We start from the raw sequence: 57671 nt of genomic DNA, 5'->3' as shown, positions 1-57671 counted from the left end.
TCGCGGCATTTACACCAGTGCCGGCATTACCGCCGGCATCGATTTGGCGCTGTTCCTGGTGAGTGAGCAGGTAGGCCCGCGGCAAGCGATGATCGTCGCTCGGGAGATGGTGGTCTATTTTCGCCGTGGCCCGGAGGATCCGCAGCTCTCCCCCTGGCTGCGCTACCGCAATCATCTTCATCCGGCCATTCATCGCGCCCAGGATATTCTGTCCCGCGAGCCAGAGGCCAATTGGTCACTGGATCAGTTGGCCGGGCGAGTCTATCTGAGCAGTCGTCACCTGGCGCGGATTTTTCGCGAGCATCTGGGTATCAGCGTGCGGGAATATCATGAGCAACTGCGGGTCGCTATTGCCCGGCAGCGGCTACAAGAGGGACTGGGCATCGAAAAATCAGCGTTGGCGGCAGGGTTTTCCTCCGCCCGCCAACTGCGCCGCGCCCAATCACGCCAGCAGGAGTAATCCACAGCGGCTAACTGACCAGGCGCCGCCGGTCGATCCTGGCTACAGCGATGGCCAGCAACAGACTGACCAGCAGGGTCAGGCTGAATATATAGACAATATCCAGCGCCGGCAGTGATTTGATATCAAGACCATGAGTGCGCAAGTAGTGGATGATGAAGGCATGAAAACCATAAATTGCCAGTGAATGCCTTGATATCAGTTGAAGAATCACCGGCACCCGCCGATTGAAAGCTGTCTTGAACAGCACCAGCAGGCTGATGGCGCCAATAAAAACCAGCGGGCCGCAATAATCATAATAGGTATCGGCAAAATCACCGTTGATGGCCATTTGCCGCTTGGTGCCTAAAGCAATCAGCAACGCGCAAAGGGCAAACGCCGCAGCGGCCAGCAGCGGCGTGCGTCTGGCGCGGCTGAATGCCAGCAGACCCATTGCTCGACCGAGCAGGGCATATAACACGTAATAGAACGTATCGCCGTTAAGATAAAGATTAGCCGGCAGTAGGCTGAAATGACCGACTGAAACAGCGGGGGTATTGGGATTGGCAATGACCGCCAGCAGTATAACCAATAACGCGATATGTCCTGCTGGCACCGGGTTGACGCGGATATAGGGCGACAGCAGATACACCATGGTAATGGCATAGAAAAACCACAGGTGGTAAAACACCGGCTTCTGTAATGCGCCTTCCAGCCCTTGCAGCGCATTGATAGGCGTCAGAGTGGACATGTAAGTCAGGCCGATCACGCTGTAAAACAGCAGGCACAGGGCGATACGCAGATAATGCTTCCCCCTGGCCTGCCGCTCGCCAAAAAACAGATAACCGGAAATCATGAAAAATACCGGCACGGCAACCCGGGAAGCGGAATTAAGTGTATTGGCCAGGATCCAGTAGTGCTCACCGACCCCAAGCCCCTGGGTCACATAATAGGAGGTAGTATGGATCATAATCACCATCAGGCAGGCTACTGCCCGCAGATTATCGATCCAGGCTATCTTTTCATCCTGCTGTTTTTCAGACATCCCTTCCCCGCTGACCCGCTGATCAATTTTTACTTTCCACTCATAAAATAGTCGTAAAAAGTCATAGCATCATAATCATTATTGAAAAACGGTCAGAAAAGACTGAAAAGCCGTCGTCAGGCTACCGGTTTCCCGGTGCAGGCTGCTCAATCGGCCGATATGGCAGGCCGCATGGCGATAGACCGGACCGCCATGCGGGCAAGCGGGCAACCCGCCAGGGTTAAAACAGGCCCAGCGGTTGGTCTGAGTAACTGACCAGCAGGCACTTGGTCTGCTGATAATGCTCCAGCATCATTTTGTGGTTTTCCCGACCGATACCGGACTGCTTATAGCCGCCAAAGGCCGCATGCGCCGGATAGGCGTGGTAACAATTGGTCCACACCCTGCCGGCTTGAATACCGCGCCCCATTTTATAAGCGATATTACCGTCGCGGCTCCAGACCCCGGCACCCAGACCGTAATCGCTGTCATTGGCCAGCTCCAGTGCTTCCTCCATGTCCTTGAAGGTAGTGACGGCCAGTACCGGGCCGAAAATTTCCTCCTGAAAAACCCGCATGCTGTTTTTGCCCAGCAGAATGGTCGGCTCCAGGTAATAGCCGCCGGCGAGGTCGTCGGCCAGGGCCTTGCGCTTGCCCCCGGTCAGGATCTCCGCTCCCTCTTTTTTACCGATATCGATGTAGTTGAGGATGGTATCCAGCTGGCCTGAAGACACTTGAGCCCCCATCTGGGTGTGCGTATCCAGCGGATTACCGGTGCGTATTGATTCAATGCGCTTGATAGCTCGCTCCATAAAACGTTCGTAAATCGACTCCTGTACCAGCGCACGGCTAGGGCAGGTGCACACTTCTCCCTGGTTAAAGGCGAACAGGGCAAACCCCTCCAGGGCCTTATCAAAAAAGGCATCCTCTTTTTCCATGACATCAGCGAAAAAGATGTTAGGCGATTTACCGCCCAGTTCCAGCGTCACCGGCACCACATTACGCGACGCATAATTCATGATTTGCTGGCCCACTTCCGTGGACCCGGTAAAAGCCACTTTTGCGATCCTTTTTGAGGTCGCCAGATATTCACCGATTTCGCTGCCTGAGCCATTGACCACATTGACTACGCCCGGCGGCAATAGATCCTGCACCAGCTCCATGAGCACCATCACCGACAGCGGCGTCAGTTTGGCCGGCTTAAGCACGATGCAATTGCCGGCAGCCAGTGCTGGGGCCATTTTCCAGCAGGCCATCAGCAACGGGAAATTCCAGGGAATGATTTGCGCCACCACCCCCAGCGGTTCATGAAAGTGATAAGCCACCGTCTGGCTGTCGATTTCGCTGATGCCGCCTTCCTGAGCACGAATACAGGCGGCAAAATAGCGGAAATGGTCGATAGCCAGCGGCACGTCGGCCCCGCTGGTTTCGCGAATCGGTTTGCCGTTATCCCAGGTTTCGACCGCTGCCAGCAACTGACTATTCTGCTCCATACGATCGGCCAGCCGATTGAGTATGGCGGCCCGTTGCTGGGCTGACATGCGCCCCATTCTCCTTTGGCCTTATGCGCCGCATCCAGGGCCAAATCGATATCGTCCGCAGCAGAACTGGCGATTTCGCACAGCGGTTTGCCGGTCACCGGCGTCAGGTTGACGTAGTAATCGCCTTTTACCGGCGCTACCCATTCACCGCCGATAAAATTGTCATAACGTGATTTCAATTCGAAAGGATAACCATACTCGCCGGGAACTAATCGGCCTGCAGTTGAATCGAGGTCCATGGCTGTCTCCTATACACAATTTGCGCAATGAAGCTTACCTGGCAAGATGAGGACGCTGCCGCTTGTCGTCGGGCGCCCCGCACGGTACCGAGATGTATTGGTGCAAAGTAACGGTAGGCAAAACTGAGAGCAGCCGGAGGGATGAAAGGAAAGTTGTGACCGGGTTTTCGATAAATCTCACATATTCATTTATTTTGTTTCAAGGGTATTCAACGATTATGCTGCATATACCCGCAACCAGCCGACAAAAACCGGTTGCGGGCCGTGGCAGAACCTCAGTGAAATGCCAGACTCTCCAGCACAAATTTAACCAGCGCCGCATGGCCGGTTTTATCCGCAGCCGGACTCAGCACTTGCAATGTGACGACATTGGCTTGATAAGGGGTGACAAGCGTAGTGCCGCTCATCAGCTTGTCCTGCACCGTCTGGCGGGTATCAAGCCGCAGCAGTTGTTGCCCGCCAGCGCTAATCCGGGTCTGGCCGGTCTTTTTGACGTCTTTGTACTGGGTCTTCAGGCCGGACAATATCCCCTGGGCCATTTTATTGAATGCCGCCTCGCTATTATCGTTGGCGTCGCCATCTGCGGTCGGTACTTCGCTGATACCGACCACTTGCTGACGCTGCCGATCCGCCAGCAGCTGGATTTTAACGCCGGTATTCTGGCTGGCAGCCTCTTCCCTGGTCTGGTTGACGAACTCAGCAGGCACCCGCAAGGTAATTTTACCTGCCATCACCGACACATCGATAGCGCCGGCGGCAGCGGCGGGACTGGCTGAGGCAACCATGGTTGCGCTCTCGGCCTGTGCCGTACCGCTGAATGCCGCCATCCCGGCCAGCAGCGAAAATGTGACGATCCGGAAATATCCCATGGTCATGACAGCAAAGTCCTTATAGGCAACTACTGATTGTGTATTAAACCTAGCAAGCAGAATGATAAACCGCAACCGACTGAAACAAGCTTCCTGCTTCAATCGATGGACGATAACTTTGCATCCTTCGGCAGGGGGGAGAATAATGCGCCTATCCACCTGATAAGCCCAGATGATAATCGACATGTCCAAATTTCTTTCGCCGGCACCGGCCACGCCGCCAGGCGCTAAACAATATGACGTTCACCAGCGCGGATCGCTTGGCCAGGCGGCGCCGGACTGGATCGCCGAAGAAGTACCGATAGCGTTGGTTTACAACGGCATATCCCATGTGGTGATGATGGCATCCCCTAAAGAGCTGGAGGCCTTTGCGCTTGGATTTTCCCTTTCCGAAGGCATCATTGAAAAGCCGGCCGATATTTTTGGTATGGATGTTATTCCTTCCTGTAATGGCATTGAAGTCCACATTGAATTATCCAGCCGCCAATTCATGTCACTCAAAGCCCGACGGCGCGCCATGGCTGGTCGGACCGGATGCGGCGTATGCGGTGTAGAGCAGCTCGATGAAATCGCCAAACCAGTGCCGCAACTGCCTTTCACCCAGACCTGGCCGCTGCACCGGCTGGATCAGGCGCTGTCACAGTTGAAAAGCGTTCAGCCGGTGGGTCAAATAACCGGCTGTACCCATGCGGCAGCCTGGATTACGGCTGAAGGCGAGCTTACCCTGGGCTGTGAAGATGTGGGTCGCCATGTGGCGCTGGATAAACTGCTCGGCCTGCGCGCCTACGCCGAGCCATCGCCGGGGGCAGTGCTGGTATCAAGCCGCGCCAGCTATGAGATGGTGCAAAAGTCAGCCATGTGCGGCGTTGAAATCCTGTTTGCCGTGTCGGCGGCCACCGCGCTGGCAATAGACGTAGCCGAGAAATGTCGGTTAACCCTGGTGGGGTTCAGTAAACCGGGACGTGCCACGGTTTATACTCATCCAGAGCGGTTACTGGACAGGTAATGCTAAACATGTTCTTTTAAAAGGAATTATAAACGTTTTAATAAACGTTTAATTAACTATAATGATCAGATGGCTTACGCGGCACTAACATGCAGAATGTCGCTCAACTACGAATGGAGAAAATGACTATGAGCTTTACTCTACCTGCCCTGCCTTATGCTTATGACGCGCTGGAACCCCATTTTGACAAGGAAACGATGGAAATCCATCATACCAAACATCATCAGACCTACGTCAATAATGCCAATGCCGCCCTGGAAACACTGCCGGAATTCGCCAGTCTTTCCGCCGATGAGCTGATTCAAAAACTGGACCAAGTGCCGGCTGACAAAAAAACCGTGCTGCGTAACAACGCGGGCGGCCATGCCAACCACAGCCTGTTTTGGAAAGGCCTGAAGCTGGGCACCACCCTGCAGGGCGAACTGAAAGCCGCCATTGAACGTGACTTTGGCAGCGTCGACGCGTTCAAGGAAACCTTTGAGAAAGCGGCTGCAACCCGTTTTGGATCCGGCTGGGCATGGCTGGTGCAAAAAGACGGCAAGCTGGCGGTGGTTTCGACTGCTAACCAGGACAATCCGCTGATGGGTGAAGCCATTTCCGGTGCATCAGGCTACCCGATTCTCGGCCTGGACGTCTGGGAACATGCTTACTACCTGAAATTCCAGAACCGTCGTCCTGACTATATCAAGGCTTTCTGGAACGTGGTGAACTGGGACGAAGCGGCAGCCCGCTTCTCACAGGCTAAATAATTCCGTTATTTGCCACGGGCAAACCCATAATAAAGCCATCCTTCGGGATGGCTTTTTGTTATCAGCAACGCTATCGGCTGAGTGACATCTCTCGATGTTAACGGCGACCAAGCGCCCGCTGATACCGATGCTGACTAGCCGTGAGCATGGGTCGGACGACAGAACAGCCAGGCGGTGACCTTGGCCAGGACACGGCCGATGCGGGCAAACAAGCCAGGTTGTTTGCAGGATTTAGCCTCAACTTTGCCGGCATCCTGCCCTAGGTTTAAAAAGCGGCTGAGCTGACTCATGTCTGTTGAGTTATCAGCAATATCCAGCGAGGTCAGCAGCAGGGTCCTCTGAGCTTGAATATTATTTTTAGAGACGTAATTATCCACCTTTTCTCCTGCCAGTAGCACCGATGACGGTTCTGCCGCGGCCTTGCTGGCTGAGGCAAGTTTCACCCCGGCGGCACGCACATTGAGGGCCTGCTTAAGACTGGCGGCCAGTTGATCGGATGTTACCCAGGCGATCCTCCTCTGGACCGATGCAGAACCCAGAAGGTTGTTTTCATTGACCCGTTTGGTATGCTCGCCCGTCCCGGCAGGGAGATTGATATTAGCTGAATGGACCGATTTCACCTGGTTGATGAATAGCGGTTTGGGGCTGCATGGGGGAGGGGCCGGACGGTTCAGACCTGCATCAGTACTGCTGTTGCGCGAGATAACTGTCATGGTTCAGATCCTTAGTGGTTAAAGACCTGATTGTTGCCTCATTAGGGCGACTAAACTTTAAAAATTAGCTTATATTGATTATACTCCTAATTGTTTAATAAATAGTTATCCGACTTTCCCTGTCCACTACGCTGATGCTACGTGTTCAACGGCAATCAGACCGCTTACTTGAGCAGCAAATCATCGGTGAAGGCTTTTTTGGCGCTGATGCGCACCAGATATTCAGTGGTCGACAATACGACGGTGGAACGGACGATCTGCTGGTAACGCTGCTTTTGCATCAGCACCAGATCTTCGCTGGCGGCCGGGTCCAGCATCGTGGGCGGGGCAGGAAAACCGCTCAGGCAGTGTAATTCACCTAACGGCCCCAGGATCTCATCGTCGGTAAAATGGTACTCATTGGGGTTAGTTTGCAATTCCTCATGCAGCGCCAGCAGCAGTTCCGCATCTTCATATTCCTGGCGACTGATAACGCCCAGCGCATACACCAGCTTCAACCGGACCGACAGCTCGGCCAGCGGGCCGGCGCCGACCAGCAGCGGACCCACAGCATACTTGACTGCGTAATCATCCTTGCGAAACACTTGCAGCACCAGAATGTTGATCGCTTCCGTTAACAATTCGATGGCCGCAGCCACCAAGTCCCTGACCGTAGCGCCGGCGTTTAAGCATTCAAGCACCCGGGTTTCAAGCAGTTGTGTATTTTCCGTCATTGCTGGACACCATGTAAAAATCCGACCTCGGGCACTGCCCGGGCCGGACTTGATTTCACTGCATGGCGTTATACACGTTCACCACTTGCTCTACTACCTTGCTGTCTTCTTCCAAGCCAGACACCCGGGATAATGCAGCTCTAGGCCCAAATTCTTCCAGTAGTGCCGCCCATTCCTGGGCTTGAGGATCCTGCTCACTGTGATATTGCATAGCGGCGGCAATTCCTTTTACCAGATTAGCATGGCTGAGACCGTAATCCAGGCATCCCTGAAGCGGCTTTATCAAACGATCACCGGCGCCGAGCTTACGCAGCGGCTGACGACCGACCCGTTCAACGTCATCATGCAAATAGGGGTTCTCAAAGCGCTGCAGGATTTTATTGATATAAGCCGCATGCTTGACCGGTTCAAAACCATATCGGTTAATCAGTACCGCACCGCTCTCTTCCATCGCCCCTTTTACTACCTGGCGTATTGCCGGATCCAGGATCGCGTCCCGAATGGTTTTATGCCCGGCATACTGGCCCAGATAAGCCGTAATGGCATGACCGGTATTCAGAGTAAACAATTTACGCTCAACGAACGCCATCAGGTTATCGGTTAGTTCCATACCGGCAATCGACGGCGCCTGCCCGGCAAACTGGGTTTTATCGACAATCCACTCACTGAAGGTTTCAACCGTCACTTCCAGCGGGTCGTGGGTACCCGCCTCGGAAGGGGGGACGATACGGTCAACGGCAGAGTCCACAAAGCCCACCGATGCCTCAAGCCAGGTGTGATACTGTTCCGGCAGCGCCTTCAACACATGCTGCTTCAGCTGGCTGGTACCGCGTACCATATTTTCACAGGCGATGATATTCAGCGGTTGAGGGTTGCCCGCGTCATGACGACCCACCAGCCCTTGGGCGATACTCGGCGCGATACGCTCCAGTATTTGCGGGCCGACCGCAGTGGTCACCAGATCAACCTTGGCTATCAGGTGAATCACCTCGTCGCTGCCGCTGTGCACCGCGCTCACATTGCTGACGGTTTCAAAATGAGCCTGCTCCCCCACCACGTGCACCTGATACTGGTGACGAGCATTCAATGCGTCTAGCACCGTCTGATTCACATCGGCAAAAACAACCTCTGCACCGGCGTCAGCCAGGAGTTTACCGATAAAACCACGTCCGATATTACCTGCTCCGAAATGTAGTGCTTTCATAGAATCAACCTTGAATTTATCTAAGCAAAAGAGGGGCCGTTTTACGGCCCCTCTGTCAAACATGATTAACTGAATGGCAAAAGGGCACGGGGTCAGACCACTTTTTGCCCTTTCAGCAATGCCAGGACTTCATTAACATCGGTTGTGTGAGTCAATCGTTCAATGACCGCTTCATCATCAAGCGCATTGGTCAGGCTGGTTATCACATGGATATGCTCGTTGTTGCGGGCGGCGATACCAATAACCAAACGGGCAATATCATCAGCGTCTTCACCAAAGCGCACGCCGTCAGGATACTGGCAGAATACCACGCCGGTGCGTAACACCCGGTCTTTGGCTTCGATTGTACCATGAGGCACCGCAATGGATTCGCCCAGATAGGTAGAGGTGAGCTTCTCACGATCGAGCATCGCTTCGACATATTCAGGCTGCACATATCCGCCCGCCACCAGTTGCTCGCCGGCAAAGCGGATCGCCTGTTCTTTATGATCGGCTTTCAGCCCGAGGAAAATCGTGGCTGGCGTCAACTGGAACAGGTTCTGCTCGCTGGCTTCAAAGCTGTCGTCCAGCGCGGTCATGACTTTCTGCTGGGACTGGCCGCTTTTCTGAACCGCAACCAGTCGAGCGGTCAGGTCGGTATAAAGCTGGCTATCGAGGAAGTTGGTCAACGAGATATGCTGGGCATGGGGGGCATGACGCATGGCCCGCTCAGTCAGATCTCGGTGAGTGATGACCAAATCGACGTCGTCAGGCAGACTGTTAATGGCACAGTTGGTTACGCTGATATTTTTCAGTCCGGCTTCATTCACCTTTTTACGCAGTACACCTGCCCCCATGGCGCTGGAACCCATACCGGCATCACAGGCCACGATGATTTTGCGTACTGAACTCAGGTCACCGTTCAGACCGCTACGTACTGGTGTGGTCGTTCCTTTGGACTGCGCTTTCATGTCCTGTACGCGGCGCGAGGCTTCTTCCAGGCTGTCATCATCTTTGACTTTACTGCTTTTCAGCAGGATGGAGGAAACGATAAAGGAGACGACAAAAGCGGCGACAATGGCGGCCAGGTTGGCAAAATATGCCCCTTTGGGGGTCATGGCCAGTACCGCCAGGATTGAACCCGGGGAAGCCGGCGATACCAGACCACCGCCCAGCAGGCTCAGGGTGAATACGCCGGTCATACCACCGAGGATTACCGCAATCAGCAGACGCGGATTCATCAGCACGTACGGGAAGTATATTTCATGGATCCCGCCGAGAAAGTGGATAATGGCGGCGCCACCAGCGGATTGACGGGCATTGCCACGGCCAAACAGCATATAGGCCATCAAGACGCCCATGCCTGGACCTGGGTTGGCTTCAATCAGGAAGAAAATGGATTTGCCGGTTTCCGTCGCCTGCTGGATACCCAATGGCGAGAAAATACCGTGGTTGATGGCGTTATTCAGGAACAGGATTTTCGCCGGCTCAACAAAAATCGAGGTCAGCGGCAGCATGTTGTAGGTCACCATCAGGTTGACCCCGGCCGCCAGCGCTTTGGACAGGATCTCTACCAGCGGGCCTATCGCCAGGAACGCCAGGATAGCCAACAGCATGCCGAGGATACCGGCGGAGAAGTTGTTGACCAACATCTCAAAACCGCTTTTGATTTTGCCGTCGATCATCCGGTCAAAGCGCTTGATAACCCAGCCGCCCAGCGGACCGGCAATCATTGCGCCGAGGAACATCGGCATATCGGCACCGGCGATGACGCCCATGGTGGTAATGGCACCGACCACCCCGCCACGTTCCCCCCCCGCCATCCGGCCACCGGTATAACCGATGAGCAGCGGCAGCAGATAGGTGATCATCGGACCCACCAGTTTCGCCAACGTTTCGTTAGGCGTCCATCCGGTGGGGATGAACAGCGCGGTGATGATACCCCAGGCAATAAATGCACCGATATTCGGCATCACCATATTACTGAGGAAGCGGCCAAAGTTCTGGACCTTGACCTTGAAATCCGATGAAGACATAAATTACACCCCTAGTGGTCCGCGCCATTCATTAAGAGCGCGTGGAAGTTGTTGCTATAGTGTTGCCGAATTTGTTGGTAACGCCTCATTCAGCCGGACTCTACCACGCTCTTTCGGCGAGGCGTACTCATGGGTTCATCTGTGACAGGAGTCACGCGCTCCCCCCCTGGTTACCCCCTATCTCAGTGATATAAATCACAAAATAGCGGCAGAAAAAAACATTAACGCGGATTTTCATCGATCGGCAACTGAATAAATGTGATATAAATCACATTATGCCGAAGCATCTTTGTTCTTTAGTTGTGACAGTAGTCACAATTAATTTGCATGGCACAGTGGTATTGGTTAAACATCACTGTGCTGGCGGCTGCCTGACAATTTTCCCGGCATTTCATTGCAGGCGGATGAAAGACAGCGGCGGTGGGTGCTGTTAAGGCTGTCTTGGCGAGATCTGCAATTGAGCAAAGCAACAGCGCGATCAATCGCGCTGCCGCTTTAACATCAGGGCTGGGTGGAAGCGACTGATGACTGAGCCTGCATCAGCTGCTGGTGCTGAGTCTGGATGGCGGACACCAACTCATTATATTGGGTAACCTGCAGTTGCGACCCCAGCTGCACCGTATCGGTTTTATAGCTGACCTGGGTACCCTGCATAGTAAGGAAATCGCCGAGTTGGACAAGCGTTTGCGTCAGGGCTGACGCACTGCTGATGACCGGCCCCAGCTGCTGTGACGATTGAGTGACCACCCGACGGTAAGCCTTCTCATAGATCGGTTTGAGATCGTCGGGCTGTTTAAGCGCCGCCCGTGCATCATCGGCCCGTTTGCGAGCGCCGTCAATTTGCGGGCCCAGGAGGTTCAGTGCGCCTGCCGCCTGCTGCAGACGGGTACGGTGCGTCAGGTAATCCTGCGGGACACGAATCTGGCCGATCTCGTCCAATACCGGTACCAGACTGTCGCTGACGGCCTTGGCGAACTGGGTCGAGTAAGTCTGGAGGATCTGATAGTCCGCGACGTACGGGCCGAATTGCGTTTTCTGGTCATCGCTGAGCGCCGGCAATCGCTCGGGGCCGGCGATAACCGAAGTCTGCAGGAACTGGATAAAGGCCTGGCGCTGTTCGGGTTCTTTGTCCCCACAGCCAGCCAGCTGAGCCATGATAAAAAGCATCACCGGAATGACTAACCAATGGCGGTATTCACCGACTCTTTCCCTCAATGTCATGAACCATTACTCCTGTAAAAAAATAGGTATTCCGCTGGTTTGAATCTGCTTGCGCCCTCCTTTGCTCATTAAGAATAGCCGAGTTTTCAGGCAATAAAAAATTCCCACGCTCCCTTTGGGGAGATTGCCGCAAATAGGCACTGGCGCGCCGGATGGGAAGGGGATGATGGACGCCGAGGCTACCGCCCCGGCGGGGAGAGGCTTATTGCAGCAGGGAAATATCCGCTACCTGCAAGAACAGTTTTCGCAGTTGATCAAGCAAGGTCAAGCGGTTGATACGCACCGCGTCATCTTCCGCCATCACCATTACCTGCTCGAAAAACGCATCCACCGGCTCACGCAGCGTGGCCAGTTCAACCAACGCATCCTGATAACGGCCTTCGGCAAACAGCGGCTTCAGCTTGTCCTGCAGCACCACCAGATGAGTCGCCAGCTGGATTTCAGCCGGTTCCTTCAGCGCTGCGGCCTGTACCTGTTCATTCAGGGTGTCGACAGACTTGGCCAGGATATTGGATACCCGCTTGTTGGCCGCCGCCAGCGATGCCGCTTCCGGCAAGGTGCGGAAATAGCTTACCGCCCTGACGCGGGCGTCGAAATCAGCCGGACGAGTGGGACGACGCGCCAGCACCGCCTGAATGGTGTCAACGCTGTGCCCCTCTTCCTGATACCAGGCGCGGAAACGGCCAAGCATGAATTCAATCACATCATCAACCACCGCCGGGTTGGTCAGCTTGTCGCCGTACAGGCGCACCGCTTCGCCGGCCAGGGTGTTCAAGTCCAGCGGCAGACGCATTTCAACGATGATGCGCAGTACGCCAAGGGCGGCACGACGCAGGGCAAACGGGTCTTTATCGCCTTTCGGATGCTGGCCAATGCCGAAGATACCGGCCAGGGTGTCCATTTTATCGGCAATCGCCACCGCACAGGCGATAGGCCCGGAGGGCAGCGCATCCCCGGCAAAGCGGGGCTGGTACTGCTCTTTAAGCGCAACGGCCACCTCTTCAGGCTCGCCGTCGTGACGGGCATAATGCATGCCCATCACCCCTTGGGTATCGGTGAACTCAAACACCATGTTGGTCATCAGGTCGCATTTGGACAGCAGCCCGGCACGGCTGGCGAGGCCCACATCGGCACCGATCTGGCCGGCAATCCAACCCGACAGTGATTCAATCCGATCACTCTTGTCGCGTAAGCTGCCCAGTTGCTTCTGGAACAGAACCGTAGCCAGCCGCGGCAGGTTGTCTTCCAGGCGCTTCTTGCGGTCGGTATTGAAGAAAAACTCGGCATCGGCCAGGCGCGGACGCACCACTTTTTCATTACCGGAAATAATCTGCTGCGGATCTTTTGACTCGATATTGCTGACAAAAATAAAGTGCGGCAGCAGGTTTCCCTGGGCGTCATAGACCGGAAAATACTTTTGGTCGCCCTTCATGGTGTAAACCAGCGCCTCGGCCGGCACCGCCAGGAATTTCTCTTCAAAGCGCGCCGTCAGCACTACCGGCCATTCCACCAGCGAGGTCACTTCTTCCAGCAGGCTTTCAGACAGTTCGGCGATGCCGCCGATACGCGCCGCCGCCGCTTCGGCATCCCGGCGGATAACCGCCTTGCGCTGTTCATAATCGGCCATGACCTTGCCGCGGGTCAGCAGAATCTCGGGATACTGGTCCGCATGGTCAATGCTGAACTCCGGTTCGCCCATAAAGCGATGGCCGCGCAGTATGCGGCCGCTGTCGATACCGAGCACCGTACCGGCGATAAGCTCATCATCCAGCAGCAGGGTTACGGTATGAACCGGTCTGATGAACTGGGTATCGCTGTCGCCCCAGCGCATCATTTTCGGCACCGGCAGTTTGGCGAGCGCCGTGCTGACCATTGAGCACAGCAGTTCCTGCACCGGCCGACCCTGTACCAGGCCACGATAAACCAGCCACTCGCCTTTATCGGTCGCGAGGCGTTCGGCCTGGTCGACGGTGATACCGCAGCCGCGCGCCCAGCCTTCAGCCGCTTTGGTCGGGTTACCCTCGCCATCAAACGCCTGGGCGATGGCCGGACCGCGTTTTTCAATTTCGCGCGTGGCCTGCGCCGCGCTAAGGCCAGCCACTTTTAGCGCCAGCCGGCGGGGCGAGGCAAACCAGCTTATCTCGCCGTGACCCAGGTTGGCGTTATCCAGTTCAGCGCCGAATTGAGCGGCAAAAGACTGCGCCAGATTGCGAAGAGCCTTCGGCGGCAGCTCTTCGGTGCCGATTTCCACCAGGAAAGTATGTTGCGTCATGGCGTAGCCTCTTAATTCTTGTTCTTTTTGCACATCGGGAAACCCAGGGCCTCGCGTGAAGCGTAATAGGCTTCGGCAACCGCCTTGGTCAGCGTGCGGATACGCAGGATATAGCGCTGCCGCTCGGTGACCGATATGGCTTTGCGCGCATCAAGCAGGTTGAAGCTGTGCGCCGCCTTCAAAATCCGCTCATAGGCCGGCAGCGGCAAGGGATTATCCAGCGCCAGCAGCATCTGCGCTTCTTTCTCATACTGTTCAAAGCAGGTAAACAGGAAATCCACGTCGGCGTATTCAAAGTTATAGGTGGACTGCTCCACTTCATTCTGATGAAAAACATCGCCGTAGGTGGTTCGGCCCAGCGGCCCGTCGCTCCAGACCAGGTCATAGACGCTGTCTACACCCTGCAGGTACATCGCCAGGCGTTCAAGGCCATAGGTTATCTCACCGGTTACCGGACGGCATTCCAGTCCGCCGACCTGCTGGAAATAGGTGAACTGGGTCACTTCCATGCCGTTCAGCCACACTTCCCAGCCGAGTCCCCAGGCGCCGAGCGTCGGGTTTTCCCAATTATCTTCGACAAAGCGAATATCGTTTACCAGCGGATCAAGCCCGACTTCCTTTAGCGAGCCGAGATATAATTCCTGGATATTATCCGGTGACGGCTTGATGATGACCTGGAATTGGTAATAGTGCTGCAGGCGGTTCGGGTTTTCACCATACCGGCCGTCGGTAGGACGGCGGGATGGCTGCACATAGGCGGCGGCGATTGGCTCAGGCCCGAGGGCGCGCAGGCAGGTCATCGGATGGGAGGTACCGGCGCCGACTTCCATATCCAGAGGTTGGACGATGGTACAGCCCTGACGCGCCCAGTAATCCTGCAGCGTCAGTATCAGGCCCTGAAAGGTCTTTGGATCAAACTTTTGCATGTTGAATTCGCACGCGATACAAGTGGGTTTATTGAGAATGCGTCAGTATACCCTCTGGCGGTAAGATATACAGCCCGAATGCGGCAACGAATGTGGAAACAAAGGAGTTTACGCCGATGATACGGCCATTGCGGCATGACGATACCGAGGCAGTGACCGCCCTGTGGCTGTTAAGCACCACGCTGGCACACCCTTTTATCTCGCCCGCCTACTGGCAAGAAAGCCTGCCGATGCTGCGGGATGACTGCCTGCCCCAGTCCTGGAGCCGGACAGATGAACAGCATGGCGTGCTGACGGGTTTCATCTGCGTTAGCCGTGAAAGTTATATCAGTGCGCTTTTTATCTCGCCGCTTTATCATCGCCAGGGCATAGGCAATCGTTTGATGGCGCACGCCAAGCGGCAGTTCCCCATGCTGATGCTGGAGGTTTATCAACTGAATCGGGCCGCCCGGCGTTTTTACCGGCGCGAGGGTTTCAGGCTGATTGGACGATACCGGAATGAGGAAACCGGCCATCTGGTATTGATACTCCAGTGGCGACAACGGCCGGCATAACAACCCGCCATGACAAGAGGAACAGCCATGAGCCGCCCCAAAAGATCCTTTGCGCCGGGACGCGCCACCATCAATGCGGTCGGCATGCGGGAAGAAGCGCTCAGCCTGCTGCAGGGTTCATCGCTGCCGATGGTGCTTATCGATCGTAAAATTTCTGATTTCGCCTGCGATGTGGTGGGGCTGGACAATAGGCAGGCCGCCACCCGCGCCACCGGGCATCTGATTGACCAGGGATTCGAGGCGATATTATTTCTCAGCGAACCGCTGACAACGGTAAATACCCGGATCGAGCGGCTGCAGGCGTTTCGCGCCTGTATGGCCGACCAACCGCATCTGCTGGCGGAAGAAGCGGAGGCGCTATTGAATGACGGTGACGGGCTCTCGGCCCTGCTGGACGATTGTCATCGTCGCCACCGGGGAATGCGTAAAGCTATCCTCAGCGCCAATGGCGCGCTGACGCTGCAGGTGGCGCGCGCCCTGCGCAGGTTGGGCCTGCACTGGGGCAGCGACATCGGCCTGCTGGGCTTTCTGCTGGTGGATGTGGGTCAGCGACAAACCGTCTCAGGCCAGTTGGCTGTCCGATGACGAAAAACAGGCGATTGAAACGCAGCTGGCCAAAGAACAGCAGCACATCAAACCGGTACTGAATTATGCCGAGGCCTTTCGCTCGCGCAATGTGATAATCCTTTGCATCCAGTATTTCGCCTGGAGCATTGGCGTTTATGGCTTTGTGCTGTGGCTGCCGTCGATTTTGCGCAACGGGATGGAAATGGGCATGGTCGAAGCCGGCTGGCTCTCCTCGGTACCTTATCTGGCGGCCACTATCGCCATGATCCTGGTATCCTGGGCATCTGACAAACTGCAGAACCGCAAGATTTTCGTCTGGCCGCTGCTGCTGGTCGGGGCGCTGGCTTTTCTGGGTTCCTGGCTGCTGGGTGCCGATCACTTCTGGGCATCCTATGCCCTGCTGGTGATTGCCGGCGCCGCCATGTATGCCCCCTACGGCCCCTTTTTCGCCATTATCCCGGAAATGCTGCCGCGCAATGTGGCTGGCGGCGCCATGGCGCTGATTAACAGCATGGGAGCGCTGGGGTCGTTTGTCGGCTCATGGTTTGTCGGTTATCTCAACGGCGCCACCGGATCCCCCGCAGCATCTTACATGTTTATGGCCATCGCCCTGCTGGGAGCGGTTTGGCTGACGCTTATCGTCAAGCCGGCCGCCGCTGACCAATCGATAACCGGATGATGAGTCAATACACAGGCTTTCACTCAGCGACAAAGCTGTTATGCTGTTAATAATATGATTAATTAAAACAGACTGAAGGAAAAACCGATGAAACCTGCTGTCATTTTATATAAATCGTTGCCAGAGGATTTGCTGGCCAGACTGAATGAACATTTCGACGTCACTGAGGTGGAAAGCCTGGATGCCGGCGTGCGTGAAAAGCATCCTGAACTGTTCAGCAAAGCCGTAGGTATCATCGGTTCCGGTGGCAAAATTGATAATGACTTCCTCGACAGTGTCCCTTCGCTTAAAGTGGCATCAACCATTTCAGCGGGCTATGATCAGTTTGATGTAGACCAACTGAACGCCCGCAATATCATCCTGATGCATACGCCGACAGTATTAACCGAAACGGTAGCCGATACGCTGATGGCCCTGATTCTGGCCTCCGCCAGGCGCATTGTGGAATCGGCGGAACGGGTCAAAGCCGGTGAATGGCGCGAAAGCATTACCCCAGACTGGTTTGGCGTCGATGTGCACCATAAAACACTGGGCATCGTTGGCATGGGCCGTATCGGTATGGCACTGGCGAAGCGCGCTCACGCCGGTTTTGGTATGAACATCCTTTATAATGCCCGTAAACAACACGCCGAGGCTGACAAACAGTACGACGCCCAATACCGGGACCTGGACAGCCTGCTGGCAGAGTCCGATTTTGTCTGTCTGGTATTGCCGCTAACCGATGAAACCTACCACATCATCGGCCGCGAACAGCTGGCAAAAATGAAATCAAGCGCTATCCTCATCAATGGCGGGCGAGGTTCCATTATTGACGAACCGGCGCTGATTGAAGCCCTCGAAAACCAGACCATTCTTGGCGCCGGTCTGGATGTATTCGAGCAAGAGCCGCTGCCGGTCGATTCTCCGCTGCTGCGCCTGACTAACGCAGTGGCCTTACCGCATATCGGTTCTGCCACCGCTGAAAATCGCTACAACATGATGGCCGACGGTGTGAATAACCTTATCACCGCCTTAACCGGACGGATTGAGAAGAACTGCGTTAACCCGCAGCTTATCAAGTAATATTCTGCCTGCTCACCGGATGCCGGCGCGTAACCGCCGCCGGCAACCCCGCCTGCGACCCCGCCGACGGATCTGTGCGCCCGTTCAGGTCCCACTTTGTTATAGCCTGCAAGCCCTTGTCTATTTACTGCCCGTCACCTGGAGCGGATAATACCTCAGGTATTGATCATCGGGTCATAAGCCCAGCCAAGGGCAGCAATGCCACGGAACCACTGCATTACGGAAGGAAGTAGGAATGAGTGTCAGCAGACCCCAGATTAAAGCGGTCACCTTTGCGCTGATGGCGCTGTTCATCGCTATCATTATCCCCCTGCATTTGTTTCCCTGTTTTATCGCAGGCTTCATGGCCTACGAACTCATCTATGCCATGACTCCCTGGTTCGAACGCCACATCGGCAGCGGGCGCGGGCGCTGGGTGGTTGTAACGCTGATAGCCACCTTTGTGGTGGTCGGCCTGACGCTGCTTATCGTCAGCCTGTTCAGCTATCTGACTTCCGATATTCAAAAGGGCATTGATCTGACGGCAGAAACCAACCGTATCTTTACCGACTTACAGAGCCGTATTCCCGATGTGTTCCCAGCTTTCTTGCCTGAAAGCGCCGAAGAACTGAAAAATCAAGTGTTCGCCCTGGTGCAATCCAACCTGATAACCATCCGTAATATGGGCAGATCGTTCCTTCACGGGCTGGTAACCATCCTGATTGGGCTTATCATCGGCGCGATCATTTCGCTACACAAGCCGTCGGGAAAAACCACTTATTTCCGCCAGGAACTGATGGCCCGGGTGGAAAACCTGTCCACATCATTTCGTAACATCGTGTTTGCCCAGATCAAGATTTCATCAGTCAATACTGCCCTGACGGCTATCATGATCCTGGTGATTTTCCCGTTGATGAACATCCATTTACCCCTGGCCAAAACACTGATTGTCGCCACCTTTATTCTCGGGCTGCTACCTATTATCGGTAATCTGATTTCCAATTTCCTGATCGTCATTTCCGCCTTGTCGGTTTCTCTGCCGATAGGCGGCGTGATGCTGGTGTATCTGGTGCTGATTCATAAACTGGAGTACTTCCTGAATGCTGAAATTGTCGGCAGCCGTATCCAGGCCAAATCCTGGGAGCTGTTGCTGGCGATGTTGATTTTCGAAGCTGCATTCGGCCTGGAAGGCATCATCGCCGCGCCTATCTACTACGCTTATCTGAAAACAGAATTACGCGGTCTGGGGATGATTTAATCCCGCCTTAATTCACCTGACATAGCTTGCATTGAACATGATGAAATTATCGCTGTTTGGTCAAAAATTTACCCGCCACTCCGGTATCTCTCAGCTTATGGAGGATATGAATGACGGATTGCGCTCTGCTGGATCCATTATGCTTGGCGGCGGAAATCCGGCGCGCATCCCGGCAATGGAGGCTTATTTCTCCGAGCTGTGCCGGGAGATGAGCGCTGAAGGCACCCTGAGCGAGGCCCTTTGCAACTATGACGGCCCTCAGGGCAAAGACACCCTGCTCAACGCGCTGGCGGCGCTGCTGCGTAAAGAGTTCAACTGGCCCATCACCGCCGCTAACATTGCCCTGACGAACGGCAGCCAGAGCGCTTTCTTTTATCTGTTCAACCTGTTTGCCGGCAGAAACCAGGATGGCGGCATGCGGCGAGTGCTGTTTCCACTGGCGCCGGAGTATCTTGGCTATGGTGACGCCGGCCTTGAAGAAGCGATGTTCGTCTCGGCCAAGCCGACGATTGAACTGCTGCCGGAAGGACAATTCAAATACCACGTGGACTTCGATAATCTGCGGGTTGGCGATGACATTGGTCTTATCTGCGTATCCCGTCCGACCAATCCGACCGGCAATGTGATTACCGATGATGAGCTTATTCGGCTGGATACCCTGGCGCGTCAGCATGATATCCCATTGCTGATAGACAATGCCTATGGCCTGCCGTTCCCGGGCATTATGTTTACCGAGGCCAGACCGCTTTGGAATCCGAATATTATTCTGGCCATGAGCCTGTCCAAATTAGGCCTGCCTGGCGTGCGCTGCGGCATTGTGGTTGCCAATGAAGCGGTTATTTCGGCCATCCGTAATATGAATGGCATCATCAGCCTGGCGCCGGGCAGCCTGGGTCCCGCCATGGCTAACCGGCTGATTGAAAAAGATGATCTGATACGGCTGTCAAATGATGTGGTAAAACCTTTCTACCAACAACGACTGGCCGAAACCCTGACCATCCTGCGCCGCTATCTGCCGCCGGAGCGTTGCCTTATCCATAAACCTGAAGGGGCGATTTTCCTCTGGCTCTGGTTCCCTGAACTGCCGATATCCACTGAAGCGCTTTATCAGCGGCTTAAGCAGCGGGGCGTGTTGATGGTACCCGGGCATTACTTCTTTCCGGGCCTGGAGCAGGATTGGCGGCATACCCGTCAGTGTATGCGGATGAATTATGTGCCTGAGGCTGAGCAAATAGAGCGGGGTATCGCCATTTTGGCACAGGAAATTGAGCGGGCCCACCGGGAAACGGTTTAAAGCCCGCACTGATGTACTGCACCCCACACGTTGGACAATCAGCGCGTAAAGGTGCAGTCCATAGAGGCGGTTTTCTACGTTTTACTGCTGGTCAGAACCGGCCTGCGAGTCTGCAGAGGCACTCAGCGCCAGCTGCTCGGTCTGAGAGCCGATGGCGATGCTGCGCGGCTGCTGAGACTCCGGAATATGGCGTTCAAGATCGATATGCAGCAGTCCGTTAATGAATTCAGCCTGTGACACCGACATGTGCTCAGCCAGGGTGAAACTCAGAGAGAACTCCTTACATACCAGGCCTTGATGCAGGTATTCAACCTGGCGCTCCGCGGCTTCAGGCTTACCGGTAATCGTCAGACGCGGCCCTTCGACCTCAATATTCAGCCCTTGCTGTTTGAAGCCGGCCAAGGCAAGGGTAATGCGATAATGGTTATCGTCGCTTTTTTCAATATTATAGGGAGGGAAGCTTAACGACTCCTGATTACCCTGCATAGAGCTTGCCAGTTTATCAAAGCCGATCCACTGACGAAGTAATGGAGAAAGATCATAATTACGCATATTAGTAACTCCTTCTTTGAAGCGAGATAATAATCACCACCTGATATTCAGGCAGCGTTCGCCCCCGGTTAAGGCGGGCAATTCAGCCGTGAGGGCTCACGACACGGTTTATTTGATTTCGATACGACGAGGCTTGAGCGTTTCTGGAATAACACGTTCCAAATCAATATAAAGCAGCCCGTTTTCGAGATTCGCGCCTTTTATTTGAATATGTTCTGCTAATTGAAACTTGCGCTCGAAATTACGCTCGGCAATCCCCTGATATAAATAATTGCGCTCTGTGCCTTCGCTGGCATGGGCACCCTTGACCGTCAGCAGATTGTCGTGAGCGGTAATATCAAGTTCACTTTCGGCAAAACCGGCGACAGCAATAGCAATGCGGTACTGGTTCTCATTCACCAATTCAACATTGTAAGGAGGATAACCACCATTGCCCTGGCTTTGTCCGGATTCCAATAAATTCACCAGACGATCAAAGCCAATGGCTGAGCGGTAAAGAGGAGAAAAATCAACGTTACGCATAATAAAAAGCCTCCAGAATTCAGCGAGGTAAATAATAACCCTCCGGTTGGACGGGTCAGTGGCCTAATACCCTTTCGGCATATCTGTTTATCGGCCATGCAATAAAGATGGTGACGCCTGTCAGTTTTTCAAGTAAGAATAAGAAAAAAATATCGTCTTAATCTTAAAAGAATCTAGCAGAGTTGCACTTATCAATTACACTCTGAAAAGCACTTTATCATGGGTTGTCGGCATGCGTTAACCTGCAAAGGGATAGTTATTGCTCTATACCGGCCGCCAGGCTTGCAGGAAGCAGAGTTATTTGATATGAAGAAATCTCAAGGGACGTGATAAATCTATGTTTAAAAACTCATTGTTTTTCCTTGCCGCCGCATTTGCTTTGCTAGGAGGCTCAGGCTGTTCAAGCATCATGACGCATACCGGCAACCATCAGGGCTATTATCCCGGTACCCGGGCGGCAATGGATATGCTGCGGGACGATGAAACGCCGTGGAACATGATACCGCTGGCTTCGATTGATTTGCCGTTTTCGGCGGTGCTTGACACCCTCCTGCTGCCCTATGACTACTACCACCAGGACAGCGACGCCACCGCTAACCGCGATCGCTTGCTGCACCAGGAAACCAGCCACTACGCCGATCGTTAGCACCGCCCATCGTTGAACCGACTGTTCAGCCCGATACCGAGGCCTTTCTGCGCCGCTCAATGAGCGTCATCGGTATGACATGCCTGATAGGGCCTTTTTCTCCATTGATTAGGCGCTGCATAGCATCGACGGCATGCTCAGCCCAGGCATCCTCATTCTGACGCACCGACCAGATATTGTTCGACAGGAAACCCAGCATCGGGTGCTCGTCGAAGGTGCCAATATTGATTTCGGGTGAAATCACACCCCATTTTTCGCGCAGAACGCTGAGCGCGCCTTCCAGCACCGGCAGGGATGATGCAATAAACGCTCCGGGAAAGCTGCCTCTTTCTTCAATGAAGCGGCGCATCATCAGATCGCCATCTTCCCGACTGTTATAGGTCCCTGTGACGACCCATTCTGGATGCACCAGACCGTGACGTTCCATCACCCGCTTGTGGCCAATGAGGCGCTGGTGAATAGTAGGCTGATTGATATCGCCCGCCAGGAAGAAAATCGGCGGCACCGCCTGTTGCAGCATCGCTTCGGTTAACCGTTCGCTCCCGTGCACGTTGTCACTGAGCACCAGCGACACCTCTGGTGTGGCAAAATCGCGATCCAGCAGAATAACCGGACGCGTGCTTGTTTTGAGATGATGCTGCTGGTTTCCCAGCGATGCCGGTACGACAAATAGGCCGTCCACATTGCGATGAATCAGCGCATCGACCAGTTGATTCTCATAAGGAGAATCGTTGTAGTAGCAACTTATCATCAGCTGGTAGCCCGCCTCGCGACAACGGATCTCCAGCTTTTCGGCCAAGGTGGCGAAAAAAATATTGGAAAGGCGAGGTATGATCAGTCCCAAGGTATCGGTTTTATTCAATTTGAGACTGCGGGCAGTATGATTGATGCTGTAACCGAACTCGTCAACATAACTGGCAATACGCTGCTGGGTTTTAGCGCTGATACGATATTGCGCTGCTTTGCCACTGAGTACCAGACGGACGGTTGTCACAGAGAGCCCCAGTGCCGTGGCTATCTGCTCGACGGTTTTCGCCATATTTCGCTAATCTCTGTCATGCCGTGTTTGAACATAAGAATGACAGTATAGCGAACTAGCTAACTCGAATCAGCCGATAAATAGGCACCGTCCCTCAAGGACTGACGGCGCCTATCTCAGCAAGGCCGGATTAATCGACCTCCTGGGTTAAATCGCGGCGTGAGGTTTCCGGGGCGCGCCAGGCGGCAAAGGCGGCTACCAGAGCGGCAACCGCCACATAGGCCGCGACATAGGTCCAATCATCATGATTTATGGCCGTCAGCCCTTTGGCAACAAAAGGCGTAAATCCACCGGCGACAATGGCGCCCAACTGCGCACCGATTGACGCCCCGCTGTAGCGAACTTTGGGCCCGAACAATTCGGTAAAGAACGACGGCTGAACAGCGTTAATCGAATTATGGGCGATGTTTATCAGCAGGATATAGCCTAATACCATTAAGCCAAATGAGCCGCTCTCCAATAGCCAGAAGAAAGGAAATGCCATGGCCGCGGCGCACAGCGCGCCAAAAATGTAAACCGGCCGACGGCCCACTTTATCGGATAAGGCACCAAACAGCGCATGCATCGGGAAAGCCAGTACACAGGTAGCCATCACCACATTGAGCATGGTCTGTTTTTCCACGCCGAGCTGGGTAGTGGCATAGGAAACCGCAAATACCGTTGCCATAAAGAAAGGGACGCTTTCCGCAAACCTCAGCACCATGATAAGCAGAATGCTGCGCCATTGATGACGCAACACCTGGACCACCGGGCTGCTGGTTTTCCCTTGGGCCACGGAGGGATTTTGCTGTTCTCGCTGCTGAATTTCCTTGAAGACCGGCGTTTCCTCCAGGCGGCGGCGCATATAAAGCCCTACCAGCACCAGCACAAAGCTCAGCATAAATGGAATACGCCAGCCCCAGGAGAGCAACTGATCTTCCGGCAACAGCGTCACCAGAGCGAAAATACCGGTCGCCAGCAGCTGACCGGAAAAACCGCCGGTCTGCGGAATAGCGCCCAGCACGCCGCGGCGGTTGGCCGGAGCGCTTTCCACCACCATCAGCATTGCCCCGCCCCACTCGCCGCCCACCAGAAACCCCTGAACGAAGCGCAGGATAACCAGCAGGATTGGCGCCCAGACGCCGATATGGTCCCAGGTAGGCAAGCAACCTATCAGAAAGGTTGCCACCCCCATGCCGCCCAACGTTATCATCAGCGTGATTTTCCGTCCCAGGGTATCGCCCATATGGCCAAAGAAAATCCCGCCCAGGGGGCGAGCAATAAATCCCACACCAAAAGTCGCAAACGACGCCAGCATCGCCGCCAGCGGACTGATGGTCGGGAAAAAGATCTTACCGAACACCAGTGCGCTGGCCAGACCATACAGCAGAAAATCGTAAAATTCGATGGTGTTGCCAATCCAACTGGAAATCACCACTCTGCGGATATTGGATCTGTCCAGCGGCTTGGCCTTGCTGGATAATTCAAGAGAGATAGACATGATGTTCCTCATTTTATTATCTGTCATACCGCGGTTGGTCATGCCGCAGTGCTGTGATGCCGCAAAGCGGTATCAGGGATGTAGGGCACAGAATAGGTCTCAGGACTCTAGGTATTGCATTTAGGGCATGTCTGCGGGAGTACCGGCCATCGCATCCGGCATCAGGTTTAGACGCAGGACGTTTTCTCCAGCAGGCCGGGATAGCGCTGCTCTAGCCCCTCACCCAGGCGCACCATGCTATCGATTGCGTCCGGGAAAAAACTGTCACCAAACCCTGCAGAACTGCGTACCCGGCAGTGAATGGTGCTGAAATTACCCAGTTTTTGCTGCCAATATTTAGCGCACGCAGGATAATCCAGATTTTCCGCCAGCGCAGCTGTTGAAAGATAATCGCTGACCGTTTGCGCAAGTTCCGGCTGGTTGCGCCAGTTTTCATACAGCCAGACGTACATTTGCGGATGAAAATTAGCCATAATGCCGCTGTAGGCATGGCAACCTGCCTGCCATGACGCCAGGAGCGTCTGGCTATTGGCGTTAGCCAGATGCAGGCGCGTCCCGTGTGTCAGAGCAAGCCTCCGTCTCAGCGTTGGCAGGTGACAACAGGTATCTTTGATAAAGGTGTAGCGATTGCTCTGGGCGCACCAGCGGACGGTCTCATCCGACAGCAGACGCTTATAGGGCCAGGGACATTCATAAATGCCTAAATCCACCCGGTCCGGCAGCCGCTCAGTGAGGTCCATCAGGGATGCCAGCATCTTCCGGTCCGGCTCTGCCTGCAGCGCCAGGCGATTACTGATAAGAATAAGGCCATCAATACCGGTTTCGGCCATCTGGTTAAGCTGTTCAACCTGCTGACTAAAGCCGCTGGCCGTATGGCCGGAGGCAACGACCGGCACCCGGCCGTCTACCTGCTCGACGATACGCCGCACCAGTTGGCACGACTCTTTGTTGCTCAGAAAAAACATTTCGCTGGACTGGCAATCGGCAAACAATCCATGTACTCCAGCCGCCAGATACCACTCCACCAGTTTTTCCAGCGACGGCCAGTCGATTTCCCCGCGGCAGTCAAAAGGCGTAAGCATCACTGGCCAGATGCCGGTATATTTTTGAACAGAGGCGGAAACCGTCGTCATTGTGCAGACTCCTGGATCAGAGTGATGGCCTCACCGGCGATCCGTACCCGGATGCCGAGCGTCAGTGCCTGAGCGACAAACGCCCGCAGCACCTCAGTCAAATGGCCGGCATCCACATAGGCGATGGTCAGGTGGTTACTTTGGTGGCCAGCCATCAGACTGTCGCGCCCTACGCCATCCAGCACCGCATTAAGCAGCGGCCACTGGTAATTGGTCGCTTGCCGGCGGCGTTCGAACTCCTGCTCCGGCAACTCTACGCCGGTGCCGGTGCCGATATGCATCACCACGCCGGAGCCCTCATAATGAGCGCGAGCCCAGATAAAGCGTCCCGCCTTACCCTGGCCGGCAATGGTCGACCCACCATAGGGGAAAAACATCGCCGGTTGGCGATAACCGGTAGCACCCGCGATCCCGCCCTTGAGATGCGCAAACGGCACGGCTCCAGAAATCTCCAGATCCCAGTAAAATGTGCCCTGATACAGGCTGCCCCAGCGAATATCATGCAGGGTGGTTTCGGCCGGCAGCGATAAGGCATCCAGCAACCGCCACAGCATCACCTGGGGAATGGCGCTGCCCATGTCCACTTCATTGACACAGGGAATAGCCTTACCGGGCCAGATTATTTCGCCGTTTTCATCCGGGATTGGAAAACGCTCGGCATTACCGATGGCTCCTTCAGCGAAATCAGATGCCGCACAGCAGTCCTTCAATCCCTGCTGATATTGCACCCCAATCGCCGCTAGACCAAAGCGCTTCACAAAACGAGCCATGGCAATCATCATCGCGCACTGTTCCAGGACTTGCTCCCGGGTTAAGGAGGTGGCGCCGTCAGTGCCGAAATCAAAATGCATTCCGCGCTGTTCATACCATTCCAGGCACTCCCGGCGCAGCTCATCCGGCACCTTGGCCATTTCAACCAGCAGCGCTGACTGGGACAGCGATTCAATAGGAATGCCGGTATTCACCATCGCCTGTTGGGGGAAAACACCGTTAATCATGCCCATACAGAAGCTGTCAAATAGGCCGACAATGGCTTTATGCTGCAGAATATACTGTCCAACCCGTCGGCCAGCCTGACCAGCGGACGTGGACATCACCGGGTGCGTCGCCGGAATATCGCGCAGATAGGTGGTTTTATGAGTCAATACGCCATCACGCAGCCAGGTCGACAGGCCCTGCAGGAACAGCTCATCATCAAAATTCTCCGACCACAGTCTGGAATAAGCGGCACCCAAACTGGTCAGACTCCCGGCCATGCACAGCATACCCACCAGCCCCGGCCAGGTACCGTCAAAGTTTGCCAACAGCAATACTGGCCCTCGGTGATGCACCAGTGAAGGGGCTAAATGATGGGAATACTGCCATGCGGTCAGCAGCACAATAATCGGGGCATCCGGATCTATCGCGGAAAAAAGACGACTGCCCTGCTGTTGGCTACTGATAAAACCATGCCGGCGGTCGATATCAACCGGATGGGCGCGTTTCATTCGATACCCCAACCGCTCCAGGGCGTCGTTAAGCTTTTCTTCATACATTTTCTGCGTCGGCCAGCAGGTCACATTGGCCGATTCACGCAGATCGGCATTAGCCACCAGCAAAATTTCCTGCGGTCCGACGCTGATTAACGCCGGCGAAGGCGGAAGGGTTAATTCCAGCATATACAACTCCTGATTGATAATGAGTCAGCGCCACCGGCGCATTTGTTGCCAGGCGTACTGCGCATCCTGATACAGCTTCAGATACACCTGATATTTAGCCTGATGAAAATCGGCGTAGCGGGGATCGGTTCTGATGACGTCCCCGGGACGGACCAACGCGTGCGCAGCTTGAGTCAGAGAAGGAAAGACGCCGGCAGCGGCAGCACCCAGCAGAGCGGCGCCCAGGGTCACGGCGTCTTCTTCGGCAGAGAGTTCGATATCACAGCCGGTGACGTTGGCATACTCTCGCAGCCACAGTGGATTTTTGGTTGCACCACCACACATCACCAGTCGAGAAATATGATGACCGGATTGATTCATGGTCTCGATAATATGCCGAGTACCATAGGCAATGGACTGCAGAGTGGCCAGGTAGAGGCGGGCCAGCTCATCCCGACCTTGTCCCAGCGTCAGCCCGATGATGGCTCCGCGGGCATCCGGGTCCGACCGGGGTGAACGATTGCCGTGATGATCCGCCAACACATGCAATGCGCGGGTCGGTAATGGGTCCCGCTGCTCAAGGTCGCTGACCCATTGATTGAGCAGCTGATATTCGCTGCAGTTTTGCCGCCTGGCCAGCTGCTGCAGCTCGGCTCTATAGGCATGCTGCGCAAGAGTCCATTCCACCAGCGAACCGGCGGCGCTTTGCCCGCCCTCGTTGAGCCAATAGCCGGGCAGCATCGCGCCCCAGTAAGGCCCCCACACGCCGGGGACCATTACCGGATCGGCACTCACCAGCATATGGCAGTTAGAGGTTCCGCTTATCACTGCCAGCGATCCTTCCGGCCGGGTGCTGACCAGCGCCAGCCCGCCGGCATGAGCGTCAATGATGCCTCCGGCGACGATAGCATCGGTGGTCAGGCCGCATTCCCTGGCGGCTTCGGTACTGAGTCGGCCGGCCGGCTGCCCCAGTTCCAGAATGGTCGGCGGAATTTTTTGCCGCAATTCGCCCAGGCCAACCGCCTCCAGCAGCGAATCACTGAATGCCTTTTTATGGGACAGATAGTTCCATTTGCAAGCCAGGGTGCAGACGCTGGCGGCATCAATGCCGGTCGCCCGCCATACCATAAAGTCGGCTAAATCGAATAAGCGCCATGCCTTTTGATAGCGCTCAGGAAGATGGCGTTTCAACCACAGTGCCTTGGGCAGTTGCATCTCAATACTGATTTCACCGCCTACAAAATTCAACGCTTCATCGGTAGTGGCGTTCAGTTCGGCGGTTTCATCGCCAGCGCGATGATCCATCCACATAATGATGTCATGACACGCATCATCACCTAGCTCACTCACTGGAATGCCATTGCCGTTTTCATCAATCGCCACCAGCGAACAGGTCGCATCAAACCCGATGGATGCCACCGCTTGAGGAGAGATACCTGCTTGCCTGACCGCTTCACGGATTGCCTCACAGGTTTGCTGCCAGATTTCACGAGAAGACTGCTCTACCCTTTTAGGCGCGGGCCGAAACTGATTTATGGGTCGAACCGCAAAGGCCAGCCGCTCGCCTGCCTGGGTAAACACCCCGGCTCTCACGCTGGCTGAGCCGACATCTACTCCCATAAAGTAATGTTCTTTCATGCTGCAGCCCTCTTGCTAAGTCGAGTTAGCAATGTAAGCAAAGCATTTTATGCAGGCAAATAATTTCAGCTTAATTTGTGAGCACGATCATTTAGGAGCTAATAACAGATTGTTATGACTGATATTAATATTTGCTGTTTTCCCACCAACCCGATAAGGCGACGGTACCGCGACGTTAAGCGTGGAATGAGCAATAACGCGCAGCGTCGGTTGCGGCAAAAGGCGATCGGCCAAGACTGGAGCTGTGCTGACGACGATGAGCGAGAGAAGGGGTCTACTGCGGGTCAATACGGTATATGCTGGCTAACAATGTGCTTGGCATCACAGCGGCCGGGGCAACAGCGATGATCGAAAAGCCTGCCGAAAAACGCCGGTGATCCGCTCTCGCCGGCGCTTGAGGCATCGCCGACCCGCTAACCGGCCGGCGCACAGATTACTTAGCGGTGGCTTCCCGATAGGCGCGCACGAAAGCTTTCGCCTGCTCAATGGTGCGGCTGACAGGCTGACCGGCACGGTACAAGTCGCCCCCCAGGCCCGCGCCGATACAGCCGGCCTTCAGATAGAGATGAAGATTATCCGGCGTGATGCCGCCGACGGCGAATACCGGCACTTCCGGCGGCAATACCGCTTTAAGCGCTTTGATATAATCCGGCCCGAAAGATATTGAAGGGAATATCTTCAGCGCCTGGGCGCCGGCATCCAGCGCATTAAAGGCTTCTGTAGCGGTGGCGCAGCCCGGGCATGCGCTCATGCCATGGCTAACCGCACGGCGAATAACCTCAGGCTGAATATTCGGCGTCACCAGCAATTTGCTGCCGATAGCCGCCAACTCATCGACCTGCTCGGGCTTCAATACCGTCCCGGCGCCAATCAATGCCCGATGACCGAATGTTTTCACCGCCAGGGCAATACTTTCTCGCCAGTCCGGTGAATTGAGTGGTATCTCCACCGCTTCAAAGCCGGCATCCAGCAATGCGCCGACATGTTCCAGCACTTCGGCCGGCGTGATACCGCGCAATATAGCGATTAACGGTAAACGATCATTCCAACTCATGGGCAATACTCCTGATTCCAGCCTGGAAGCATTTATCGCCATCCAGTAACTTGTGGTTGAGACCAGCATGATGCAGAGCCTGTTGATAGCGTGCGGCCAATTTCGGATTACCAATGACCGTCACGGTCTCGCCGCGGCCTATTTGCCAATCCTGCTGCATTTGGGCGACTTCATTGCCGATAAGCAAGCCTGACAACCATTCACTAACCGCACTCTTGTCCAGCTGTTCCAGCACGTGGGCCGCCCGGGTTTCGAACAGGCAACGCAGAATATTGCTCTGGGCAAATCCCTGCTCGACGCCCTGCATGAATACCTGTGGAGCGGATTGCTGTTCGGTCAGGCCTACCCCTATCAATGACTGTTTCATCAGCAAATGGTGCAACTCACCGGTCATGACGGTACGAAAATCATTCAGCGTGCCGCCTTCATCTACCCGCACCCACTTCGAATGGGTGCCTGGCATCAAATAAAGCGAATCCTGTTCAGATTGCCAGGCGCCGAGCAGTTGGGTCTCTTCTCCGCGCATGACATTGCGGTTGGTATCGCTGACAATGCTGATGCCGGGGATAATCCATGCGTTGCGCGGCGCCGCCTGTTCTACTTTAGTGAGGCGGCCGGCAATATCGGTCAACCGGGTTGGGCAGGGCAAATACGGCACTGACACCCAACCGGCGTTGCTGCCCACCATACCGGCCATAATGATTGGCAGCGGATGCTGCTGCCAGCGGGAAATCACCTCAGTGAAGACCTGCAGGGGACTGCGGCCTTCAAGTCGGGTTACCCCAGCCTCGGACTGTATGCTGTCTGCCACTTTACCGTCCAGGCAAAGCCAGGCGCGTAAATTGGTCGACCCCCAATCAATTGCGATGTAACTGTTGCTCATGTAATGTCCTTCAACCGTTTAGTCGAGCTGGCAATCATGTTCAATGCCGCCTGCTCCGCCGCCTCGCTGTCCTGATGCCGAATGGCGTCATACAGATCCCGATGTTCCTGCAGCGTGCGCGGCATATTGCCTTCATCTGGCATGTAAGTCCGTTCAAATACTGCACGCTGCAATGAGCTGATTGCGACACCCAGTTGCAGCAGAACCGGGTTATGAACCGCGTTGAGCACCGCCTCATGAAAACGAATGTCCGCTTCGTTGAAGGCGTCCCGATCATTATGCAGGGCTATCATGTCATTCAGGGCTGACTCAATGACCGCCAGTTCGCTTGAGGTCGCCCGTTCGGCCGCCCATTTGGCCATCGTCGGCTCCACCAGATTACGGACCTCGGACATAGCGGCGATAAGGCGCGGATCATAGTCGCGAGCCAGCACCCACTGCAGTACGTCGGTATCAAGATAATTCCACTTGTTGCGCGGGGTCACAAAAGCCCCGCGATAGCGGATAATTTCTATCAAACGCTTGGCCATCAGGGAACGGAGCACCTCGCGAATGATGTTGCGCGAGGTAGCGAATTCTTCGCACAGCTCCACCTCTGACGGCAAGCCAGAACCGGGCGTATATTTCCCACTGATGATTTGTTGGCCCATCTCATGAATGAGACGATCGGTTTTGCTCAGAGCCTGCTTGTCCATAACCATCCTGTAGAAGAGACAAAATAGGTATTACTTTATCACTTCAGCTCGGTGAGTCGCAGCACTGCAGCACAATTTTGGGCTAAGTTGTCTCAACTCGAAAATCATTGTAGCACTAGATTTTATAATTGTACTACAATGAAGATCACAGTTTGGCTAAGAAGGGGCAAATGAAACGATGCCGTGAAAGCATCGTCCTAGCTGGCGTGTACCGCATCAGTTCATGATCGTGGCAACGGTGGGTGTGTCGCATGTTTATGCTGTTTATGCATCAAGTACAAACTTGTGAATAGCGACGGCTACCCCATCTTCCATGTTGGTTTTGGTAACATATTGGCTTGCGGCTTTAACTTCATCAATCGCATTGCCCATGGCCACACCCGTACCCGCATAGTTAATCATCGCGAGGTCATTGGCCTGGTCACCCAGTGTCATCACTTCACAAGCGTCGATATTCAGCTTATCTGCCAGCGCCTTGACCGCTGCGCCCTTATTGGCTTTTTTATTCAGTAGTTCAAGATAATACTCAGCGCTTTTCATAATGGTAAAACGTTCAAAGGCTTCGGCGGGAATGCGGCTGATAGCGTCATCCAGTACCTTGGGATCGTCGATCATCATCACCTTTGGGAACGTCATATCCGCAGTCATTTCGTCAACGGTTCGGAACTTGAAAGGCATACCGGTCAAAGACGCTTCATAGACCGTATAGCGGCTAATGTCGCGGTTAGCGGTATAAAGCGTGGTAAAAGTTAATGCATGAAAGTGCACCCCAAGCTGGCGTGACAGGCTTTCAAGATACCGGTAATCATCGATATTGAGCGTCGCCTGGGCCAGGCAATCACCGTTGGTTGTACGCTGCACTAATGCACCATTATTGGTGATGCAGAAGTTATCGTCCTGTTTGAGATCCAGCTCAAGCAGATATTTATCAATTCCAATAAAGGGACGTCCGGTCGCCAATGCGACATAAACCCCTTTTTCTCTGGCCGCGCCTATAGCCTGTTTTACCGCCGGAGTAATCTCATGCTTGTGATCCAGCAGCGTCCCGTCCATATCGATTGCTATCAGTTTTATCGCCATCAGAACCTCTTTTTCATGGCCGGGAAATGAAAGCTTACGCCATGCCACCTCAGGCATTACTTACCCGGCAAGGGTAGAATAGCGCAGATCGGCCGACGATATTAAGCGGAGTTTATTAAAGTGGGGCGGGTCAGGGCTTCGTATCACATGTGATAGCGTGGACGGTAAACACAGCTCTACACCAATAGAGGCGTACCAGGCTGATCGGCCTAATCAAGCTAATCAGGCCAATCAAGCTAATCAAGCTAATCAAGCTAATCAAGCTAATCAAGCTAATCAAGCTTATATCCCCCATAAAATAATCGCATATAGAATGACTGTGAAATATATAAATAAAGGGAATGTTTAATTTATATAACCTTATTTGATTAGACATCAGATGGAAAGATTATATTATTGAGCAACGAGAAATATATCTCCACCCCGAGCATATATCTCGGTCCCATCAACCACTTCCAAGGTAAATGCATATATGAAATGTGAAATAATAATTATAACTCGTCAATCCAAAGGCAATCTCCTGATTAATGTTTTTATTAATGAATTGAATGAAATAAAATTTATAACAGTGAAATTATCTCTATCTCCATTCAACACCAAAAATATTACTTATCATTGATTGGTGACTTTATTTATACGGCTTTTAGAAGACAGGCGCCGCTTATGGAAAAGCGATAGAGAAAATATTATTTTTATTTTTATTTAAATTCATTTAATAAACGAATTTCGAATTAGGCTTACTATAGTGCCCTACCCATATCGCCTGTAAGGTCAACAGGGGCTAAGGCGCTATTTTTTTATGATTCTCTTGATATTTGGTTAAACTTAACTGGCATTTGCTGTGTTTTCGGTGGTTTATCTGATTGATACCTATAACAGACCGATAAGCCAACCCTCCCCTGTAGCCAAATGGCTTGTTTGAGCAAAATATGTTTTCGAAATGCTGATTGTATTTAATTTGCACTTTAAGCAAAGGGATTACTTTATCCCACACCACAAATGCACGTAATTCGATCATTCCTTTGTCCGCTACTTTATCCAGCACAGACTCTGCCAGAGTAAGTTCGACTCTTGTGTAGTTATCATCTCCTGCGTTTGGCCTTATAACGGTAGCAAGCAGGTGGTGCTCGCGGTTAAGCCACAAAGATAAGATATCATCCAGGTTACCATCGCTTCTTTTCTCTTTTATGGAAAAGAAATTCACATCGGCACAGCCAGCTACAGAAAAGCGCATGACATAGGCCGACAATGTATTAGCTGATTGGAACTTTTTGGTGCTGATACCGATCAGCGGTTTTTTAAGAATATTATTCATATTGTCAGAGACCGCAAAATCCAGGCTGTCTAGTCCGTTATGATTATTAACCGAGATAATATTATTTTTTATCGCCTGAACCAGGCAATTGCCTGTACATAACCCTTTTGTAAAATCGTCTATGTTTATATCTACCCACACATGCCTCAATATTTTTTTAGCATCGCCGCGGAAAAAAATCTTGGTGGATTTTATCTTTCTCCCCATGGCTCGTGGCTTTAACATATTACATTGGTAAGAGAAAAAAGGATGATCTGCCGTATTCCTTACCTCACGGAACATCACCTGGTCTCTATATAAGAAAGTTGAGGGCGTAAAGAGTGGCGGCAACTGAACTGAGGTAGTAACTGCATGGGCAGCGAGTGCGGTTGGATTCATTTTTTAACACCCATATAAAGTCCAAAAAATTCAATTCTTAAAGGCATATTATTAATCCATCTAGATTAGGGCCTGCATTCAAGACAACACATTCATAATCCCTATTTAAGCCTGGTCATCACTTATTTAGGAAATGACGTGATTATGTTAATTTCAAAGTGAAGGTAATTACTCTATATGAAAGAATCATAATCGTTTAGAAACGAAACCACCGCTGTTGATTATCTGACACCACCCATAGATTAAGCATCTGATATCGTTATAAAAAAACGCCACGCATTACTGCGGGGCGTTTTTATCGTTGGCCTGGCCATGCTCAGTACATCAGATATCGATGTTGGCTGCTTTCAGGGCATTTTCTTCAATAAATGCGCGGCGCGGCTCTACAGCATCACCCATCAGCGTGGTGAACAGCTGATCGGCTGCAATGGCATCCTTTACGGTTACACGCAGCATACGCCGGCTTTCAGGGTCCATGGTGGTTTCCCACAACTGTTCCGGGTTCATTTCACCCAGGCCTTTATAGCGCTGAATTGCCAATCCGCGACGGGATTCCTTGACCAGCCACTCCAGGGCCTGCTCAAAGGATTCCACCGGCAGACGGCGTTCGCCACGCTCGATATAGGCATCTTCTTCAATCAGGCCGCGCAGTTTCTCACCCAGCATGCTGAGCTTACGATATTCGCCGCCGTGAATGAATTCGAAATCCAGCACATAATCGGTATCGACGCCGTGAGTCCGAATGCGCAGCAGCGGATCGAACATCTGACGTTCGCGGTTCTCGCGCAGCTCAAAGCTATAGCTGCTGCCGTGCTTCTCATTGGTATTCAGAGCATCGACCAGGCCGGAAATCCAGGTTTTGACGCTTTCCTTATTGCTCAGTTCGGTTTCAGACAGCACCGGCTGATAAATCAGGTGGTTCAGCAACGCGCGTGGATAACGGCGTTCCATACGGCCGATCATTTTCTGTACCGCATAATGCTCTGCGACCAGAGCTTCCAGCGGGGCGCCGGCAAGTGCAGGCGCATGGGCGTTAGCATGCAGGGTAGCCCCGTCCATCGCCAGGGAAATCTGATACTGATCCATCGCCTCGTCATCCTTGATGTACTGCTCCTGCTTGCCTTTCTTCACTTTATATAATGGCGGCTGAGCAATAAAGATGTGGCCGCGTTCGATAATTTCCGGCATCTGACGATAGAAGAAGGTCAGCAGCAGGGTACGGATATGCGAACCATCAACGTCCGCATCGGTCATGATGATAATGTTGTGATAGCGCAGCTTGTCCGGGTTGTATTCGTCCCGGCCGATGCCGCAGCCAAGGGCGGTGATAAGCGTGGCCACTTCCTGGGAAGACAGCATTTTGTCAAACCGAGCTTTCTCGACGTTAAGGATTTTACCTTTAAGCGGCAAAATGGCCTGATTCTTACGGTTGCGGCCTTGCTTGGCCGATCCGCCGGCGGAGTCACCCTCCACCAGGTACAGCTCGGAAAGCGCCGGATCGCGCTCTTGGCAGTCAGCCAGTTTACCCGGCAGACCCGCCAGGTCCAGCGCCCCTTTACGGCGGGTCATTTCACGGGCTTTACGGGCGGCTTCACGGGCACGGGCGGCATCAATGATCTTGCCGACGACAATTTTTGCATCGCTGGGGTTTTCCAGCAGGTATTCGACCAGCCGTTCATTCATCTGGGTTTCAACCGCGGTTTTAACCTCGGATGAGACCAGCTTGTCTTTGGTCTGGGAAGAAAACTTGGGATCGGGCACTTTAACCGATACCACCGCAATCAGGCCTTCCCGGGCATCGTCACCGGTAGCGCTGACCTTGGCCTTTTTGCTGTAGCCTTCTTTATCCATGTAGGAATTCAGCGTACGGGTCATGGCCGCACGGAATCCTGCCAGATGGGTGCCGCCGTCGCGCTGGGGTATATTGTTGGTGAAGCAATAAATATTTTCCTGGAAACCATCGTTCCACTGCAGCGCCACTTCCACACCAATTCCGTCTTTCTCAGTCGAGAAATAAAATACGTTGGGATGAATAGGGGTCTTGTTTTTATTCAGATATTCCACAAAGGCCTTGATGCCGCCAATGTAGTGGAAATGATCTTCTTTATCGTTGCGTTTGTCCTTCAGGCGAATGGAAACGCCGGAGTTCAGGAAGGATAATTCACGCAGACGCTTGGCAAGGATGTCGTACTGGAATTCGAGATTGTTGGTAAAGGTCTCGAAGCTTGGCCAGAAACGCACCGTGGTGCCAGTCTGATCGGTTTCACCGACCACCGCCAGCGGGGACTGGGGTACGCCGCCCTTATAGGTCTGCTCATGAACTTTGCCTTCACGGCGAATCACCAGCTCAAGTTTTTCCGACAATGCATTGACCACCGAAACACCCACGCCATGCAGGCCACCCGACACTTTATACGAGTTATCATCAAATTTACCGCCGGCATGCAGCACCGTCATGATGACCTCTGCGGCAGAGATGCCCTCTTCTTCATGGATACCGGTTGGAATACCGCGGCCGTCATCCTGCACCGAGACCGAATTGTCTTCGTGGATGACAACGATGATTTCTTTACAGTGGCCAGCGAGCGCTTCGTCGATAGCGTTGTCCACAACCTCGAATACCATATGATGCAGACCGGTGCCGTCATCCGTATCACCGATATACATCCCCGGGCGCTTACGCACCGCGTCCAGGCCTTTCAGTACTTTGATACTTGAGGAGTCATAAGAATTCGACATCAACGTTTCTCGCTCATATTAAACTTCGGATTGAACACTTATTTTACCCTGTTCCACATGGAACATCTTGCCCTTTTCATCAGTAATATCACGGATTTGATCCGCACTGACGGCACTGACAAAAACCTGGGCTCCGGTGGCTTTAAGGCGCTCGGCCAAGAGGCGGCGCCGGCCGATATCCAGCTCGGAGGCGAAGTCGTCTATCAGGTAGAGACAGCGCCGGCCGTTCTGGTGGGTAAGAAATTCACCCTGCGCCAGCCGCAGGGCGCACATCAATAACTTCAACTGCCCGCGGGACAGCATATCTTCCACCGGCACGCCGTCGGCACGGATACGAAAATCGGCTTTATGAGGGCCAGACGCCGTATAGGTCAGCGCCCGATCGCGCTCGAACTGGCGCTCCAGCAATTCACCGTACTCACTTTCCCGGTCCCATCCGCGGCTGAAGGTGAAATCAAGACGAAATTCCGGCAGGAACTGCGCGCACGTTGCGGTAATATCCGCCGCTATCGCCTGACTGTACTCAGCACGCCATTGGCTTATCTGGGCTGTCAGTGGGATGAGTTCCTGATCCCAGGCGCGCAGCTGGGCGTAGCGACTGACCTGACGCAGGGCGGCATTTCGCTGCTTGAGCACCCTTTTCAGATTGACCCAGGCGGTAAAAAAGCCCGGCTCATTGTGAAAACAGCCCCAATCCATAAATGCACGGCGGAATTTCGGGCCACCGTTCAGCAATGTAAAGCCTTCCGGTGTAATCAACTGCATGGGAAGCAGTTGGGCAAGCTCGGCCACTTTGTGTCCATCGCTGCCGTCTATACGGACTTTACTGTCCCCCTGGCGGCTTTTACTCAGACCTACAGAGGTCTCCCGGCCAGCTTCCTCACTACTTTCTATACGGCCGTGCAGGACAAACTGCTCCTGTTCATGTCGAATCACCCGTCCTGCCTGAAGGCTGCGGAATGCCCGCCCGTGTCCGAGGGTATAAATAGCCTCCAGGACGCTGGTCTTGCCGCTGCCGTTGGCGCCGACCAGGAAATTGAAATCACTGGCCAGCGCCAAATCGGCAGACTCGATATTACGAAAATTACGTATCAGTAGACGCGACAGGGCCATTTAACACACTACCTTACCACATCTCTAGAGACGCATCGGCATAACAACGTAAGCGGCCGCCTGGCTGGCGCCGTCTTCGATCTGCACGCTGGACACGCCATCGGTCAGCAACAAGCGCACATCTTCGCATTTAAGCGCATTGAGCACATCAAGCACATAACTGACGTTGAAGCCTATTTCCATTTCCGTTCCCTGATAGACCACGTCCAGGATTTCTTCTGCTTCTTCCTGCTCAGGGTTGTTGGCGGTGATTTTCAGCTGGTTACTGCTGAGATAAAGCCTGACGCCGCGGAATTTCTCATTGGAAAGAATGGCAGCGCGCGCGAAAGCCTGCTTGAGCACATCACAGCCGGCCTCCAGCGTTTTGTCAGGATTTTTGGGCAATACGCGACGATAATCCGGGAATCGGCCGTCAACCAGCTTGGAGGTAAAAATGTAATCTCCGACGCTGGCGCGAATATTATTGCTGCCGATCTGCAGCTTTACCGGCGTTTCACCGCCGTCGAGCATTCTTACCAGTTCCATAACGCCTTTACGCGGCACTATGACCGAGTGAGACGGCAACGGCTGCCCTACCGGCATGGCGCATACCGCCAGGCGATGACCATCCGTTGCCACGGTGCGCAACTCTTCGCCTTCGGTTTCAAACAGCATGCCGTTCAGGTAGTAACGCACATCCTGGTGAGCCATGGAAAACTGGGTTGATTCGATCAACCGTTTCAGCGTCGCCTGGGCCAGGGTGAATTCAACTTCACTCTGCCAGTCGTCAAGATTGGGAAAATCGGTTGCCGGCAGCGTAGAAAGAGAGAAACGGCTGCGGCCGGAGCGAATAAGCAGGCGATCGCCGTCCAGCATAATCGTCAGTTCGGCGCTTTCCGGCAGACCGCGGCAAATATCAAAGAATTTGCGCGCCGGAACGGTAGTCGCTCCCGGTTCGTGCGGTTTTGCCAAGGCGACCCGCGCCACCATTTCCATCTCCAGGTCGGTGCCGGTCAGAAGCAGGTTGCCCTCCGTCACCTGTAATAATAAATTGCCCAGGATAGGGAGTGTCGGGCGCCCGCCTAACGGGCTACTTACCTGTTGCAGTGGCTTTAGCAGCTGCTCGCGTTCAACGATAAATTTCATATTAGGAAGATAATGTTCTGATTAAGTTGGAGAAATCTTCTTTGATATCGTGGCTTTCTTCACGTAACTGCTCTATTTTGCGACAGGCATGCAGTACTGTGGTGTGGTCACGCCCGCCAAACGCATCGCCGATTTCCGGCAGACTGTGGTTGGTTAACTCTTTAGACAGCGCCATCGCCATCTGTCGTGGCCGGGCCACCGAACGGGAGCGCCGCTTGGACAGTAAATCGGCCACCTTGATTTTATAATATTCCGCTACCGTTTTCTGGATATTATCAATTGTGACCAGTTTTTCCTGCAGGGCCAGCAAATCGCGTAATGCTTCACGCACAAAATCAATCGTGATGGCGCGCCCGGTAAAATTGGCATTGGCTATTACCCGGTTCAACGCCCCTTCCAGCTCACGGACGTTGGAGCGCAGACGCTTGGCAATAAAGAACGCCACTTCACCCGGCAGTCTGATGTCATTCTCATCAGCCTTCTTCATTAATATGGCAACGCGGGTTTCAAGCTCAGGCGGCTCGATGGCGACGGTCAGTCCCCAGCCAAAACGCGATTTCAGCCGATCCTCAACACCATTGATCTCTTTGGGATAGCGATCCGAAGTCAGGATGATCTGCTGATTACCTTCAAGCAATGCATTAAAGGTGTGGAAAAACTCTTCCTGAGAACGCTCTTTATTAGCAAAAAACTGAATGTCATCGATTAATAATGCATCAACTGAACGGTAGTAACGCTTGAACTCTTCGATGGCGTTATTCTGCAGCGCCTTGACCATGTCCTGGACGAAGCGTTCGGAATGCATATACACCACTTTGGCATTGGCTTTACGCGCCATGATGCCATTGCCTACCGCATGCAGTAAGTGGGTTTTACCCAGGCCGGTACCGCCATAAAGGAACAGCGGATTATAGGCGCCGCCCGGATTATCGGCGACCTGACGAGCAGCGGCGCGCGCCAGCTGATTGGACTTACCTTCGACAAAGTTGTCGAAGTTATGCTTCGGATTGACGTTGGAACGATAAGACAGTTCAGGCTGCAGCGGGGCATTGTCCCAGCTGGGGCGGGTCGGGCGCGGCCGGGCCATTGGCGCAGGCGCTTCGCTTGCATGAACCACCGGCTGGGACATCACCGCCGCAAGCGGCTTGCTGCCGACTTCAAAGCGCAGCAGCGGCGCGTTGGTGCCACAAAAGTCGTTTAACAGCCCATTGATATTGTTTAAGTATTTGTCACGCACCCAATCAAGGACAAAACGGTTGGGGGCATACAACGCCAGAGTGTTGTCACTCAGCTCCGCCTGAAGTGGGCGTATCCACATACTGAATTCTGTAGCAGGTAACTCATCCTGTAACCGGGCAAGACATTGCTGCCAAAGCGAAAGTGACACGGCGGACTCCAATCGAACAAGATCAACAAAAAAGAAAAGAAACAAACTGTATGATTCAGGATCATCTTTTTGACACAGAATACCGCGATAGCAATCTGCGAACCGCTTTACACGGTTTACAACGACAGGATGCCCAGGGATCCGGTCGAAGATTGCGGATCATAACGCAAACAGCGCCGGAGATCCTCCTCTTCATACACAGAATCGATCCTTTTTATCCACAGGCGGGCTCGGGCAGCATAAGAGTGTAACTGATTATATCCGCGCTGGATAAAAAGTGAGCCCTAAGGCCCGCGAAATTAAGCATAGTCTTAATTCGGCGGTCTGCGCGGGAACAAAGATCCTGATAATCTGGCACTGGATCCCGGCTGATCCTTGCGCTTTGTTGCGGAACCCGTATAATTCTTTGCCCTACGCGTGACGCCTGAGTATCCCCGGCCTGAAGTTCAGGACGGAGATGCCGATACGGCCGCGGGTATATCAGGTGAGTAAAACGTGATGAGAATTGACTCAGGACTGTACAATTATTACAATCCCGCCTCTTTATCTTATGCGATTGAGGCGTCGGTCATTTTCACGCCGACTAGCCAAACGCGTTTACTGTGTAGTTAATTATCCAAGTTTAGGTAGAAATCGCCATGAAACGCACTTTCCAACCGTCCGTATTGAAACGCAACCGTACCCACGGTTTCCGCACTCGTATGGCAACGAAGAATGGTCGTCTGGTTTTAGCGCGTCGTCGTGCTAAAGGCCGTACACGTCTGACCGTTTCTTCTAAGTAATAAAAGCTAACCCACCGAGTGGTTAAGCTCGCTTTTCCCAGGGAGTTACGGTTGTTAACTCCCACTCATTTTACTTTCGTCTTCCAGCAGCCACAACGGGCAGGCACGCCGCACATCACCATCCTCGGCCGCCTGAACATGCTGGGGCATCCCCGCATCGGTCTCACAGTCGCCAAAAAACATGTTAAACGAGCTCACGAACGTAACCGCATCAAGCGACTTACCCGTGAAAGCTTTCGTTTGAACCAGCATGATTTACCCGCCATGGATTTTGTTGTGATAGCCAAAAAAGGGATCGCGGATTTAGACAATCACGCGTTGACGGAAGCATTGGAAAAACTATGGCGCCGCCATTGTCGCCAGTCTCAACACTGCTGATTGGGTTGATACGCGGCTATCAACTTTTTATCAGCCCGTTGCTGGGGCCTCATTGCCGGTTCCGGCCAACGTGCTCTCAGTACAGTATTGAGGCAATACGCAGATTTGGTGTGTTAAAAGGCAGTTGGTTGACATTGAAACGCGTATTAAAATGCCATCCTTTGAACCCAGGTGGTGCCGATCCTGTGCCGCCGAAAACCAACGATAACAGAGAAAACTAACAATGGATTCGCAACGCAATCTTCTTGTCATCGCTCTGCTGTTCGTGTCTTTCATGATCTGGCAAGCATGGGAGGCGGACCACAATCCGCAGCCTACGGTCCAGACTACGCAACAGACCGCGAACACGCCTGCCGGTGACACAGCAAACCAGGGAGTGCCCGCCAGTGGCCAGGGGCAGCTGATTACGGTGAAAACCGACGTGTTGTCGCTTTCGATCAACACCCGCGGTGGTGATATCGAGCAGGCCCATCTGCTGACCTACCCGGATAAACTGGGTTCCACTCAGCCTTTCCATTTGCTGGAAACCTCAGACGAATTTGTTTATCAGGCGCAAAGCGGCCTGACCGGCAAAAATGGCCCGGATAACCCGGCCAATGGCGAGCGCCCGCTGTATACCGCTAACCAGGACACCTATGTTCTGGCGGATAACCAGAGCGAACTTCGCATTCCGCTGACCTTTACCGCGGCCAATGGCGTTGTCTATACCAAGACCTTCATCCTCAAGCGCGGCGACTATGCCCTGAGCGTGGATTACGGTATCCACAATACCAGCGCCGAACCGCTAGAGCTGACCCTGTTCGGCCAGCTGAAGCAGTCTATCCAGTTACCGAAAGCACGCGATACCGGCAGCAGCAACTTCGCCCTGCATACCTACCGCGGCGCGGCGTACTCAACGACTGACAACAAGTATCAGAAATACAGCTTCAGCGATATCGAAGACGAAAACCTGAGCATCACGACTCAGGGCGGCTGGGTATCCATGCTGCAGCAGTATTTTGCCACCGCCTGGATACCGCGCACTCAGGGCACCAATACCTTCTATACCACCAATCTTGGCAACGGCCAGGCGGCGGTAGGTTTCAAGGCAACGCCGATTACCCTTCAGCCCGGCGCCCAGCAAAACCTGAACGCCACCCTGTGGGTGGGTCCTGAAATCCAGGACAAGATGGCCGCTATCGCGCCGCATCTGGACCTGACGGTCGATTACGGCTGGTTGTGGTTCATTTCTCAGCCGCTGTTCAAATTGCTGAAATTCCTGCAGACCTTCATCGGTAACTGGGGCTTCTCAATTATTGTCATCACCTTTATCGTCCGCGGCATCATGTATCCGCTGACCAAAGCGCAATACACCTCGATGGCGAAAATGCGCATGCTGCAGCCTAAATTGGCGGCCATGCGTGAGCGTATCGGTGACGACAAACAGCGCATGAGCCAGGAAATGATGGCGCTGTATAAATCCGAGAAGGTCAATCCGCTGGGCGGCTGCCTGCCGCTGGTTATCCAGATGCCGATCTTCCTGGCGCTGTACTATATGCTGATGGGCTCCATCGAGCTGCGCCATGCGCCATTCGCACTGTGGATACATGACCTTTCCGCGCAGGACCCGTACTATATCCTGCCGATCCTGATGGGTATCACGATGTTCTTCATCCAGAAGATGTCGCCGACCACCGTCACCGATCCGATGCAGCAGAAGGTCATGACCTTCATGCCGGTTATCTTTACGGTGTTCTTCCTGTGGTTCCCATCGGGCCTGGTGCTGTACTATATCGTCAGTAACCTGGTGACCATTCTCCAGCAGCAATTGATTTATCGTGGCCTGGAAAAACGCGGACTTCACAGCCGCGACAAAAAATAACCCCGGTTATTTCCCCACGAGATATCCCTGCAAAGGCGGTCACTATGACCGCCTTAATTTTTGACCCGCACCCAAGCTTGGTGCCCGGAGTAAAGCATGAGCCAGACAGATACCATCGTAGCCCAAGCCACCCCGCCGGGACGCGGCGGCGTCGGCATTCTGCGCGTGTCAGGCAGGCTGGCCGCCGAGGTCGCCCGCCAGGTGCTGGGCAAGGTGCCTAAAGCCCGCTATGCGGATTATCTGCCGTTTACCGCCGCCGACGGCAGCACCCTGGATCAGGGCATCGCGCTCTATTTCCCGGGCCCTCATTCCTTCACTGGCGAGGACGTGCTGGAACTGCAGGGCCATGGCGGCCCGGTGATACTCGATTTGCTGATTCATCGCATCCTGGGGCTGCCAGGGGTGCGTATCGCCCGTCCAGGCGAGTTCTCGGAGCGGGCTTTTCTCAACGACAAACTGGACCTGGCCCAGGCCGAAGCCATCGCCGATCTTATCGATGCCAGCTCAGCCCAGGCCGCACGCTCAGCGGTCAATTCTCTGCAGGGGGTATTTTCCAGCCGCGTGCACCAGATGGTGGAAGCACTTACTAACCTGCGTATTCACGTTGAGGCCGCTATTGATTTCCCTGATGAAGAAATCGATTTTCTTTCCGATGGAAAAATTGAAGCCAAACTTTTAAGCGTAATGGCCGAGCTGGCGCAGGTCCGGGCCGATGCCCATCAAGGAAGCCTGCTGCGCGAAGGCATGAAAGTGGTGATTGCCGGCCGCCCCAATGCCGGTAAATCCAGTCTGCTCAATGCCCTGGCGGGCCGTGAAGCCGCTATCGTCACCCCTATTGCCGGTACCACTCGCGATGTGCTGCGCGAACACATCAACCTGGATGGCATGCCCTTGCATATCATCGATACCGCCGGCCTGCGCGAGTCCGGCGATGAAGTAGAACGTATCGGCATCGCCCGCGCCTGGCAGGAAATCGAGCAGGCAGACCACGTCCTGCTGATGGTTGACGGCACCACTACCGCCCAGAGCGATGCCGATATGCTGTGGCCTGAATTTATCGCTCGCCTGCCGACCGCGCTGCCGCTGACGGTTATCCGCAATAAATCCGACCTGACCGGTGAACCTACGGCGTTAAGTGAAGTGAATGGTCACTCACTTGTTACCCTTTCGGCCTCTTCCGGCCAGGGTATCGAGTTGCTGAAAGCCCATCTGAAAGCCTGTATGGGCTTTGACGGCAATACCGAAGGGGGTTTTCTGGCCCGCCGCCGCCACCTGACTGCGCTGGATACCGCCGCCCGGCACCTGGAGGAAGGCAAAGATCAGTTAGTGAGTGCTTATGCCGGCGAACTGTTGGCGGAAGAGCTGAGGCTGGCGCAGCAGGCGCTTAGCGAAATTACCGGGGAATTTTCATCGGATGATCTGCTGGGCCGGATATTTTCGAGCTTTTGTATCGGGAAGTGAGTCCAGTTCCGTGGATATGCACCCCGTTCTGCTAATCCCATATGACTGATTGTTTTATGGGATTTTTATTTCTATTTAGGTCTATTCCCTTTAGTTAAGAGCTGTAGCCCCCTGAATTTAGTCTTATCGCTTAATGGAGTTCTTTGGCTAAAATACAACCAACGGCAGGCTCATCATGAAGAAAGCGCGTTTCACTGAAACTCAGATCCTGCAGTCCTGAATGTTGAAGGTAGTCGCTTACTGACCGCCTTTATCCCTCGAACAAAGAATTGACTTTCAGCTTTGGATTGACTAAAGACTTAGATTTATCTATAGTATGGATGTCTCATCTACCATGTGTAGAAAGAGCGTACGAACCCGGTGCATAGCAATGTGTATCGGGTTCAGCTTTTTAGAAGCCCGACGATCTCGCTCTGCTTTTAGTAAGTTGGCGTCGTTTGCCGCTTGTTGTAACAACATATGCAGTCTTCAAAAGCCAGTAATCACGGCGAGCAGACAAAATTACAACATAATCCTCATATTCGTTCCAGATAACACATTCAGGTTTGTTTGCTCTTCTCTCCTCCCAACACGATACATCCTCATGATTACAGTACTGAATCATATGAGCTACCCAACGTATCCTTGCACAGCGCGCAAGATCAGGAATTCTTTCCTCTTCTCGTTCCCCTTCCGAGGTTAAATGCCAAAAACCAAATTCTTTACCATCATATTCAGGGGTATATCTTGGAGCTACGGGCAATCCGCGAAAACGGATACCGGCATTTAAAAAAGAAATCCTAAACTCCGCATATACATTATTGATATATGAAGGCCAGTCACCATCAAAGGTTATGAGATCAGGCATAACCAGCATCAGCGAGACTCCCAAACAAAAACGTTAAATTTTCGTTCAGTTGGCAGAGTACTTCTTAAAAGATCTCGGTGTGTGTTCTGCCTTATCCTTTCAATTATCTGCATTTTACCTTTGTTTTCGGTGAGACCTCGATGGAGATAACCGAGGGCGCCAATAATAAGGTCCGTAATTTGCAATTGTTGTACTTCGTGTGAGCGGATGTGCTGAATACGCTCAATTGACTCTCGATTAAAATCGTATCTGGCGTTATGGAGAACACTGCGCAGCTTTTCGATTTTTTCAATGCCTAAAGTATCTTTGATATCTATGTAGATACGATATAAATTTTGATTTTCAATAATATTATTAAGCACATAGAAAAACATCTTGTAGTAAAAAACATTATGATCTTGCTTAAAACGTTGATGGTCCAGTCTGCTTTTATTGGGTACGACCACTGCTCTGAAACACAATGCAGGATTGGAAAAAAAATAATCAATAACCTCTAAATAAAAATCAATTTTACCGCGCGAAACTTTTGTCCACTTGATTTCAAAATCAGGGCTTAGTCCATGGGATACTTTTATGCCCCTGATATCCCTACCAATTTTTTTAGTTATTGCGTCTGGGCACCAAACAGCACCGAGCACCATAACCTCATGATGATCGTTTAAAAGATGGCAGGATTCATCGCAAAACACGTTATACGTCTTGGCGTTCAAAAGACAGCCTCCAATCTGGTAACTTGAGCAGTTTCGCCGAAAATTTAACTAAGTTCAATCTATTGTCACAAACTAAGTAAACTGAGAAGAAATTGACAGAACCAAGTTCAACATGACTAAACTCTGTAGAGAACGGAATTTTAGGATAATTGCATTATTATCTCTATTAAAAAAACTTAAGAGGATACACATCTATTACCACAAACACATATGTCAAGTATGTGTAAGTCATATTAGTCGATACGCCAGCTGCAAAGGGGGTTCCACAAAATCCATTCAAGGGCGGTTATGAAATGGTAAGGCTAACGCGCGGCGTTTATCATTCCCCCGCTTCTTCATATAAACAAGTTATAAGATAGAAGCAGGGGGTTGGACAGAAACTATAGTCACTTCCAGCCCAACTCGCTCATTAAGCAGATGGCGAACTCGCCTTGCCGTTCGATATTGACCTGACGATACTGACTCCCTTGCCCCACAATACTTATTTGGCAATATACGGAACCGTTATGGGCCATTGAGGCATGCTTGCCTTTATACAGACTCATTCATGTTTGTTTGTTGTGGTTTATTAGCGGTTTTTTTTTCAGATTAATGATATTGGCCGAGTTTTCGTGGCCCAGCTATTGTCGACACCCAGGCAGTCCACCTTTCGGGGTATTCTTTTATCAGCGAGTGGCGGGCCGGCAGGATGTCGCAATAACTCGCCCAGATTAAGTGAAGCAAATAGCAGTAAAATTACAGAGTTTACTGCTGGTCTTTTTTGTGTAAAAAAATAGGCCCATCGCATAAAAACACAATAGTAGATATCTATAATATTCATCAGAATATAATCGTTTTATAACTTCTGTATTGGCAGTGACGGCCGATTAATACGACCACACTGACCCGCTCCGTCCGCAGCCCATTTTGGGCAGCCGGATTTTTTCCTTCAGCTAAAAAGAGAGCTTGGACACTTTAGGGCTGGAATGTACCGCCTCCGCTTCCCCACTTATGCCGCACAAAAGGACTGTATTGCGGCGCAGCCGGTTTTAGCCGCAAATCATTATCGAAATCTTCATTACGGTTAAAGGGCACTTCCGGCCATTGTGGGCACAGGCTTGCTCAGAGGCGCCGGCGCTGACGGTCAGCAAGGCCTGTTTACCTTGCATAACGCCATTGTCATGCCGGTGACGGCTATCATATAAACCGCCATAGACAAATACGCGATCCATCCAGCCCTTCAGAATAGCCGGCGCCCCAAACCACCAGAACGGGAACTACCGTATCAGCCTGTCGGCTTGCTGTAGGAGATCTATATAGCGCTGGATGTCGGGTGGTAACCGCTTTACCTTCCAGTGCTGTCGCTGCGCCTGCATCGGATCGAACCGCTGCTCATCCTGTCTGGCAGGATAGTGTCCGGCGCTTTCACGCGGATCAAAATCTTCCTGATACAGATCGATATAATCTACCCGGTGGCCCTGGGCTGAAAACAGTTGATCTGCCTGGTCTGATAGATGAGCATTGAAGGAATGAGGCTCGGGATGGGCAAGGATTATTAATACATTCATACGGTATCTCACCATCGGTAATGTACGGGTATCCTGTTTTGTTGTGGCGGGTTTTGCAATTACGCACTTTGAGGTAACCATAGTATGGCTTTCCCTGGCGATGTGTATTCCAGTAAATGTTCGGCGCGGGATGCGCTGGGATTGATTTCCGGTAAATGGGTGATGCTCATTCTGCTCGCCCACAGCCCACTGCGTAACGGCGACTTATTACGGCGAATAGACGGTATTTCGCAAAAAGTGCTGACCCGGACATCACGGCAATTGGAGCAGCACGGGCTGATTGAAAGGCATGATTATCAGGAAAAGTCGGCCCATGTGGAATACCGGCTGACCGCCGTTGCCCATTCACTGGTGGATACGCTTTGTGCGCTGGACTGATGGGCGGAATATAACTTCCCTGCCCTGGACGCAGCCAGGGAAGAATATGATGCCAGCGCGGAGAATCGCCGGAATAATTAACCCCGCTTTATATTATGCAGCACGGTTTGAAAACCCTATGCTGAAAAAACCAGCTCTATTGAGCAAAAATTGAATATCGCTGTGCAAGGATAAACCTCCTTTGCTGTTGCCGTATTAACCGGGCACCCGTGTCCGGTTTCTTACTCTTACTGGCCCACATTTTCCAGCCGATCTACATCCTGCCGCGAGAGCTGCACGTCAGCCGCCGCCAGATTCTCTGCCAGATGGGTCAGCGATGAGGTACCCGGAATCAGCAGAATATTAGCTGAACGCTGCAGCAGCCAGGCAAGGGCCACCTGCATAGGCGTGGCATTCAGCCGGCCGGCGACTTCATTGAGCACGTCGGACTGCAGCGGTGAAAATCCGCCGAGCGGGAAAAACGGCACATAAGCGATACCCTGGGCGGCGAGTAAATCAATCAGGGCATCATCCTGGCGATTAGCCAGATTATAGAAATTCTGCACGCAGGCTATGGTGGTGATCTTCTGGCCATCGGTAATCTGGGTCGGGGTCACATTACTCAAGCCGATATGACGAATCAGGCCACGCTGCTTGAGCTCAGCCAATGCCGTCAGCGGCGCTTCCAGCGACCCTTCCCGGGGATGATGAATATCCAGCATGCTGCGCAGATTGACCACATCCAACTGCTCAAGCCCAAGATTACGCAGGTTATCCTCCACCGCCTGGGTCAGCTGTTCTGGCGCGGAGGCCGGAAGCCAGCCGCCCTGATCATCCCGGAATGCGCCGACTTTGGTGACGATGCACAAATCGTCGGCATAGGGATGGAGTGCTTCTCTGATAAGCCGATTGGTAATGTGCGGACCATAAAAATCTGAGGTATCAATATGATTTACCCCAGCAGCCAGCGCCTGTTGCAACACCTGTAAACTGGTGGCTTTATCCCGGGGGGGACCAAACACACCTGGGCCCGCCAGCTGCATGGCGCCATAGCCGATACGCTTGACCTGCCGGTCGCCTAAAGGGTAACGGTCGTTTGAATCAATTTGGGTCATAATGGCTTACTCCTCTGTGGTAGAGGATTTATTGTAGGTGGGTAAAGCCTGTGCGACTATAGGGTTAAAAGTCGACAGGTTGTACGGGATTTCGAACAATGAGTATGGATCTGGCATTGCTTAATGCCGTTATCGCCGTCGCCAAAGCCGGCGGTTTTCGTGAGGCCGCCAGAGCGACCAACAGTAACCCATCCCGCTTGAGCGATGCGGTGCGCCGCGCCGAGCAGCAGCTCGGCCTGCGGCTGTTCCATCGAACCACCCGAACCGTGATGCTGACCGAAGCCGGCAAAGCCCTGCTGGATAGACTGCTGCCCGCCATGACCGAGGTAGAGGCCGCACTGGACGCAGTCAATAAATTCCGCACTACCCCGACCGGCACGCTACGCCTGAATGTGCCGGTCAGTGCCGCACGCCTGGTATTGCCCGCCATCGTCCCGGCTTTCCTGGCCCGCTATCCGGAAATCCAGTTGGAAATCATCGCCGAAAGCAATGTGGTAGATATCTTCCAGGCAGGCTGCGACGCCGGTATCCGCTACGATGAACGCCTGGAGCAGGATATGATTGCCGTACCTATTGGGCCCCGGGTACAGCGATTCGCCATCGCGGCAGCCCCCTGCTATCTAGACCGCAAAGGTCGGCCGCAGCATCCCCGGGAGCTGCTGGACCATGCCTGCCTGCGAGGGAAATATGCCAGCGGTATCATGGCCGAATGGGCGTTTGAAAAAGACGGTGAAATTATCAAGCTGCAGCCTGCCGGGCCGCTGATTGTCAGCATTGGAGCGGCAGTTGACCTGGCGGTGGAAACGGCGATCGCCGGACTGGGCGTGGTACAGCTATTCGAGCAGTGGCTGCGTCCGCACATCGAGGCGGGTCAGCTGGAGCCTATTCTGCAGCCTTGGTGGCAGGATTTTTCCGGCCCTTATCTTTATTACCCAGACCGGCGACTGGTGCCTACTCCCCTGCGGGCCTTTATCGACTTTATTCGCGAGCTGCCGGAAAGCTGACGGTGGCAAAGATCAATGCATCGCCCTTATCAAGCTGGCCGGACTTCTGTCTGGCGCCCGGCTTAGCTATCGTCGCGCTATCAACCGGTAGCCGATCCCGCTTGCTGTGCTGAAGGTCTATCGCCGGGGCGGCCAGGTTGTCATCCGATGGCGATGCCTCGATAGCGGTTCGCCGGTCTGCCTGCGGCTTCTCGCTGCCCTTAATAACCGCCGCCAGTGCTGAAATCAGCTGCAATGGCAGTTGGGGATTGATTTCATAGGTCACCGACTTGGCCTCCCGGGTCGAGTGGACAATGCCGGCGTCACGCAGCACCGCCAGGTGCTGGGATAAATTAGGCTGCTTAATCCTCAGTATCTCCTCCATCGCCGATACGGTCTGGGGCTCGGGCAACAGCAGCAAGGCAATATGCAGCCTAATGGGATGGCCCAGCAACCGCAGCAGCACAGCGGCTTCGGCGATACGCGAATTGACATTCAGCTGTTCGGTACTCATTGCTGACGTCCAGCGCTTGGCGATAGGGGATTACTGCAGGTTTTGTAATACCAGTCCGGAGCCTGGGTATCACCGAGACGGGCGCGGGCGCCTTCAATCGTCCGGGGCGGAGGAACGATAGTATCGTCCCCCGACTGCCACTCGGCTGGCGTATAGAACGGTACTTCATAGCTCAGCTTGATGGCTTCCAACTGCCTGAGCTGTTCCTGTACCGAACGTCCGGTGGAGATCGGATACCAGTTAATCGACTGAATTACCCCTTCAGGATCAATCAGAAACGTTCCCCTGACCGTACCGGAGGAATGCGAGTGCCTTGGCAGCATGCCGAAGGCTCTGGCAACAGACATGGAAGGGTCTTCTATCAGCGGAAAGGGAATATCAATATCAAAATTCACCTTGATGCTGTTTAGCCAGGCCAGGTGTGAGTAAAGACCGTCAACCGACAGCGCCAGCAGTTGGCAGTTAAGCGCCTCAAAACGGTGGGCGCTGCGGGCGAAAGCAATTAGCTCACTGGTGCAGACCGGCGTGAAATCGGCCGGATGGGAGAAAAGCAGCACCCAGCGGCCGCGCAGTGCTTTCAGGCTGATATCGCCATGGGTTGATCGGGCAGCAAAATCCGGCGCTTCATCGTATAAAAACGGTGCCGCCATATACGAAGAGGACGACGCCTCTGAGTCGGGTCGGGACATAGTCTGGTATTCCTTAGGACAAGCCTTATACATTCAATATCCCATATATGACCAACCTTCTCCAGCGATATTCCCGTTCTGTTATGCTTAAAGATGCAAAGCAAATGCCTTTTTCATTGTTTGCATATGAATATGATTAAGTGATAGTGACGCCAAGCACATTCTCCTTTTCTCGCGAGGGGCCTGCGCGACAGCGGCCGGTTTATTGTTAGCCGCATTCTTATATAGCAAAGCGATTAACTGATAAGAATCTTTATGCCTAATGACACCCCTGGACTAATCGTCCCGCCACTGACCCCGTTTGATTCAGAGCTGCGCATTGACGAAGGGCTGCTGCAGCGCCAGGTGGATTATGTGGTGGAAGAATGCGGCGCCACCATGGTGGTAGCAGCCGGTGTAGAAGCTCAGGAATACGCCTGCCTGACCCTGGCACAGCGCAAATGGCTGATCGAAAAAACCATCGAATTCGTTGATGGCCGTCGCCCGGTGATGGCCGGTATATCCCATCCCTCCTTCAAGGTGGCGATTGAGCTTGCGGATCACGCCGCCGCTGTCAGCGCCTATGGCGTTCAAATTCTGGCCCCGCTGCGGCCGTTTGGCGGTGCGCCCGACAGCGCGGATCTGATCGGTTATTTCACGCGCATCCTCGGCGAAACGGCCTTGCCGGTCATGCTGTATCTTAATGCCGGCCCGGGAGCCGATCTATCGGTCGACACCACCGTGGAGCTGGCTAAGCTTGAGGGAATAAAATACATCAAAGAGAGCTCCCGGGATTTGTCCCGTGTCTCGCGCCTTATCCAGCAGATCGACCACGCCGGCCTGGCCCGCTATTACACCACTATGCAAATGCTGCTTATCACCCTCGAACTGGGTGGCTCGGGTGCGACCATGCCGCCGCCGGCAGCAGCCATCGGCCGCAAACTGATCACTGCCTATCAGCAGGGTGATATCGAACAGGCCCGGCGATTGCAGCAACAGTTCTCCCGCTTTCCGTCCCAGTGGATGCATCACGGTCTGACGCCAGTAATGAAAGCCGCCATGCAATGGCTTGGCAACACCGCAGGTGACCCCTACCCGCCTTACAAGGCCTTGGCTGGCGACGATCGCCAGACGCTGGAAGATTACCTCAATACCACTGATTTAACAGCTGAGGAGACATCCCATGCTCAACGTTAAGCGCCTGTCGGTCGAAGAAGCGGACTGGCTGATCGCTGGCGCAGTCTTTGCCTCGCGCGAGCAAGATATCCCTATGTGCATCGCCGTCACTGACGAGTCCGGCCACCTTATTGCCTTTCGCCGCATGGACGGGGCCAAAATCACCAGCATTTCCATTGCGGTCGATAAAGCTTTTACCGCGGCAGCGGCCAGAAAGCCAACCCATATCTATAACCAGCTTTGCGTCTCCGGCCAGCCGACTTTCGGCATTCATATCACCAATAATGGTCATTTTTCCATTATCGGCGGCGGACTGCCGGTGACCGTCGATGACCAAATTGTCGCCGGTATCGGTATCAGCTCAGGCACGGCGGAAGAGGATCGCAAGGTAGCCGAAGCGGCTCTGGCATACTTTTATCTGCAATCAGAGTACACGCCATGACCACACAGGCAGCCGATATACACCTGGCAGACCCGTTGACCAGGCATCGTGACCCGGCATTGGCTATCGAAGCGCTTGATTTTCAGGTCGGGCAGCACACGCGCCCGGACCAGAGCGTGGAAATTCTGCGTAACGTCAGCCTCAGCATCGAGGCAGAGGAATTCGTTAGCATCGTCGGCCCCAGCGGTTGCGGCAAAAGCACGCTGCTCAATTTTATCGCCGGCCTGACACCGATACAGTCCGGTAAAATCACCATCGCCGATCATCCGTCGGGCGGCCCGAGACTGCTGGGCTATATGTTTCAGCAGCATGGCCTGCTGCCATGGCGCAGCGTGCTGGATAATGTGGCGCTCGGTCTTGAAATCGCCGGCGTCGACAAGCAAGAGCGCGTTGCCAGGGCCGGTAAAATGATTGCCGAAATGGGGCTTACCGGTTATGAGCATCATTTTCCCTCTGAGGTGTCGGGCGGTATGTGCCAACGGGTATCACTCGCAAGGACCTTGGTCACCAATCCGGATATTATCCTGATGGACGAACCTTTTGGCGCCCTTGACGCCCAGACTCGGATCTTTATTCAGGAAATGTTCAATCAATATTGGGAAACCCATCGCAAAACCGTGCTGTTCGTGACCCATGACCTGTCCGAAGCAATTTTCCTGTCTGACCGCATTCTGGTGATGGGAACCCGGCCTGGACGCGTTGTTGCGGAATACCGGGTCGAAATACCGCGTCCGCGCCGGTTCGACAGCCTGCGAACCTCGGCCAGTTTCAATCAACTGCTGGGCGACATCTGGCAAGACATCAAGACCCACACCCAGTTAGGAACGGCGCATCATGACTGAATATCGATTGATACGCCTGCTGCAGGCCTCAGTGTTGATAGGGGGACTGGGCCTTTGGGAACTGGGGGTCAGGATAGGGCTTATCAATCCTTTCTGGATAAGCAGCCCGGCATTGCTTGCCGACGCCTTCTGGCAATCCCTGCTTAGCCACGATATCACTTTTCATTTAGGCGTCACGCTGATCGAAGCGCTGTCTGGCCTGCTCGCCGGTAGTCTGGTCGGCGTGCTGCTCGGGCTGCTGCTGGGCATGAGCCGGCTGATAGGGGCCACCCTCGAACCGTTTATCATCGCCTTGAACAGTTTACCTCGCGTGGCGCTGGCTCCGCTTATCGTGATGTTCGTCGGTATCGGCTTTGCCTCCAAGTTCCTACTGGCTTTCTCGTTGGTGGTGGTACCAATGATGATCAACACCTATGAAGGCATCAAATCCGTCGACCAGATTCAGCTCAATTTGATGAAAGTCATGCGGGCCAATCGCTGGCAGCTGTTCTTTAAGGTGCTGCTGCCCAATTGCGTCCCATGGCTGCTTTCGGGCCTGCGAATTTCCCTTTCATTCGCCATTATCGGCGCCATCGTCGGAGAATTCATCTCCGCCCGCGCCGGGATTGGTTACATGATGGATGAAGCCGCCGGCGGCTTCGATACCACCGGCATGCTGATGCCGCTGCTGGTGCTGATGCTGGTTTCTTTCGGCTTAGACCGGGTGATTCTGGCGCTTTCCCATCGTTTTTTACACTGGCGTCGGCCTGCCCGCTGACCGGTTAATGCTTTTTACAGGAGTCGTTATGAAACACATTTTGTTATCAGGCCGGGCCCTTGCCTGGTCAGGCGCGGCATTCCTCCTGGCCGGTATGTCTATCGGCCAGGCAACTGCCGCCGAAAAACTGCATATCGGCGTCTCAAACCGTTCACTGCTCGGGCTGCCGGTGCTTATCGCCAAGGAAAAAGGCTTTTTCGAGCAACAGGGGCTGGATGTGTCCATTGATTACTTTGCCGGCGGGGTGCCGGCGACCGCAGCCCTGATTGGCGGATCGGTGCAGTTTATTGATGCGGCATTCGAAAATAACCTTAAAGCGGTGAAAAAAGGCCAGGACATCGTCAGCATCGCTAACCTGCAGACTGATTTTGCCGGGGCGGTAGTAGTGCGCCGGGATGTGGTGAAACAGCTTGGCCACCCGCCGGGTATCGCCGACCTGAAAGGGCTACGGGTCGGCACGCTGGCGCGAGGTGGATTTGCTGATGTATCAATGCGTTATATAGCACAAAGCGCCGGCCTGGATCCGGAAAAGGATATCAGCCTGATCCCCATTAGAGGTGCCGACCGCCAACTTACCGCCGGTGAAGCAGGTGAGATCGATGCGGCATTTGTGATGGAGCCGTGGAACGTCATCGCGGTAGAGGGCTCAGGCAAATGGGACTATGTGCTCGACCTGACCAAAGGCCAGGGGCCCGATGTCTTCCAAGGTCTGGGCTACACCACGCTGCAAACCACCCGCGACTATATCGCCGACCATCGGCAAACCGCCGAGGGGGTGGTTAGAGCGCTGGTCGCCTCATTACAGTACATCGTCGACCCGGCCAATCTGAACTCAGTAGCCGAAATCGCCAACCAAGAATACGGTAATCCCGGCGTGGCCATCATCGAAACCTCCCTTGAGCGTCAGCGTCACACCTTCTCACCGGCGCTTTCCCAAAGTGCGCTGGACAAAACCGGCCATTTGCTGCTTGAAAGCAAATCTATTCAGCCGCCGTTACCGGCTTTCAAGGATGTGGTCGATAGCTCGTTTAAACCGCTTTGGGATAGCTTCAAAGCTGAATAATGTTAACTTCGCCCCCGGAGAGCCCTTTTATGACGCAGCAGACTTCCCAACGCCACACCCGGCCCGGACCACTGGATGATGCCGATAGCCCGCTGGCCAAAGCCGCCAGGCAACCGTTAATGCTGGGCCTGTTCCTGCCTACCCAGACCGGCGGATTTTCCCAATCCACCTATCCGCGCGGCACCGATTGGCAATTTGAATACAATAAGCAGCTGACACTCAGTGCTGAAAAGCACGGCTTTGATTTTGTCTTCAGCCTGCAGCAGTGGGTCCCCAAAGGGGGCTTCGGCGGTGAAGCTCACTACCGGGAAAATTTCCTGGACCCATTTATCACCACGGTAGCGCTCAGTTCGATAACCACCAGCATCATGACTATTTCAACGGTTAATGTGTTGTACGGTAACCTGCATCCACTCTATCTGGCGCGTTTTGCCGCTACGGCCGACCATATCGCCCAGGGGCGTTTCGGGCTGAATATCGTTACCGGTTACGATGCCAAAGAGCCGCTGATGTTCGGCATGGACAGACTGGACCATGATGCTCGCTACCAACAGGCCGGCGAGTTTTCCGAGATCATGGAACGGCTATGGGAAGGCGAAGATAACCTGACTTTTGACGGTAGATTTTATCAGTTGCAGGATGCCTGGGTTTCGCCGCGCCCGCGCTACGGTCGGCCGATTATGGTCTCGGCCAGCGCCTCTGCCGCCGGCTTTGCCTATGCCGCAGAGCACTCGGACATTGTGTTCACGTCAAGCCCCGCCGGAGCGGTGTTTGAACAGGCGATCGAGGCCCTGCCGGCCCATACGCAGGCGATACGCGAGCCTTACCACCGGTTGGGCCGAGACACCAAAATCATCATCTTCCCGCTGATTATCTGCAAGCCGACTCGCCAGGAAGCTTTTGCTTACCGTGACGCTATCGTCGAGCGCGCCGACAGGGAGTCGATTCAGGCCTATACCGCCCGGCACAGCGGTGGCGATGCCCATGGCTGGAAACAGCATATTCCGGCCGACCGCATCCTCGGCGGGCATATTCAGATTATCGGCTCACCTGAAGAGGTGGCCGATGCCCTGGAGAAACTGCATCAGGCTGGTATTGATGGTGTCCAGCTGGGCTTTTATGACTATGTGCCGGAGCTGGCATTTTTTGCCGAGCAGGTACTGCCCCTGCTGGAAGCGCGAGGATTGAGGCTGGGCAGGCAATGAGTGCCGGCCTTATCCTTAACGTCACCGTCCTGGGACTGGGCATGCATCCTGCTGCCTGGCGACTGGGGGAACGGCCGGCCACCGCCTATTTTGATCCCGGCTATTTCCAGGATATCGCCCGCTGCGCCGAACAGGGCAAACTGCATGCGGTGTTTTTGGCCGATACGTTGGCTGCTGGAGAAGAAGCATACCAGCGACCCAATCTGGGCGCGATGGATCCGGTA

At 53.7% G+C, this 57671-nt stretch carries 52 protein-coding genes and 4 pseudogenes (2 of these 56 cut by a window edge); 24 read left to right on the top strand and 32 right to left on the bottom strand.

Annotated elements, in window-relative coordinates:
- Window positions 1-460 carry the 3' portion of a GlxA family transcriptional regulator gene (locus EDC52_RS12245; protein ID WP_230468036.1) on the top strand. Its footprint begins 434 nt before the window's first position, so 460 of the gene's 894 nt are visible here — the last part of the coding sequence; its start codon lies off the left edge, out of view; its stop codon occupies window positions 458-460.
- Window positions 461-470: 10 nt separating this feature from the next.
- Here the strand turns inward: EDC52_RS12245 and EDC52_RS12240 are convergent, their stop codons facing one another.
- The 3 genes and pseudogenes from EDC52_RS12240 to EDC52_RS12230 all read right to left on the bottom strand — a co-directional run bounded on the left by EDC52_RS12240 (window position 471) and on the right by EDC52_RS12230 (window position 4117).
- Window positions 471-1484 carry an acyltransferase gene (locus tag EDC52_RS12240; RefSeq protein WP_131865616.1) on the bottom strand — a complete coding sequence of 338 codons (1014 nt, stop codon included), beginning with the start codon at window positions 1482-1484 and terminating at the stop codon, window positions 471-473.
- Between the two features lie 220 nt (window positions 1485-1704).
- A pseudogene (exaC, locus tag EDC52_RS12235) lies at window positions 1705-3242 on the bottom strand (acetaldehyde dehydrogenase ExaC).
- A 275-nt stretch (window positions 3243-3517) separates the two neighbouring features.
- Window positions 3518-4117, bottom strand: a complete 600-nt coding sequence (locus EDC52_RS12230) for a hypothetical protein (protein ID WP_131865615.1) — start codon at window positions 4115-4117, stop codon at window positions 3518-3520.
- 178 nt (window positions 4118-4295) lie between these two features.
- On the opposite strand from EDC52_RS12230, the gene fdhD reads away from it, so the two are divergent.
- Both fdhD and sodA read left to right on the top strand, forming a co-directional pair.
- Window positions 4296-5117, top strand: coding sequence for a formate dehydrogenase accessory sulfurtransferase FdhD (gene fdhD / locus EDC52_RS12225; protein ID WP_131865614.1), 822 nt, complete (start codon window positions 4296-4298; stop codon window positions 5115-5117).
- Window positions 5118-5245: 128 nt separating this feature from the next.
- Window positions 5246-5866, top strand: a complete 621-nt coding sequence (gene sodA, locus EDC52_RS12220; protein ID WP_131865613.1) for a superoxide dismutase [Mn] — start codon at window positions 5246-5248, stop codon at window positions 5864-5866.
- Between the two features lie 134 nt (window positions 5867-6000).
- Here the strand turns inward: sodA and EDC52_RS12215 are convergent, their stop codons facing one another.
- From EDC52_RS12215 to glyQ, 7 genes are all read right to left on the bottom strand, one after another.
- Window positions 6001-6579, bottom strand: coding sequence for a hypothetical protein (locus EDC52_RS12215; RefSeq protein ID WP_131865612.1), 579 nt, complete (start codon window positions 6577-6579; stop codon window positions 6001-6003).
- A gap of 164 nt (window positions 6580-6743) precedes the next feature.
- Complete coding sequence (locus EDC52_RS12210) at window positions 6744-7292, bottom strand: MltR family transcriptional regulator (RefSeq protein ID WP_131865611.1); 549 nt, start codon at window positions 7290-7292, stop codon at window positions 6744-6746.
- Between the two features lie 55 nt (window positions 7293-7347).
- Complete coding sequence (locus tag EDC52_RS12205) at window positions 7348-8496, bottom strand: mannitol-1-phosphate 5-dehydrogenase (protein WP_131865610.1); 1149 nt, start codon at window positions 8494-8496, stop codon at window positions 7348-7350.
- Between the two features lie 92 nt (window positions 8497-8588).
- Window positions 8589-10511, bottom strand: a complete 1923-nt coding sequence (locus EDC52_RS12200) for a PTS mannitol transporter subunit IICBA (RefSeq protein WP_131865609.1) — start codon at window positions 10509-10511, stop codon at window positions 8589-8591.
- A 501-nt stretch (window positions 10512-11012) separates the two neighbouring features.
- A complete protein-coding gene (locus EDC52_RS12195; RefSeq protein WP_131865608.1) occupies window positions 11013-11732 on the bottom strand; it encodes a DUF3053 domain-containing protein in 720 nt (239 codons plus the stop codon).
- Window positions 11733-11934: 202 nt separating this feature from the next.
- Window positions 11935-14004, bottom strand: coding sequence for a glycine--tRNA ligase subunit beta (gene glyS, locus EDC52_RS12190; protein ID WP_131865607.1), 2070 nt, complete (start codon window positions 14002-14004; stop codon window positions 11935-11937).
- 11 nt (window positions 14005-14015) lie between these two features.
- On the bottom strand, window positions 14016-14930 hold the full coding sequence (gene glyQ, locus EDC52_RS12185; RefSeq protein ID WP_131865606.1) for a glycine--tRNA ligase subunit alpha: 915 nt from the start codon (window positions 14928-14930) through the stop codon (window positions 14016-14018).
- A gap of 116 nt (window positions 14931-15046) precedes the next feature.
- Between glyQ and EDC52_RS12180 the strand changes: the two genes are divergently transcribed.
- The 6 genes and pseudogenes from EDC52_RS12180 (at window position 15047) to EDC52_RS12155 (ending at window position 20323) form a co-directional block, all read left to right on the top strand.
- Window positions 15047-15484: an N-acetyltransferase gene (locus tag EDC52_RS12180; protein ID WP_131865605.1), complete on the top strand. Its 438-nt coding sequence runs from the start codon at window positions 15047-15049 to the stop codon at window positions 15482-15484.
- A gap of 42 nt (window positions 15485-15526) precedes the next feature.
- Window positions 15527-16012 (top strand): annotated as a pseudogene (locus EDC52_RS12175) (substrate-binding domain-containing protein); the annotation flags it as partial.
- Window positions 16005-16730, top strand: a pseudogene (locus tag EDC52_RS12170) (MFS transporter); the annotation flags it as partial. The pseudogenes EDC52_RS12175 and EDC52_RS12170, both read left to right, overlap by 8 nt.
- Window positions 16731-16817: 87 nt before the next feature.
- Window positions 16818-17792 (top strand): glyoxylate/hydroxypyruvate reductase GhrB, encoded by a 975-nt coding sequence (ghrB, locus tag EDC52_RS12165; RefSeq protein WP_131865603.1) that lies wholly within the window; start codon window positions 16818-16820, stop codon window positions 17790-17792.
- Between the two features lie 235 nt (window positions 17793-18027).
- The gene (locus EDC52_RS12160; protein WP_131865602.1) at window positions 18028-19029 is read left to right on the top strand and encodes an AI-2E family transporter; all 1002 of its coding nucleotides are present in this window, start codon (window positions 18028-18030) and stop codon (window positions 19027-19029) included.
- A gap of 40 nt (window positions 19030-19069) precedes the next feature.
- Window positions 19070-20323 (top strand): valine--pyruvate transaminase, encoded by a 1254-nt coding sequence (locus tag EDC52_RS12155; protein WP_131865762.1) that lies wholly within the window; start codon window positions 19070-19072, stop codon window positions 20321-20323.
- Window positions 20324-20404: 81 nt separating this feature from the next.
- Here EDC52_RS12155 and ibpB read toward each other — a convergent pair whose 3' ends face one another.
- Window positions 20405-20875 (bottom strand): small heat shock chaperone IbpB, encoded by a 471-nt coding sequence (gene ibpB, locus EDC52_RS12150; protein WP_131865601.1) that lies wholly within the window; start codon window positions 20873-20875, stop codon window positions 20405-20407.
- Window positions 20876-20983: 108 nt separating this feature from the next.
- On the bottom strand, window positions 20984-21397 hold the full coding sequence (gene ibpA, locus EDC52_RS12145) for a small heat shock chaperone IbpA (protein WP_131865600.1): 414 nt from the start codon (window positions 21395-21397) through the stop codon (window positions 20984-20986).
- 337 nt (window positions 21398-21734) lie between these two features.
- Here ibpA and EDC52_RS12140 point away from each other — a divergent pair, with 337 nt between their 5' ends.
- Window positions 21735-22043, top strand: a complete 309-nt coding sequence (locus EDC52_RS12140; protein ID WP_131865599.1) for a YceK/YidQ family lipoprotein — start codon at window positions 21735-21737, stop codon at window positions 22041-22043.
- A 25-nt stretch (window positions 22044-22068) separates the two neighbouring features.
- On the opposite strand, the gene EDC52_RS12135 is transcribed toward EDC52_RS12140, so the two are convergent.
- The 14 genes from EDC52_RS12135 to dnaA all read right to left on the bottom strand — a co-directional run bounded on the left by EDC52_RS12135 (window position 22069) and on the right by dnaA (window position 40739).
- On the bottom strand, window positions 22069-23082 hold the full coding sequence (locus EDC52_RS12135; RefSeq protein WP_131865598.1) for a LacI family DNA-binding transcriptional regulator: 1014 nt from the start codon (window positions 23080-23082) through the stop codon (window positions 22069-22071).
- 130 nt (window positions 23083-23212) lie between these two features.
- Entirely contained in the window at window positions 23213-24562 is a 1350-nt protein-coding gene (locus EDC52_RS12130) for an MFS transporter (protein ID WP_131865597.1), read from the bottom strand.
- Between the two features lie 167 nt (window positions 24563-24729).
- Window positions 24730-25695: a dihydrodipicolinate synthase family protein gene (locus tag EDC52_RS12125; protein ID WP_131865596.1), complete on the bottom strand. Its 966-nt coding sequence runs from the start codon at window positions 25693-25695 to the stop codon at window positions 24730-24732.
- Entirely contained in the window at window positions 25692-27353 is a 1662-nt protein-coding gene (locus EDC52_RS12120; RefSeq protein ID WP_131865595.1) for a signal transduction protein, read from the bottom strand. Before EDC52_RS12120 ends, EDC52_RS12125 begins: the two co-directional genes overlap by 4 nt.
- A 24-nt stretch (window positions 27354-27377) precedes the next feature.
- Entirely contained in the window at window positions 27378-28970 is a 1593-nt protein-coding gene (locus tag EDC52_RS12115; protein ID WP_131865594.1) for an FGGY-family carbohydrate kinase, read from the bottom strand.
- 433 nt (window positions 28971-29403) lie between these two features.
- Window positions 29404-30024 carry a 2-dehydro-3-deoxy-6-phosphogalactonate aldolase gene (locus EDC52_RS12110; protein WP_131865593.1) on the bottom strand — a complete coding sequence of 207 codons (621 nt, stop codon included), beginning with the start codon at window positions 30022-30024 and terminating at the stop codon, window positions 29404-29406.
- Complete coding sequence (locus EDC52_RS12105) at window positions 30011-30907, bottom strand: 2-dehydro-3-deoxygalactonokinase (protein ID WP_131865592.1); 897 nt, start codon at window positions 30905-30907, stop codon at window positions 30011-30013. The genes EDC52_RS12110 and EDC52_RS12105 overlap by 14 nt, the downstream gene beginning before the upstream one ends.
- On the bottom strand, window positions 30904-31602 hold the full coding sequence (locus tag EDC52_RS12100; RefSeq protein WP_131865591.1) for a FadR/GntR family transcriptional regulator: 699 nt from the start codon (window positions 31600-31602) through the stop codon (window positions 30904-30906). Before EDC52_RS12100 ends, EDC52_RS12105 begins: the two co-directional genes overlap by 4 nt.
- 264 nt (window positions 31603-31866) lie before the next feature.
- Complete coding sequence (yidA, locus tag EDC52_RS12095) at window positions 31867-32682, bottom strand: sugar-phosphatase (protein ID WP_131865761.1); 816 nt, start codon at window positions 32680-32682, stop codon at window positions 31867-31869.
- A gap of 781 nt (window positions 32683-33463) precedes the next feature.
- Window positions 33464-34375 (bottom strand): hypothetical protein, encoded by a 912-nt coding sequence (locus EDC52_RS12085; protein ID WP_131865589.1) that lies wholly within the window; start codon window positions 34373-34375, stop codon window positions 33464-33466.
- A gap of 324 nt (window positions 34376-34699) precedes the next feature.
- On the bottom strand, window positions 34700-37114 hold the full coding sequence (gene gyrB / locus EDC52_RS12080; protein ID WP_131865588.1) for a DNA topoisomerase (ATP-hydrolyzing) subunit B: 2415 nt from the start codon (window positions 37112-37114) through the stop codon (window positions 34700-34702).
- Window positions 37115-37132: 18 nt separating this feature from the next.
- A complete protein-coding gene (gene recF / locus EDC52_RS12075) occupies window positions 37133-38227 on the bottom strand; it encodes a DNA replication/repair protein RecF (RefSeq protein WP_131865587.1) in 1095 nt (364 codons plus the stop codon).
- A 24-nt stretch (window positions 38228-38251) separates the two neighbouring features.
- The gene (dnaN, locus tag EDC52_RS12070) at window positions 38252-39352 is read right to left on the bottom strand and encodes a DNA polymerase III subunit beta (RefSeq protein WP_131865586.1); all 1101 of its coding nucleotides are present in this window, start codon (window positions 39350-39352) and stop codon (window positions 38252-38254) included.
- 1 nt (window position 39353) lies between these two features.
- A complete protein-coding gene (dnaA, locus tag EDC52_RS12065) occupies window positions 39354-40739 on the bottom strand; it encodes a chromosomal replication initiator protein DnaA (protein ID WP_131865585.1) in 1386 nt (461 codons plus the stop codon).
- Window positions 40740-41377: 638 nt separating this feature from the next.
- On the opposite strand from dnaA, the gene rpmH reads away from it, so the two are divergent.
- The 5 genes from rpmH to mnmE all read left to right on the top strand — a co-directional run bounded on the left by rpmH (window position 41378) and on the right by mnmE (window position 45221).
- Window positions 41378-41521 (top strand): 50S ribosomal protein L34, encoded by a 144-nt coding sequence (gene rpmH / locus EDC52_RS12060; RefSeq protein ID WP_131865584.1) that lies wholly within the window; start codon window positions 41378-41380, stop codon window positions 41519-41521.
- An 18-nt stretch (window positions 41522-41539) separates the two neighbouring features.
- Window positions 41540-41899, top strand: a complete 360-nt coding sequence (gene rnpA, locus EDC52_RS12055; protein WP_131865583.1) for a ribonuclease P protein component — start codon at window positions 41540-41542, stop codon at window positions 41897-41899.
- On the top strand, window positions 41863-42120 hold the full coding sequence (gene yidD, locus EDC52_RS12050; RefSeq protein WP_131865582.1) for a membrane protein insertion efficiency factor YidD: 258 nt from the start codon (window positions 41863-41865) through the stop codon (window positions 42118-42120). Before rnpA ends, yidD begins: the two co-directional genes overlap by 37 nt.
- Window positions 42121-42122: 2 nt before the next feature.
- Complete coding sequence (gene yidC, locus EDC52_RS12045; RefSeq protein ID WP_131865581.1) at window positions 42123-43760, top strand: membrane protein insertase YidC; 1638 nt, start codon at window positions 42123-42125, stop codon at window positions 43758-43760.
- 96 nt (window positions 43761-43856) lie between these two features.
- Window positions 43857-45221, top strand: coding sequence for a tRNA uridine-5-carboxymethylaminomethyl(34) synthesis GTPase MnmE (gene mnmE, locus EDC52_RS12040; protein WP_131865580.1), 1365 nt, complete (start codon window positions 43857-43859; stop codon window positions 45219-45221).
- A 391-nt stretch (window positions 45222-45612) separates the two neighbouring features.
- Here the strand turns inward: mnmE and EDC52_RS12035 are convergent, their stop codons facing one another.
- The 3 genes and pseudogenes from EDC52_RS12035 to EDC52_RS12025 form a co-directional block, all read right to left on the bottom strand.
- Window positions 45613-46077: an oxidoreductase gene (locus tag EDC52_RS12035; protein WP_131865579.1), complete on the bottom strand. Its 465-nt coding sequence runs from the start codon at window positions 46075-46077 to the stop codon at window positions 45613-45615.
- Window positions 46077-46778: a DUF3800 domain-containing protein gene (locus EDC52_RS12030; protein ID WP_230468030.1), complete on the bottom strand. Its 702-nt coding sequence runs from the start codon at window positions 46776-46778 to the stop codon at window positions 46077-46079. Before EDC52_RS12030 ends, EDC52_RS12035 begins: the two co-directional genes overlap by 1 nt.
- A gap of 1028 nt (window positions 46779-47806) precedes the next feature.
- A pseudogene (locus EDC52_RS12025) lies at window positions 47807-48325 on the bottom strand (NAD(P)H-dependent oxidoreductase).
- Between the two features lie 84 nt (window positions 48326-48409).
- Here EDC52_RS12025 and EDC52_RS12020 point away from each other — a divergent pair.
- Window positions 48410-48703 (top strand): winged helix-turn-helix transcriptional regulator, encoded by a 294-nt coding sequence (locus EDC52_RS12020; RefSeq protein WP_131865577.1) that lies wholly within the window; start codon window positions 48410-48412, stop codon window positions 48701-48703.
- A 227-nt stretch (window positions 48704-48930) separates the two neighbouring features.
- Here the strand turns inward: EDC52_RS12020 and EDC52_RS12015 are convergent, their stop codons facing one another.
- Window positions 48931-49797, bottom strand: a complete 867-nt coding sequence (locus tag EDC52_RS12015) for an aldo/keto reductase family oxidoreductase (protein WP_131865576.1) — start codon at window positions 49795-49797, stop codon at window positions 48931-48933.
- A gap of 98 nt (window positions 49798-49895) precedes the next feature.
- Here EDC52_RS12015 and EDC52_RS12010 point away from each other — a divergent pair, with 98 nt between their 5' ends.
- Window positions 49896-50801 carry a LysR family transcriptional regulator gene (locus tag EDC52_RS12010; RefSeq protein WP_131865575.1) on the top strand — a complete coding sequence of 302 codons (906 nt, stop codon included), beginning with the start codon at window positions 49896-49898 and terminating at the stop codon, window positions 50799-50801.
- Here the strand turns inward: EDC52_RS12010 and EDC52_RS12005 are convergent.
- Together EDC52_RS12005 and EDC52_RS12000 are read right to left on the bottom strand one after the other, a co-directional pair.
- A complete protein-coding gene (locus EDC52_RS12005) occupies window positions 50776-51294 on the bottom strand; it encodes an ArsR/SmtB family transcription factor (protein WP_131865574.1) in 519 nt (172 codons plus the stop codon). The genes EDC52_RS12010 and EDC52_RS12005 overlap by 26 nt on opposite strands.
- Entirely contained in the window at window positions 51291-51983 is a 693-nt protein-coding gene (locus EDC52_RS12000; RefSeq protein WP_131865573.1) for a peroxiredoxin, read from the bottom strand. Before EDC52_RS12000 ends, EDC52_RS12005 begins: the two co-directional genes overlap by 4 nt.
- 255 nt (window positions 51984-52238) lie before the next feature.
- On the opposite strand from EDC52_RS12000, the gene EDC52_RS11995 reads away from it, so the two are divergent.
- The 7 genes in view from EDC52_RS11995 to EDC52_RS11965 are tightly spaced (at most 29 nt apart) and all read left to right on the top strand, a layout consistent with a single transcriptional unit that may run on beyond the window.
- Window positions 52239-53159, top strand: a complete 921-nt coding sequence (locus tag EDC52_RS11995; RefSeq protein ID WP_131865572.1) for a dihydrodipicolinate synthase family protein — start codon at window positions 52239-52241, stop codon at window positions 53157-53159.
- Window positions 53146-53580 (top strand): GlcG/HbpS family heme-binding protein, encoded by a 435-nt coding sequence (locus tag EDC52_RS11990; RefSeq protein WP_131865571.1) that lies wholly within the window; start codon window positions 53146-53148, stop codon window positions 53578-53580. Before EDC52_RS11995 ends, EDC52_RS11990 begins: the two co-directional genes overlap by 14 nt.
- On the top strand, window positions 53577-54422 hold the full coding sequence (locus tag EDC52_RS11985) for an ABC transporter ATP-binding protein (RefSeq protein WP_131865570.1): 846 nt from the start codon (window positions 53577-53579) through the stop codon (window positions 54420-54422). Before EDC52_RS11990 ends, EDC52_RS11985 begins: the two co-directional genes overlap by 4 nt.
- Window positions 54415-55179 (top strand): ABC transporter permease, encoded by a 765-nt coding sequence (locus tag EDC52_RS11980; RefSeq protein WP_131865569.1) that lies wholly within the window; start codon window positions 54415-54417, stop codon window positions 55177-55179. Before EDC52_RS11985 ends, EDC52_RS11980 begins: the two co-directional genes overlap by 8 nt.
- A 28-nt stretch (window positions 55180-55207) precedes the next feature.
- Complete coding sequence (locus EDC52_RS11975) at window positions 55208-56242, top strand: ABC transporter substrate-binding protein (RefSeq protein ID WP_165911707.1); 1035 nt, start codon at window positions 55208-55210, stop codon at window positions 56240-56242.
- 29 nt (window positions 56243-56271) lie between these two features.
- Entirely contained in the window at window positions 56272-57447 is a 1176-nt protein-coding gene (locus tag EDC52_RS11970) for an LLM class flavin-dependent oxidoreductase (protein WP_131865567.1), read from the top strand.
- A protein-coding gene (locus EDC52_RS11965) for an LLM class flavin-dependent oxidoreductase (RefSeq protein ID WP_131865566.1) crosses the window boundary here: on the top strand, window positions 57444-57671 show its 5' end (the start). The gene runs 1065 nt beyond the window's last position; only the first 228 of its 1293 coding nucleotides appear in the window; its start codon is at window positions 57444-57446; the stop codon falls past the right edge of the window. Before EDC52_RS11970 ends, EDC52_RS11965 begins: the two co-directional genes overlap by 4 nt.

It is taken from the genome of Biostraticola tofi, from assembly GCF_004343195.1.
Lineage (GTDB): Bacteria > Pseudomonadota > Gammaproteobacteria > Enterobacterales > Enterobacteriaceae > Biostraticola > Biostraticola tofi.
Note: the sequence above shows the minus strand (reverse complement) of the source record. Positions and strands in the feature narration are given on the sequence as shown.

Coding starts and splice junctions, on each gene's coding strand:
- EDC52_RS12120 (WP_131865595.1), bottom strand. CDS start 27,353: ATGCTGGAATTAACCCTTCCGCCTTCGCCGGCGTTAATCAGCGTCGGA.
- yidA (WP_131865761.1), bottom strand. CDS start 32,682: ATGGCGATAAAACTGATAGCAATCGATATGGACGGGACGCTGCTGGAT.
- recF (WP_131865587.1), bottom strand. CDS start 38,227: ATGGCCCTGTCGCGTCTACTGATACGTAATTTTCGTAATATCGAGTCT.
- EDC52_RS12110 (WP_131865593.1), bottom strand. CDS start 30,024: ATGAGTTGGAATGATCGTTTACCGTTAATCGCTATATTGCGCGGTATC.
- glyS (WP_131865607.1), bottom strand. CDS start 14,004: ATGACGCAACATACTTTCCTGGTGGAAATCGGCACCGAAGAGCTGCCG.
- EDC52_RS12210 (WP_131865611.1), bottom strand. CDS start 7,292: ATGACGGAAAATACACAACTGCTTGAAACCCGGGTGCTTGAATGCTTA.
- EDC52_RS12155 (WP_131865762.1), top strand. CDS start 19,070: ATGAAATTATCGCTGTTTGGTCAAAAATTTACCCGCCACTCCGGTATC.
- EDC52_RS12020 (WP_131865577.1), top strand. CDS start 48,410: ATGGCTTTCCCTGGCGATGTGTATTCCAGTAAATGTTCGGCGCGGGAT.
- EDC52_RS12015 (WP_131865576.1), bottom strand. CDS start 49,797: ATGACCCAAATTGATTCAAACGACCGTTACCCTTTAGGCGACCGGCAG.
- EDC52_RS12130 (WP_131865597.1), bottom strand. CDS start 24,562: ATGTCTATCTCTCTTGAATTATCCAGCAAGGCCAAGCCGCTGGACAGA.
- ibpB (WP_131865601.1), bottom strand. CDS start 20,875: ATGCGTAATTATGATCTTTCTCCATTACTTCGTCAGTGGATCGGCTTT.
- EDC52_RS12215 (WP_131865612.1), bottom strand. CDS start 6,579: ATGACAGTTATCTCGCGCAACAGCAGTACTGATGCAGGTCTGAACCGT.
- fdhD (WP_131865614.1), top strand. CDS start 4,296: ATGTCCAAATTTCTTTCGCCGGCACCGGCCACGCCGCCAGGCGCTAAA.
- EDC52_RS12135 (WP_131865598.1), bottom strand. CDS start 23,082: ATGGCGAAAACCGTCGAGCAGATAGCCACGGCACTGGGGCTCTCTGTG.
- EDC52_RS12125 (WP_131865596.1), bottom strand. CDS start 25,695: ATGACGACGGTTTCCGCCTCTGTTCAAAAATATACCGGCATCTGGCCA.
- EDC52_RS11985 (WP_131865570.1), top strand. CDS start 53,577: ATGACCACACAGGCAGCCGATATACACCTGGCAGACCCGTTGACCAGG.
- mnmE (WP_131865580.1), top strand. CDS start 43,857: ATGAGCCAGACAGATACCATCGTAGCCCAAGCCACCCCGCCGGGACGC.
- EDC52_RS12000 (WP_131865573.1), bottom strand. CDS start 51,983: ATGTCCCGACCCGACTCAGAGGCGTCGTCCTCTTCGTATATGGCGGCA.
- gyrB (WP_131865588.1), bottom strand. CDS start 37,114: ATGTCGAATTCTTATGACTCCTCAAGTATCAAAGTACTGAAAGGCCTG.
- glyQ (WP_131865606.1), bottom strand. CDS start 14,930: ATGCAAAAGTTTGATCCAAAGACCTTTCAGGGCCTGATACTGACGCTG.
- EDC52_RS12085 (WP_131865589.1), bottom strand. CDS start 34,375: ATGAATCCAACCGCACTCGCTGCCCATGCAGTTACTACCTCAGTTCAG.
- EDC52_RS12140 (WP_131865599.1), top strand. CDS start 21,735: ATGTTTAAAAACTCATTGTTTTTCCTTGCCGCCGCATTTGCTTTGCTA.
- EDC52_RS11980 (WP_131865569.1), top strand. CDS start 54,415: ATGACTGAATATCGATTGATACGCCTGCTGCAGGCCTCAGTGTTGATA.
- EDC52_RS11970 (WP_131865567.1), top strand. CDS start 56,272: ATGACGCAGCAGACTTCCCAACGCCACACCCGGCCCGGACCACTGGAT.
- EDC52_RS11975 (WP_165911707.1), top strand. CDS start 55,208: ATGAAACACATTTTGTTATCAGGCCGGGCCCTTGCCTGGTCAGGCGCG.
- EDC52_RS12160 (WP_131865602.1), top strand. CDS start 18,028: ATGAGTGTCAGCAGACCCCAGATTAAAGCGGTCACCTTTGCGCTGATG.
- ibpA (WP_131865600.1), bottom strand. CDS start 21,397: ATGCGTAACGTTGATTTTTCTCCTCTTTACCGCTCAGCCATTGGCTTT.
- EDC52_RS12115 (WP_131865594.1), bottom strand. CDS start 28,970: ATGAAAGAACATTACTTTATGGGAGTAGATGTCGGCTCAGCCAGCGTG.
- yidD (WP_131865582.1), top strand. CDS start 41,863: ATGGCGCCGCCATTGTCGCCAGTCTCAACACTGCTGATTGGGTTGATA.
- EDC52_RS12200 (WP_131865609.1), bottom strand. CDS start 10,511: ATGTCTTCATCGGATTTCAAGGTCAAGGTCCAGAACTTTGGCCGCTTC.
- EDC52_RS12205 (WP_131865610.1), bottom strand. CDS start 8,496: ATGAAAGCACTACATTTCGGAGCAGGTAATATCGGACGTGGTTTTATC.
- ghrB (WP_131865603.1), top strand. CDS start 16,818: ATGAAACCTGCTGTCATTTTATATAAATCGTTGCCAGAGGATTTGCTG.
- EDC52_RS12105 (WP_131865592.1), bottom strand. CDS start 30,907: ATGAGCAACAGTTACATCGCAATTGATTGGGGGTCGACCAATTTACGC.
- EDC52_RS12230 (WP_131865615.1), bottom strand. CDS start 4,117: ATGACCATGGGATATTTCCGGATCGTCACATTTTCGCTGCTGGCCGGG.
- yidC (WP_131865581.1), top strand. CDS start 42,123: ATGGATTCGCAACGCAATCTTCTTGTCATCGCTCTGCTGTTCGTGTCT.
- EDC52_RS12195 (WP_131865608.1), bottom strand. CDS start 11,732: ATGACATTGAGGGAAAGAGTCGGTGAATACCGCCATTGGTTAGTCATT.
- EDC52_RS11990 (WP_131865571.1), top strand. CDS start 53,146: ATGCTCAACGTTAAGCGCCTGTCGGTCGAAGAAGCGGACTGGCTGATC.
- rpmH (WP_131865584.1), top strand. CDS start 41,378: ATGAAACGCACTTTCCAACCGTCCGTATTGAAACGCAACCGTACCCAC.
- EDC52_RS11995 (WP_131865572.1), top strand. CDS start 52,239: ATGCCTAATGACACCCCTGGACTAATCGTCCCGCCACTGACCCCGTTT.
- EDC52_RS12035 (WP_131865579.1), bottom strand. CDS start 46,077: ATGCTGGTTATGCCTGATCTCATAACCTTTGATGGTGACTGGCCTTCA.
- EDC52_RS12010 (WP_131865575.1), top strand. CDS start 49,896: ATGAGTATGGATCTGGCATTGCTTAATGCCGTTATCGCCGTCGCCAAA.
- EDC52_RS12180 (WP_131865605.1), top strand. CDS start 15,047: ATGATACGGCCATTGCGGCATGACGATACCGAGGCAGTGACCGCCCTG.
- dnaN (WP_131865586.1), bottom strand. CDS start 39,352: ATGAAATTTATCGTTGAACGCGAGCAGCTGCTAAAGCCACTGCAACAG.
- EDC52_RS12100 (WP_131865591.1), bottom strand. CDS start 31,602: ATGGACAAGCAGGCTCTGAGCAAAACCGATCGTCTCATTCATGAGATG.
- sodA (WP_131865613.1), top strand. CDS start 5,246: ATGAGCTTTACTCTACCTGCCCTGCCTTATGCTTATGACGCGCTGGAA.
- EDC52_RS12240 (WP_131865616.1), bottom strand. CDS start 1,484: ATGTCTGAAAAACAGCAGGATGAAAAGATAGCCTGGATCGATAATCTG.
- EDC52_RS12005 (WP_131865574.1), bottom strand. CDS start 51,294: ATGAGTACCGAACAGCTGAATGTCAATTCGCGTATCGCCGAAGCCGCT.